Raw genomic sequence first — 57671 nt, 5'->3', positions numbered from 1 at the left:
AAGAAGTTTAATCGTAGGTTTTGTATTGGTGGTTGCAAAATCTATACTACTCCAATAAAGGAATAGTGTCTTGCGTCCTTCCAACAGTGGATAAAAAGATGGTTAACGGGTCAAAGAGGACAGCTAAAACGGTAATGGAAAGCTAGAGCGTAAGGAACAGCGGAACCACAGAAGATGATGATAAGAGGAGTTAATCTCAATGCATCTAAATTGGAGGAAATGACAATTGAATCTGTGGGACAGCAGCCCGTAGTAGTGTTGAAATTTCTGTAATAGGAATGGAGCGAAGGGGCATAGTCAGTTCAATTATTAAGTTAAATCAACTTGTTAGGGAAGCCGTATGTGCATACCTGATTAAAACCTTGCACTCTCCCAATAAGGAGGGATCGCAATGGAACAAAAATCTAACTATCTAAAATCAGAACAAGAATTAAAAGATAAACAGGACGAATTATACAATAAAACCATCGAAGGTATAAAGCAAAAGGGACAATCGCCTGGACATAAAGATTTATTGGAACTGATGGCAAGTGAGGCAACGATACTAACGGCTATCCATCGTATTAAAGCGAATAAAGGAAGCCGTACTGCTGGAAGTGACCATAAATTGATGAAGCCGGATATACTTCAAAAAGATTATCCTAAGGTCATACAACTCGTACAAGAAAGCTTTCGAAACTATCGTCCAAAACCTATTAAAAGAAAGTACATTCCAAAAGCTAATTCCGAAGCATTGCGCCCATTGGGAATACCAAGCATTATCGACCGAGTGATACAAGAATGTGTGCGTTTAATTATTGAACCAATTCTTGAAGCACAGTTCTTCCAACATTCTTACGGTTTTAGACCAATGAGAGATTCCAGTATGGCGTTAACTCGAACAACTGATATTGTGCACATTACCGGGCATTATTGGATAATCGAAGGTGATATTCGTAAATTCTTCGATTGTGTGAATCACACAATTCTCATTAAAAAGCTATGGAACATGGGAATTAGAGATAGACGAGTGCTTATGATCATCAAAGCAATGCTTAAAGCTGGAATCATGGATGAACTAAAAGAGAACCCAATTGGGACACCTCAAGGAGGAGTCATTTCTCCACTACTAGCAAATGCTTACCTACACGCATTTGACCAATGGGTGACCAGAGAGTGGGAAAATAAGAGAACACGTTATCCGTATGCCCAAAAGTACAAACAGTATGATAGATTACGGAAAACCACACATTTAAAAGAAACGTATCTAGTGAGGTATGCGGACGACTGGGTACTCATAACGAACTCCAAACGGAATGCGGAGAAATGGAAGTACAGAATAACAAGGTATCTGAAAGAGCGATTGAAATTGTCTTTGTCAGAAGAAAAAACGCTCATAACAGATATACGAAGACGACCAATCAAATTTCTGGGCTTTGAAATCAAGGCAATCAAGGGTAAAGCAAAACACGGGCATATTCTCATCAGTAAACCTAATCAACAACGGTTAAAAGAAAAAGTAAGTGAAATTCATAAAACAATTAAGAAAATTAAAGGTGCAACAAAGAAAGAAGACCTAATTCATTGGATCAACCTTATCAACTCTAAAATAAGAGGGCTAATTCAATATTATGAATGTACGACGAAAGTAAATGTTTATCTGAGGAAGTATACCGATAAGCTACACTACTTGGCATACTTAAAACTTCGAAAACATGGTGGCTATAAGCTGCCAGCAAAGCAAGTAGATAACCTACTATCAGTTCATGATAAATACACAACGAAAATCCCCGTGATTGAATACAATGGATTGAAAATAGGTATCACAAGATTAGACTTTTGTACATGGCAAAAATCTAAAAATAAAAGCCCTAAAGAAACACCATACACCGAAGCAGGGCGACAAGTTTACATGAATCGTACTGGCAAAAAGCCCATTAAAGTAAGAGCTGATGAGCTTCTCAGCCTGAATTGGTCTAAGATTATCAAAATTGGACATAAGGGAAAACTGTACAATTTTGAATACTTTATGAATCGAGCCTACGCTTTTAACCGCGATAAAGGAAGATGCCGAGTATGTAAAGAGGAACTTCAGGGGGACGATATACGGATACATCATATTAACCCCAAGCTTTCAATAGAAGAAGTAAATCGAGTTCCTAACCTTGCATCCATGCATGAGCATTGCCATCAAATGATTCACAGTTCAAAAGATTACTCAATGGTCGGAAAAAGAACATGGGAAAAGGTTCTAGGTTTTAGAGAAAAGTTGAGCTTAACTTAAATAACTGAATTGATGGAACGCCGTATGAAGGGAAACTTTCACGTACGGTGTGAAGGAGGGGAAAAGACAACCCTAACGAATCGGAAATGACGAGGGTCAGTCTTACCTATTCCTATTCATCATCGGCGATCGAAAATATGTAAGCCTCAAGGAAAAAGGGTATATGTAAATGCTATGCTTTTTTTGATGAGTGGGTTATAATAGGAGTCATGAATTTTGAATTGACAAGCTGGTGAAGGTTGCGAGAAAAAATTATTTCATTTAGACAATATTTGGCGTTGACATATACGACATAACTCGACACAATAATGAATGTCAGTTTTTTAAATGAGCACGTTCATGCCTTTGCATTTCGGTAATAGAAAGGGAGATACACATAATGTTTGGAATCGGTACAAGAGACCTTGGAATAGATTTAGGAACTGCTAACACTCTTGTTTATGTAAAAGGAAAAGGAATTGTCGTTCGCGAGCCGTCCGTTGTGGCGCTTCAGACAGATACAAAGCAAATTGTCGCGGTTGGGAACGATGCAAAAAATATGATTGGCCGTACGCCTGGAAACGTCGTGGCGCTTCGTCCGATGAAAGACGGAGTTATTGCCGATTATGAAACAACGGCTACGATGATGAAGTACTATATCAAGCAAGCGCAAAAGTCAAAAAGCGTATTTGCAGGAAAGCCTTATGTAATGGTATGTGTGCCGTCTGGCATTACAGCGGTTGAGAAGCGCGCGGTCATCGATGCGACGCGACAAGCAGGTGCAAGAGATGCTTATACGATTGAAGAACCGTTCGCAGCGGCTATCGGAGCGAATTTACCGGTTTGGGAACCGACAGGAAGTATGGTCGTCGATATCGGCGGCGGTACAACAGAAGTTGCGATCATCTCTCTTGGGGGTATCGTAACAAGCCAATCCATTCGCATTGCCGGTGATGAAATGGATGATGCGATGATTCAATATATCCGTAAAAATTACAATTTGATGATCGGTGAGCGGACGGCAGAAGCGTTAAAGGTTGAAGTCGGTTCTGCAGGCAACCCTGAAGGCATCGATAATATGGAAATTCGCGGGCGTGATTTATTAACGGGTCTGCCGAAAACCATTGAAATTTCAGCGGCTGAAGTAGCAGATGCGTTAAAAGATACGGTTACAGCGATTGTTGATTCCGTAAAGAGTACACTGGAGCAAACCCCTCCTGAGTTGGCAGCGGACATTATGGACCGTGGAATCGTGCTGACAGGCGGAGGCGCTTTGCTGCGCAATTTAGATAAAGTTATTAGTGAAGAAACGAATATGCCGGTTGTCATTGCAGAAGATCCGCTTGATTGTGTAGCAATCGGAACTGGAAAAGCATTGGATCATATCGATTTATTCAAAACGAAAGCCGGAGATTCCTACCGCTAAAAGATAAGAGGTGTAAATCATGCCACAGTTTTTTCTAAACAAACGATTAATTATTTTGTTAGTCAGCATTATTATTTTGGTGGCATTGATTGGTTTTTCATTAAATGGTCGCAAAACGGTAACATGGCCGGAGCAATTCGTCAAAGATACGGTCGGTTTAGGTCAAACAGTATTTCATCAACCCGCACAATATGTCGCGGGTTTCTTTCAGAGCGTAAGTGACCTGAAGCGTACATATGAGGAGAACGAACTTCTAAAGTCCAAACTAGATAGATACATGCAGCTGGAAGCGAAAGTGAAAGCGTTGGAAGATGAAAATAAAAAGCTGAACGACATCTTAGGCAAGCAAGACAGCCTGCGTAAGTATGAACCTATTCAGGCGACTGTCATCGCCCGTAACCCTGACCGCTGGCATGAAGTCATTGCCCTTGATCGCGGGAAAGTGCACGGAGTGGAGGAAGACATGGCAGTGATTACTGCTCAAGGGTTAATCGGTAAAATCAAGCATGCTTCTCAGTTTACTTCCACTGTTCAACTTGTAAGCTCCCTTGATCGCACGAATCGTATCTCGGCAGTTATTCAAGCAGATACGCCTGTATTCGGCTTGATTGAAGGCTATGATGAGAAAAAAGGAGCGCTTATGCTAAAACGCATTCCGAATGAAGCGAAAATTAAAGAAAAGCAACTCGTTTTATCATCCGGCCTAGGCGGTGTTTTCCCAAGTGAACTTATTATCGGGGAGATTATTGAAGTGGAACCGGATGAGTATGGCCTCACTCAAATCGCCTATGTTAAACCGTCTGCCAACCTTTATGATTTAGACCATGTAATGATTGTAAAAAGATCCATGATTGCTGATAAGAACTTTGATAAGGAAGAGGAGGAAGAGAAATGAACCGTTTCTTCCTTCCTTTTCTTATTTCCGTCGTTTTTGTAAGTGAAAGTTTATTTGTGAATTTTATTGCGGTTCAACCTTTTTTTCGCCAATGGATTTTGTCTCCAAGGTTTGTGCTTATTGTTTTGATTTTTATGGCTGTATATTTAAATAAAAAACAAGCAATGATGTACGGCGCGATTTTCGGGATGCTTTATGATGTGGCCTTTACAGATATCCTTGGCGTGTATATGTTTGGTCTGCCGGCCATGTGCTATTTAATGTCCAAAATGATGAAGGTCCTCCAAAACAATGTGATTGTCGTTTCCCTGTCAGCGGTTTTGGGTGTGGCTATTTTGGAATTCTATATATACGGAATCAATTTATTGGTGCATGTCACTGAAATGACATTGAATGAATTTTTAGCGATGCGGTTCTATCCTACCCTTGCGTTGAGTGCCGTTTTTTGCGTCCTTTTTTCCTATTTTCTTAAAAAGCGTTTTCAAAAACTTTCGTTACAATATACGGATGAACGTCTATAATGGAAAAAGAGGAAATTCGTAAGTCTATGTCGAAATTATTCATTCGTTGAGGTGAACGTCGTGAATAGACAAAAACAGCATAATGTAGTGATTAAAGGAACGAAAGACGGCCTCACGCTGCATCTCGATGATACATGTTCGTTTCAAGAGCTTATAAGCGAACTTGAAACGAAGCTGTCAACGAATCAGCATGGAGATAATCAACAGCTTGTAGCGGTACAGTTAAAGATCGGCAATCGCTATTTAACACCGGAACAAGAAGAACAGCTAAAGGCTGTCGTCAATCAAAAAAATAATTTAGCCGTAAACATGATCGACAGTAATGTCGTTTCGAAAGAGGAAGCTGTTCGTTTAAAAGAAGAAGAAGAGATTGTGTCGATTTCTAAAATCGTTCGTTCAGGACAAGTCCTGCAAGTAAGCGGCGATTTATTATTGGTTGGAGATGTCAATCCAGGGGGTACTGTTATAGCTGGGGGGAATATTTTTATTTTAGGGGCGCTGCGAGGTATTGCCCATGCAGGATACAGCGGAAATATACAGGCTGTGATTGGTGCTTCTGTGATAGAAAATGCCCAGCTTCGCATAAATGATGCTATTTTAAATCCGACAGAGAACGGGGGGCATAAAGAAGCATCTTATATGCAGTGTGCGTACTTAGATGAAGATGGGGAAATGGTAATGGAGCGAGTTCAATCCATGCCGCAGCTAAGACCTAATTTGACACGGTTAGAAAGGAGAAATTAACAGTGGGAGAGGCTATAGTTATTACGTCAGGAAAAGGTGGCGTCGGAAAAACGACGACATCAGCCAACTTGGGTACAGCACTCGCTTTGTCCGGCAAACGGGTTTGCTTAGTGGATACGGATATCGGTTTACGAAATTTAGACGTTGTAATGGGACTTGAAAATCGTATTATTTATGATTTGGTAGATGTCATTGAAGGCCGCTGTACACCACAAAAAGCCTTAATTAAAGACAAGCGTTTTGAGTGCTTATATTTGCTTCCTGCTGCACAGACGAGCGATAAGTCGGCTGTGAATCCTGAACAAATGAAACACTTGGTCATGGAGTTAAAGCAAGAGTTCGATTATATCATCATTGACTGTCCTGCCGGCATTGAACAAGGGTATAAGAATGCAGTGGCAGGTGCTGACAAGGCTCTAGTTGTGACGACTCCAGAAGTGTCAGCTGTTCGTGATGCAGACCGTATCATCGGCCTTTTAGAAAAAGAAGATATCGAATCACCAAAGTTAATCATTAATCGTATCCGAAACCATATGGTGAAAAATGGGGATATGCTCGATGTGGATGAAATCGTTTCTTTGCTTGCCATTGATTTAATCGGTATCGTAGCTGATGATGACAGCGTCATTAAAGCATCGAACAGCGGCGAACCTATTGCGATGGATCCTTCCAGCAAGGCATCGCTCGCCTATCGTAATATTGCAAGACGAATTCTCGGAGAATCCGTTCCGCTTCAGTCTCTTGAGACAGAAGAAGCAGGGGTATTCGCCAAAATAAAAAAATTCTTCGGTGTTCGATAAGTGCGCAACAGCTTTAGTGCGGCCATTCGTCATTTCATACATAGCAGTACATTAAGCTCAATCATTTAGATTGGGCTTTTTATTTTGTCTCTTTTCTAAAAGGTGATGGCTTTTTGTTTTTGGATTGGAGGCAAGCGGATAATTGCCTTGTCACGCTTTGGCGTCACGATTTTCAGAATATAAAGGACCAAAGAATATCGATTTCTCGTTATTGGAGGGATTCAAAGATGTTCTGTCATAACGCTCGAGGACAAGTCATACATTGATAGAAACAAGCTTAAAAGGAATGGTGAAAAGATGAATCGACGCGCTGAAGAAATCAAAAAACGCATTGCTGAGCGCAAAAAAAGGCAGGGAGCTAAGTCGAATAGCGATCCGTTTTCTGCCTATTCTGTTTTAAGTGACGAAGAGCGTTACGGGGCCGGCCATTTGCCGGTGGTGGAATATTCCCATTCTCCACATGAGCGTCAGTCTTCCCCTTCCTCGCTTTTCCAAAAAGAATGGCTTGCTTTTAAATTTTTAACATCGGTTTGTTTAGTGCTTGTGGTTGGAATTTTATTCAAAAATTCTTCGCCCGGCTTGGAAGATGCCAGGCAATATGTTAAACAAACGATGGAGACTGAATTTCAATTCGCTTCGGTTTCGAAGTGGTATGAAGACACCTTCGGGCAGCCGCTTGCTCTGTTGCCTATTGATACAAAAAAAGAAGCGCCTCCCTCTTCGCAACCATCTCAATACGCGATCCCCGCCTCAGGCAAGGTGTTAGAAACATTTGAAAAAAATGGTCAGGGTGTCATGATCGAAACGGGAAGTCAATCCTCTGTTGAAGCAATGAGCGAAGGGATTGTCACGTTTGCCGGAAATAAAGAAGATAGCGGCAAAACGGTGATTATTCAACATGCAGATGGGAGTGAGACATGGTATGGGCAACTTGAGAAAATTGATGTCAACTTATATGATTTTGTGGACAAAGGAAAAACGGTAGGAAAAGTACAGGAAAATCAAGACGGCAAAACCGGGACGTTTTATTTTGCGATTAAAAAAGGAGAAAAATTTATCGATCCGAACCAGGTGATTTCCTTTGACTAAAATGATATCGGTATTGACCAGTATCCATATTCATCCTCTTCTTTGGGCTGTGTTGGGTATCGGGATTATTACCGCCCATTTTCAGCAATTAATTATGCTTTTTTTTATTGTACTGGTTCATGAATTGGGACACGCCGCTGCGGCTTCCTTCTTTTCGTGGCGAATAAAAAGAATTATGCTGCTTCCATTTGGGGGGGTGGCCGAAGTTGAAGAACATGGAAATCGTCCCATACACGAAGAAGTGATCGTCACGATAAGCGGCCCGCTCACACATCTCGCATTAATGATCATTTCGTATAGCTTATTATCTCTATCTGTCATCTCTTTTGAACAGCATCAACAGTTTATGATGCAAAATTTTATGATTCTGGGATTCAATTTGCTTCCGATCTGGCCGTTGGACGGAGGGAAGCTCTTATTTTTGTACTTTAGCCGTCATCTTCCTTTTTTGCAGGCGTTTGAAAAAATGTTGTATGCTTCAGGTATGTTATTGGGGATTCTTTTTGTCGGAGCTGCTGTCTTGTATTTAAAGCATCTTCACCTCTGGGTTGTTCTCGGTTTTTTGGCCTTTTCTATTTATATGGAGTGGCGGCATAAACAATATGTTTACCTCCGCTTTTTACTTGATCGATACTATAGCAAAGAGAGAAACATTAGTAAACTAAAGCCCTTAATGGCGGCGGCAGGCGATCCAATCCAAGATGTTTTGGCACAATTTCAACGAGGATGCAAACATGTCATTGTTGTCAAAAACAAAGAAAATGAATCCATACAGCTCGATGAAAACGAGCTCCTCCATGCTTATTTTTCAGAAAGGCGACTTGAAGCACCAATCGAAGAAGTCATTCCCTTTTATTGATTTTCTCTTAAAATATCGGTACAGTTATCATAAAGGAATTGAAGCAAGAAAGTCGAGATGCAATGATGTCTCGGCTTTTTCTATGCAATAGAAGAGGTGTGATTAACTGTGAAAAAATGTTACATAAATGCCGCGTCTTTAGCAAAACGTATTGCGTTCGTGGGAGAAAATGGCCTGGAACGTCTCTATTTAGAAGAGCAAAGCAAAGGACAGCAAATAGCCGGAAGCATTTATCTTGGACGTGTCATGAAAGTGTTGCCAGGCATGCAGGCTGCTTTTGTAGATATCGGTATGGGAAAGAACGGCTATCTCCATCGCAATGACCTCGTTTCCTTTCATCTCTCTTCATCTCCTTCTAAAGAACAGGACAGCATCTCGAAGTTCGTGAGAGAAGGGGAGGAAATCATCGTTCAAGTTGAAAAAGAAGGGATAGGAACGAAAGGGCCGAAACTGACTGCGATTATTGAATTTAGCGGAGAATATGTCGTTTATCTTCCACATGGAAATTATGTTGCGGTTTCAAAAAAAATGATGGATGAAGAAAGAGAGAAATGGCGGGCATTTGCGTTTGAACATCGCGGCGAAGGAGCGGGAATTGTGGTGAGGACATCGGCCGCAGAGGCATCCGAGGAAGATGTCTTGCAAGAATGGCAGATGTTGAAAAAGCTTTACGGGAAAGTGGTTCAGAAGAAAGGACGAGTCAAGGTACCTGCTCTTGTATATGAGCCGTATGACTTTATATTTAACACAATGGAAAAGGTTCTTCCAAAGGTGGGTGCATGCGAAGTATACATAGATGACCATCAAACGTATGAACAGTTCAAACAGAAAAAAATGAATCAGGACGGTACAGTCACCTATTATCGACAACGTGAAAACATTTTTCGTTTTTATGATATTGAACCGGAAATTGAGAAACTATTAAAGAAAATCGTATGGTTGAAAAATGGAGCGTACATCATTATTGAGCAAACAGAGGCAATGGTTGTCATTGATGTGAATACCGGGAAATTCTCAGGGAAAGCTTCTCAGCGCAACACCATTTTACAAACAAATCTAGAAGCGGCAAAGGAAATAGCCAATCAATTGAAGCTTCGAAATTTAGGCGGGATGATTTTAATTGACTTTATTAATATGAAGGAAAAAGAAGACCGGAAAATGGTCCAAGAAGCATTACAGGATCAAGTGAAAAATGATGAGACAAGAACGACTATAGTCGGTTTTACGGAATTGGGTATTTTACAGGTAACGCGCAAAAAAGTAAAGGAAAGCGTTGAAGCAGCTCTCACTGCATCATGTTCTGCCTGCGGAGGCACCGGAAGAGTATACAGTCCGGAAACGATTGCTTACAAAATTGAACGTGAGCTGTGGGAGCACCGCAGGATGGATGAAGAAGCGATATGGATAGAAACAACAGCTCCTGTCATCGCTGTATTAAAAAAGGATGGATTTTTACCGGCATTGGAAGAAATGCTGGGATTCAAAGTGTTCCTGACCCAGTGTCCTGATTGCCATAATTCGTATTCAATCCGTCATATTGGAAGCATCGAAATCATCCAAGAAAGAATTCGAAACAAATAATGGCTTATGAATTAAAGTTCAGTTCTTGGCTATGGCTATTAAGATTGACTCATTCTCTTTTGGAATAAACTCAAAAATTTCATATAAGAGGTTGACAAAATAAGTGACGGCGGGTGAAAAAACACCCGCCGTCACTTATTTTGGTGGTTGACATTTTATTCGGGTGTATAGTATGATTTTATTTGTTAGTTTGTAGCACCCGTGCTACAACCGCGCAGATCAGGTTTAAAGTTCTTGAAGAACACCTGTGATGGCGAGTCTGAGTTTATTGAGGAGGTGCAAATATGTACGCAATTATCGAAACTGGTGGTAAACAAATCCGTGTTGAAGAAGGTCAAGCTATCTACATCGAAAAGCTTGCTGCTGATCAAGGTGAAACAGTTACTTTCGACAAAGTTTTATTCGTAGGCGGCGACAACGTAAAAGTTGGTGCTCCTGTAGTTGAAGGTGCAACTGTAACTGCGAAAGTAGAAAAACAAGGCAAGGCGAAAAAAATCATCGTTTTCAAATATAAAGCGAAGAAAAACTATCGCCGTAAGCAAGGTCACCGTCAACCTTACACTAAAGTTGTAATTGAAAAAATCAACGCGTAAGGCGAAACTTTATGATTAAAGTGACCATTAACCGGAACGAACATAACGAGATAACGGCTTTTGAAATGAGCGGACATGCTGATTTTGCAAAGCGTGGTCAAGATATCGTTTGTGCCGGAGCATCTGCAGTTTCCTTCGGAACGGTAAATGCAATCATTGCACTATGTAAAATAACGCCGGAGATTGAGCAAGGCGGCGACGGAGGTTATCTTCGCTGCACGATTCCGACAAATATTGATTCGTCTGTATTTGAAAAGATTCAGCTGCTCCTTGAAGGCATGATTGTATCACTTCAAACGATTGAACGTGATTACGGAAAATATATTAAAATCCATATTAAATAGCAGGAGGTGGATCTCATGTTAAGATTAGACCTTCAGTTCTTCGCTTCTAAAAAAGGAGTAGGTTCTACAAAGAACGGTCGTGATTCTATCGCGAAACGTCTTGGCGCTAAACGTGCTGACGGCCAATTCGTATCTGGTGGTTCAATTTTATACCGTCAACGCGGTACTAAAATTTACCCTGGTACAAACGTAGGTCGTGGTGGTGACGATACTTTATACGCAAAAGTTGACGGTATCGTGAAATTCGAGCGCTTCGGTCGTGACCGCAAAAAAGTATCTGTATATCCTGTTGCACAAGAAGCATAAGGGATAAAAAGAAAACTCTAACCAGCTACGGTTAGAGTTTTCTTTTTGCATTGACTCTGTGAAAGAATGATGTTGATTTTTAGTGTTTTTGACTCATTTGTGCAAAATGGTTATTTATCCAGCTGCAAAAGCCAAACCGTACGGATGTTTCACTTCTTGCTGCGGAGTCAAAAAGCGACTCCTTCTCAGAAGCTCCAATATCCTATCGGTTTAAACGGGCTTTTTCCGCTTTTCTATTTTGCACGCTTTCAGCGAACGCTGAAAGTGAATGAAAATGAACACTAGGCTTTAACATAGTCTTTGCACCAGAATGTCAGAGATATTCCTTCCATTCGTTGTTTTGCAGAAAGTTCACTATTCGCAGGTAGAATCTGCTATAATTTTACTAACTATGACTGAAATGATTTTTCCTCAAAAAGTAAGGAGAAATCATGCGGTAACGCGTGATGCGGAATAAATGACGTCAAGAAAGTACTGCAATAGAGCGGCTTTTCAATGAAAAAAGAAGCAATCATTGTAGGCTCATGCTTGAGATAGAGAGTAGGAGTGCAAACATGGAGAAAGATTGGAATATTGTTCATATATTAAGCTGTGCCAGGCACGATTGGTTAAATCAAATTCAACTGATTAAAGGAAATATGGCATTGGATCGCTTTGACCGGGTGAAAGAAATCATCGAAGAAATCATTGCAGAAGCGGGACATGCATCCAGATTGACTAACACAAAGTTGAATTCGTTTGCCGAATATGTAATGACGTATAATTGGCGAAATACGCCTATTCAATTAGAGATTGAAGTACTCGGTGATGTAAAAGATTTATCATCCTATGATTTGGCACTTTTAACATGGACCCAAGCGTTTATCCACATGCTTGAAACGAATATTGACGGTACGTCCACCCATCATGTTAGTGTTTCCCTATTCATGGAAAGCGATTCGATTCGTTTCTTTTTTGACTTTAGTGGAATACTAACTACTAGTCAATCTATTGAAAATTGGTTGGAAGAAAACGAAGAACAATGGCCATTTAAACTAATTGAGAAGCATATTGCAAAAGAGGAATTTCATGTTGTATTGGAGCTTGTATAATCAACATACAACATAGATGAACGGAGTGAATCAAAAAATGTTTGTAGATCAGGTCAGAATTTATGTTAAAGGCGGCGACGGCGGAAATGGAATGGTTGCGTTCCGTCGTGAAAAGTATGTACCAAAAGGAGGACCAGCCGGAGGAGACGGTGGAAATGGCGCCGATGTCATTTTCGAAGTGGAAGAAGGCTTGCGTACTCTTATGGATTTCCGTTATAAGCGCCATTTTAAAGCACAGCGCGGGGAACATGGTATGTCCAAAGGTCAGCACGGGAAAAACGCAGAGCCGTTAATTGTAAAAGTTCCCCCAGGCACGGTTGTTAAAGACGAGGATACCGAAGAAGTCATTGCTGATTTAGTTGAACATGGGCAGCGAGCTGTCATCGCACGAGGCGGAAGAGGCGGAAGAGGAAATACTCGTTTTGCGACCCCGGCAAATCCAGCCCCTGAGATCGCAGAAAACGGTGAACCGGGAGAAGAACGTTATATTACAATGGAGCTGAAATTGCTTGCTGACGTTGGACTTGTCGGATTCCCGAGTGTAGGGAAATCTACATTGTTATCTGTTGTTTCGGCAGCTAAACCAAAAATTGCCGAATATCACTTTACGACCATCAACCCGAATTTGGGGGTAGTCGAAACAGAAGACGGGCGCAGCTTCGTCATGGCCGATTTACCCGGGTTAATTGAAGGCGCTCATCAAGGAGTAGGGCTTGGGCATCAATTTTTGCGTCATATCGAACGAACGAGAGTCATTGTTCATGTCATTGACATGTCTGGTATGGAAGGACGCGATCCTTACGAAGATTACGTCGCAATTAACGAAGAGCTTCGTCAATATAACTTGCGTTTAACAGAAAGACCGCAAATTGTCGTAGCCAACAAAATGGATATGCCGGAAGCGGAAGAAAATTTAGCTGTTTTCAAAGAGAAAATGAAAGATGATGTGCAGATTTTCCCGATTTCAGCATTGACACGCCAAGGTTTACGGGATTTATTATTTACAATTGTAGACTTAGTTGAAGCAACACCGGAGTTCCCTCTGCATGAAGAAGAAGATTTATCGACTCATCGCGTTGTATATAAACATCAAAAAGAAGCACCTAGTTTCTTTATTACAAGAGAAAGTGACGGTTCATTTGTTCTTTCTGGTGATAAAATTGAGAAATTGTTCAAGATGACGAACTTCTCCCGCGATGAATCCATTCGCCGCTTCTCTCGCCAGCTGCGAAGCATGGGAGTGGATGAAGCGCTGCGTGAGCGAGGTGCGCAAGATGGAGATATCATTAGATTAATGGAGTACGAATTCGAATTTATCGAGTAATCGTCAGACAGGGCCAGGGGAGGAGCTTGGATTGGATAAAAAGGATCAACAGTTTTACTTGGTACGTGAGGATGTATTGCCTGAAGCCATGCAAAAAACGCTTCAGGCAAAGCGATTGATTGAACGCGGGAAGGTTGATTCCATTGCTGATGCCGTACAAATGGTTGATTTGAGCCGTAGTGCCTTTTATAAATATCGAGATACGGTGTTTCCGTTTCATACGATGGTGAAGGAACGGATCATTACGCTTTTTTTTCACTTGGAAGACCGCTCTGGGACATTGTCGCACCTTTTGGGTATTGTCGCTTCAGCAGGATGCAATGTACTGACGATCCATCAAACGATCCCGCTTCAAGGAAGAGCGAATGTCACGTTATCACTTGATGTTTCAGGAATTCAACTGGAACTGAACGGACTCTTATCAAGGTTGAAAAGTATGGATTTTGTCGAAAAAGTCGAAGTATTAGGTTCAGGTGCTTAAGAAAGAGAAAAGGCAGGAGAGAGCAAAGTGGGGAAAGCAGGCTATTTAGGACCAAAAGCAACATTTACACATTTAGCCGTTCAAGCGATTTTGCCTCAACTGGAGCATATTCCGTATTACACCATCCCGGCTTGCATTGATGCAGTAGCGAACGGAGAGATTGAGTACGGGGTTGTCCCGGTAGAAAACGCGCTTGAAGGCTCTGTAAACTTAACATGGGATTATGTGATTCATGAAAAAAGATTGCCGATTGTAGGAGAAATCGTTACACCCATTCGCCAGCATCTAATGGTTCATCCTAATCATGCAAAGCGATGGAAAGAGGTTGAAATGATTTATTCTCATTCTCATGCAATTGCGCAATGTCATAAATTTTTGCATGGGCAATTTTCGAATGTACCGCTAGAAGATACGACATCGACTGCATTTGCAGCAAAATATGTGAAGGAGCATCCTGAGCGTATGATTGCGGCTATTGCAAATGAACTGGCGGCGAAAGAGTATGGTTTAACGATTGTGCAAGAAGATATACACGATTATGATCATAATACAACGAAATTTGTTGTGCTGCACCGCCAAGGAACATCTCTTCCTGTGGATTTTGGGAACATCACAAACTACAAAACGACATTGATGGTGACGCTCCCTTCTGATCAAGCAGGGGCTCTTCACCAAGTGTTATCCGCATTTTCATGGAGGCAGCTGAATTTGTCCAAAATCGAATCCTGCCCAATGAAAACGGGATTAGGGAATTATTTCTTTATTTTAGACATCAATCAGTCATTGGACGAGGTGTTGATTCCGGGTGCCATTGCTGAATTAGAGGCTCTGGGGTGCGCCGTCTACATACTGGGCAGCTATCCTTGCTTTAGCACGGATTAATGAAAAAGGGCTGAAAAACGAAATTTTCGTTTTTCAGCCCTTTTTAGAAGGCAAGAAATATAATTTTCGACTAGTACTGGTGTCTAGCTCCAGCGCCTAGCTCAGCACGGGAAAAGATGATTGCCCAAGTGTATACGGGGTCAATCCCTATTTCCTTAGGCTCACAGGATGTGAGTCATGCCGACGTTGGCGATTGACGTGGCAATCGTAGTCGGCCTTCTTTGACCAAGGCGCTTACGCTTGTCTTAGCTTTCTACTAAAAAACCGGCATCGTCTAGTGCCTGGCAGGCATCGTCCAGCTTAGCGGGAGAATCCGCTTCAATCGTATGTAAATGAATTCCTTCCGTTAGCTGTGACAAAAAGGAGGCATTTGTTTCTTTTACTTTATTTAAAAACTCTGTAACCTCCTTTCTTGTACGTACCATAATGGAAGCGGTCAGCTCCCCATATACAGGATGTTCGACAATGACATCCTTCACGACGACTCCATGATCGACAAGCAGATTAAGTTCGTCGACTGTTTGCTCTGGCTTATGATGGCAGACGATGAGCCGCTGAAACAATGGCTGTTCATGTTTCTTTTGCATATATACATATCCCTGGCTTGTAGCAATGATTGGTTCATTACGCGCCTTTAAAAGTGAGATATCCTGCACGATAATTTGCCGGCTGACATTCGTTCTTTTTGACAGCTCACTTCCTGTAAGGGGAGACCCTTCGGATTGAAGCCATGATAATATTAATTCCCTTCTTTTTTCCCCTAACACTTTTTTTTGATTTTCTTTCATAATTCACGCTCCCTACTCAGTCACACAATGAAATTCTCCAATCACTTCCTGCAGCACACGAAAAAGATGTTTTAAGTCATTATAAGAGGTGTTGGCTCCAAAAGAAATGCGGATGAACTGTTTTGCTTCTTCCTCTGATTTCCCGATTGCTGTCATCGTAGCGGAAGGGTGCTGGAGTCCGACTTGGCAAGCACTTCCTGTTGAAATGGCGATTTCATGACGATTACATTGTAGCATAACATACTGTCCTTGAATGTGATGAATGGTCATTCCGATAAGAGAAGGCACACTTTGCTCCGGGTCTCCCTCTATTGTAACAAAATTTTTTAGAGGATCGAGCAACGTCAGCCACTGAGCTTTTAATTGTTCATGAAGCTGTCTATGTTCGTCCATTTTTGCATAGGCTTCTTGGGCGGCAGTAATAAACGACACAACACCGGGTACATCGATTGTTCCTGGACGAAATCCATTTTGATGAGAAGCGTTTTTGTAGAACGGTTTCCATGGAATAGAAGGATTGATATAAACAGCGCCCACTCCTTTTGGGCCATAAATCTTATGGCTTGAAACGGAGAGACTGTCTACTCTATATGCTTGCACATCGATCGGCAGCTTTCCGAAAGATTGAACACAATCACAATGAAAACGAATGTTTTGTTCTTTCAGGAAGTGCCCGATTTCTTGAATGGGCTGAATCGTTCCTATTTCGTGATTGACATGCTGGATAGAAACAAGGGCTGTTTCTGGTGTGACTGCTTTTTTTACCTCTCCAAGGGAGACGCTTCCCTGATTGTTCACCGGTAAATAAGTTACTGTAAACCCCTCTTCCTCCAGTTGCTTGCATAGATTGAGAATGGAAGAATGTTCAATCGATGTTGTAATAATATGGCGTTTAGATGAATCACATCCTCCCAATAAAGAGCGGATTGCAAGATAATTGGCTTCCGTTCCCCCGCTTGTAAAGTAAACGCCATTTTCATCCCCATTGATAAAATGAGCAAATTGTTGTTGGCAAGCAGCTAAGAGATCATTAGCACTTGTACCGATATCATGCAAACTGCTTGTGTTTCCAAAAAAACGAGATGCGGTTTTCATATAGGCTTCCATTGCCTGTTCACTCATAGGAGTCGTGGCGGCGTAGTCCAAGTAAATCATATTCTTCACTCCTTTAAGAGGATGTTCAAAAAGTCCGGGAAAAATGACCGTCGAATTTCGGCGTCAGCTTGTCTCTCCGCTACTCACGTATTAACAGCATACGCTCCGTTGCTCGAGACGGCGCTTCCTTGAACTTCTCGGTCCTTTTTGTCCTCCTTTTGAACTCTTATTTTAGGTCGAAAGATGAAAAAAATCTTGTAATTAATTTAATAATATGTAAATATAGGTGTCAAGACAAGTGTAAACTTTTAGGGGGGTGAAGTCATGTATGTATATGATGTATTAATTGTTGGAAGCGGACTTGCTGCTCGGATGGTCGCTCATTCTCTTCCTAAAGGGAAACATATCGCGATGTTGACAAAGCACTCTAAATGGTCGAGTAATTCCATGCTTGCGCAAGGAGGAGTGGCTGCTGTTTTCAGCAAGGAAGATCATTGGTCATCCCACTATTCTGATACGATAACGGCAGGCTGTGAACATAACGATGAACAGGCGGTTGAATATTTAGTAAGGAGAGGGCCCCAGCTCATCAATGAACTGATCCGGTCGGGAATGCGGTTTGACTGCAATGAACAAAATGAAGTGCTGCTGGGTCAAGAAGGGGCTCATACTTATAGACGCATTTTGCATGCGGGCGGAGACGCGACAGGAAAAGCCCTTGTTTCTTTCCTCTACCAAAAAACGGAACATCGTGTAGATATGATGGAATATGAAACGGTACAAGAATTGATTATAGAAAACGGGCGATGTATTGGTGTTCGGACACAAGATGAGAAAGGACATATTTCTGCTCGTTACGCTCAGCATGTTGTATTGGCAACTGGAGGATGCGGCAGTCTTTATCCGTATACATCAAACACGGATGGAGCAATAGGAGAGGGATTGTCACTTGCTTATCGAGCAGGTGCGGAGCTTGCTGATTTGGAATTTATACAATTTCATCCGACACTGCTTGTAAAAAACGGGTGTGCAGTGGGACTCGTTTCAGAAGCGGTAAGGGGAGAAGGAGCCGTTCTTGTTACGGGGCAAGGGGAACGGATAATGAAAGGAGTTCATGAATTAGAGGATTTGGCGCCAAGAGACGTTGTTTCAAGAGAGATTTACAGGCGAATGTTCCAAGGAGAACAAATCTTTTTAATGATCAAGAACGTGAATGATTTCACAAATCGTTTTCCGACTATCACTGATTTATGCGAAAAAAATGGGGTGGATTTAGATCGGTATTTAATCCCGGTTATGCCCGGTGCTCATTTTCATATGGGAGGGATCAAAGTCAATATGTATGGCGAAACGAGTATCCCCCGCTTATATGCAGTCGGTGAAGCTGCTTGTACAGGTGTGCATGGAGCGAACCGGCTAGCAAGTAATTCTTTATTAGAAGGGTTGGTATTTGGAGAGCTTGCGGCTAAAAAAATGGCTGAAAAGCCGGATGATCCCATTTTTCCCGGAGCCTTCTCTGCTTCTTTACAGCAAGTTTCACTGTCAATGCCTTCTAAGCGGGACATTCAGGAATTAATGATGAGCTGTGTAGGAATTGTGAGAAATGCGTCATCCTTAAAGAGAATGGTCCGTTTATTAGAAGAAAGATTGGATCAGGTAGAAGAAAATATATGGAGATACGACCGGGAGACGATAAAGCGGATTCATATGACAACGGCGGCTTATTTAATTTCAAAATCGGCATTTGAACGAGAAGAAAGCCGAGGATCCCATTTTCGCAGTGATTTTCCGGTGTCCTTACCGCGATGGGAGAAGAAGCAGCTTATTCAAGAACGTATGAATCGTAAAGTGAACGTCATAGGGGGATGAAGATAAATGAATCGATTAAAAGTCAAGCAGTTGCTGGAACAGTTTTTTCTGGAAGATATAGGTGACCGCGATGTGACAAGTACATGTTTGTTTTCAGAGCTTGACATGGGCCGAGCTGAATTTCGTGTTAAAGAAGATGGTGTGGCAGCAGGGCTTTGTGTAATTGAAGAAGGATATCGGCTTTTGGATCCTGCCATCAAAATTGAGTGGTATAAACGTGACGGAGAAACCGTCAAAGCGGGTGAAATAATTGCGGCTGTTCATGGAAAGCTAGCGTCGATTCTTTCGGGGGAACGGGTCATTTTAAATTTGCTGCAACGAATGAGCGGGATTGCAACGTTAACGAATAAAGCGGTCCAAGCATTAGATGGATCACATACACAAATATGTGATACGCGCAAAACGACACCGGGCCTTCGAATGTTTGAAAAGTATGCCGTGCGATGCGGTGGAGGAGCGAACCACCGTTACGGTTTATATGATGGCGTCATGTTGAAAGACAATCATATTGCTTATGCGGGTTCTATCAAGAGCGCTGTCTGGTCGATTCGTGAAAAAACCGGCCATATGATGAAAGTGGAAGTAGAAATTGAAACAAAAGAGCAGCTAGTGGAAGCCATCGAGGCGAAAGCAGATGTTATTATGTTTGATAATTGTTCACCTGACCGTATTAAAGATTGGATTGAACTTGTTCCGCCGTTCATCGTGACAGAGGCGTCAGGAGGAATTGGATTGGAGCAGCTTGCTGAGTATGGAAAAACAGGAGTGGATTATATTTCATTAGGAATGCTCACACATTCAGTCAAAAGCTTGGATATCAGTTTAGACATACAGATGTAAAACGAAGGGAGAAGGGGTTTTATGTTATCAATTTTAAATCAAGCGGCTGCTAATACGATGCCGCAGAAATATAAAGAAATGAGCGAAGAAGAATTAAAAGGGAGAGCGGCTGCAATTAAAGAGAAGCTGGGCCGGAAGCTCTTTATTTTAGGTCATCATTATCAAAAAGACGAGGTCATTCAGTTCGCTGATGCTACAGGGGACTCCCTGCAGTTGGCTCAAGTGGCTGCCAAACAGAAAGATGCTGAATTCATCGTGTTTTGCGGGGTTCACTTTATGGCGGAAACAGCAGATATTTTAGCGGAGACCCATCAAAAGGTAATCTTACCCGATATGCGTGCAGGCTGTTCGATGGCCGATATGGCCAATATCAATCAAACAGAAAGGGCTTGGGAAAAATTACAGCAAATTTTCGGTGATACAATGCTGCCTTTGACATATGTTAATTCCACAGCGGAAATCAAAGCATTCGTCGGAAGAAACGGAGGAGCAACAGTGACTTCCTCCAATGCTAAAAAAATGGTTGAATGGGCATTTGCACAAAAAGAGCTTCTCTTTTTCTTGCCCGACCAGCATCTTGGCCGTAATACGGCGTATGATATCGGCATTCCTTTAGAACAAATGGCAGTTTGGGATCCGATTGCAGAGAAATTGGAATTTGAAGGAAATGTAAAAGATGTAAAAGTCATTCTGTGGAAAGGTCACTGTTCCGTTCATGAAAATTTTACGGTAGCGAATGTACAGGATGTTCGCAAACAGCATCCAGATATGAACATCATTGTTCACCCGGAGTGTCGCCGCGAAGTAGTGGGGCTGTCTGATTACGCAGGATCGACTAAGTACATCATTGATAAGATTACGGAAGCTCCTGCCGGTTCGAAATGGGCAATTGGGACAGAAATGAACTTAGTCAAACGATTAATAAATCAGCATTCTGATAAAGAAATCATTTCGCTCAATCCTCATATGTGTCCATGTTTAACGATGAACAGAATCGATTTACCTCATCTTGTGTGGGCACTTGAATCAGTCGATCAAGGAAAGGTAATTAATCAAATCACGGTCCCTCAGCAAATAGCGGCGGAAGCGGTCCAAGCTTTGCAGCGAATGTTTTAAGTCGAACCTTCAATCGGTGAGTACCCTCCCGCCGATTGAAGGTTCTTTTTATGAAGAATAAATCAACCATTACAAGCATAAGTTGTGATGAAGAATATTAGCAATTTGCCTATAACGACCTACACTATAAAGATTTTTTCTCGGGAGGGGAAGCGTTTTGAAAATCCATATCGTCCAAAAAGGAGATACACTTTGGAAAATCGCCAAAAAATATGGGGTCGATTTCGAAGAGCTGAAAAAAATGAACTCACAATTGAGCAACCCTGACATGATCATGCCAGGAATGAAAATTAAAGTACCGAGTGCAAGTGTGTCAATAAAGAAAGAGGGGGTTAAGGGATCAGCTGCCGGCGGCGTGAAAGAAATGCCGATGGCAGAGCATCCATTTGCCGATCAGACAAAAACATATCCAGTGACAGAAATTGATGAAGAGCCGGCTCCACAACAAGAAATGCCAGCGAAGGAAATGCCGGTGAAACCAGTGAAAGAAATGCCAGCGAAACCAGTCAAAGAAATGCCAGTGAAGGAAATGCCGGTAAAAGAGATGCCGATCAAGGAAATGCCGGCTCCGACGGCTCCAAAAAAGGAAATGCCGGTCGTTCCAAAAATGCCAGTACTGCCTAAATTGCCGCCGATTCAACCTATTAAACAAGATGTTGATATTATGAATACAGATATTAATAAAAATTTTTATACATTAAATATGTCGCTTCCTCCAAAGCCGCCGGAAGTACCGAAACCAGCAGCGCCGGCGAAAGAGATGCCTATTATGGACGAATCTTCAGAAGAGTTAGTGATGCCGGCTATGCCGCAAATGCCAATGATGCCGCAAATGCCGCATTGTGTTCCGGTACATCCTACATGTGTCCCTGTTCCGATTACTCCGATCATGCCGGGATATGGATATAATTTCATTCCGTGCGTTCCTTGTCCTCCTGGAGCAATGCCGGCCCATCCTTATCCGGTTATGGCTCATCAGCCGATGTATCATCAGCCGATGTATCATCAGCCGATGTATCAGCCGACGCCGATGATGTATGGGCAAGAGATGGAAGGAGCTCCAATGATGGAAGAGTCACCTGAGGTTATGGGAATGCAGGAAATGGGAGACAATGAAAACTTGTTATATGGACAAATGCCGGAATATGGAATGGAAGCTAATCCATCGTACGGTATGCCAATGAATTATATGCCTGGGCAACAACAACCGATGTATCAGCAAGCTCCTATGATGCCTGAGCAAGCGGTACAGGGGGCTCAAATGATGGAGGAGTCACCGGAGGAAATGGCAATGCCGCAAGGGTATGAGGCAGCCCCGTATATGGCAGCCCCGCATATGGCAGCACCATATATGGCAGCACCGCAAATGCCGGATTGCGGATGCGGACCGCAGCCATACTATCCACAGCCAATGCCATATGGTATGCCGCAGCCTTTCCATCCTTATGGCTATGCGCCGCAGGCGGCAGCTCCTTTTGGTTATGCAGCTCAACCCCCTTATGGGATGATGGGAGGATATATGCCGCAGCAAATGGGAATGGCCCAGCCGTATATGCAGCCTCGCATGGATGAGAATGATTTCTTTGGTTATCCGGATTTTGATGAGGATGATGATGACATTATTTAATAATCTAGCGAGACGAGACGATATATCTTTAAATCGTCTCGTCTTCTTTATGAGAAGAAAAGCCGGCTTGTATGTTTACGATGCTGTGCCCATAAAGCAAAACATGTATTCTCTTTATACGGAAAATGGAGTGAAGATTATAAAAGGCTATGTCCATTTGTCTCATCTTGAAGCAATTCATCATGCCTTGAACGCTGTAGTAAAAGAAGGATTCACACAAGCAGTGCAGTATGAACATTACCCAAACGGAAAGTTAGCTGTTTTCTTCAATGGTATGTACTGGGCATTGATTCCATATCTGCCTACTGTTTCCCGTTTTTGTTATGAAACATTCAATCAAAGAGAACAAACCATATCATTATTGAGAGCCTTTCATCAATGCGGAGAAGCGGCTCTTCCCAATGTGGAACGATTTTTGCCGCGGATGAATCTAACGGAAAGATGGGAAACAAGACTGAGACAGTTTAAAAAAAACCATGAAGAATTGTCCTTGTATATATCAGAGAGTATCCAATCGGCTATTGCGGAGTGGGCTGAAACAAGTCTGGATTTGTTTGAACGGTTATGGCAGCCTTCTTATTCCCGTTTATGTATTTTACATGGAGATGTTGCTTCACATAATGTGATTCATTCCCGCGGCGGGGCATTATGGTTAATCGACTTTGATTTGCTTTCCGTCGGTTTAAAAGAATATGAATACATGCAGCTCATGCATCGCTTTTTAAGGTATACAAAGTGGTCTCTTTCTGCTTTAGAACAACACACTTTTATTCGAGAGTTAATGCACACAAAATGGTTGATGTGCTTGCTTTTATTTCCATCAGACATCTTACGGGAATGGAACAAAATATGTTCCTGGCCTTCTCATCAGAGAATGACCGGGCGATTAAGTGTGCTTATTGATGCTACAATGCAAGAAGTACATTATCGCCAATCCCTTGTTGAAGAAATTATGAATCGCTTAGATTCAAGCGATTAAAGGTTGGTTTTATTCTCATTTATGCAAAAGGTTACATTTTGCACTAATAATTCAAAAACTGTAAAAATCAATATTATGGTTTGAAAAGAGTCTTTGTAAAATGATATTAGATGTTTTTGAATCGCAGCTGATACATTCGAAGTTTGTCCAATATTTAAGGAAGTTACCGCTAACTAACAGCATAATCTTCTCCCGAAAGCTGAACCCTATGAATGGGTGCTAAGCTTTTCGTGCCCAAATGTTGCGCAGGGGGGATTTATGTTGAATAAAGTGAATGCAGCCATTTTAAGTTTTGCTTGTGCCGCATCCTTGACAGCGTGCAATACTAATGAAGAAGCGGGTATGCAGCGATACAATGACTCAACACGACCAGTCGGATATTATTCGAATGAAAGAGATATGCGCATGGTCGATAGAGCTGAAAGAAATGGCAATGCCATTTTAATGAATGATAATGACGGCCCTGTAACAGAAATTATGGATCGTACAACAAGGGATGATGGTATAAGAAACGGGGAAACCTTAAACGTGCGTAATGGAATCACCCGCATAAATAACATGTCCCGTCCGACTCAGCCCTACAGTGAGCAAACAGAAGGATTTTTTTACAGCAATGCGCGTGTCGGGGGGGAGAATGACAGAAATTATCATGGTCATTTGAACTCAACCAATGCACCTGCCAAAACATCATATTATGAAGGAAAAGATGGTGACTTCCTTCAAGACATTGTTAATCGGGTGGAAAAAGTAAAAGGTGTAAAAGATGCACGTGTTCTTAAAGACGGAAATCGGATGCTTGTAGCCGTTGATGCTAATGCAGCGGATCCCGCTCTTTTAGAGAATGAGATACGTCAACAGCTGTCGGATGTTGATAGAACCTATAAGCTGCAAGTGAAAGTAGACGATGGTATTTATAATAGTGCCCGTAACATCGACAATGATTTGCGCGACGGAGGAGCTGACGGGCTTATTCGTACAAATATCAACAGTTTATTTGAAACCATTGATGAAAAAGTAAATCGCAGCACGCGTTAACAAAAAAAGCGGTGTCCTGTAAGTCATAAAACAGATTATGAAAAAAACTTCCACTGAAAGGCCCCGTCATCGAGTCCTTGATTTTGTCGGATTCTTATGCCGGGGCTTTTTAGGAGGATGACTCAAAAGATGTGTTTTTATAGCTTTTGGGTCATCCTCTTTTTTTGTTTATGTGTATTAATCATTTTACATCTTAGTAAAGGTTTATTCATTTTTAAATAAATTATTCAAAAGTAAATATCAATGCTTTTGGTTTAAGGAAGATATTTTTTAGATTTTTTTGAAAACACTCTACATCTATCTCTAATTTTATTATATAATAGCTTTAATCATTGAAATAATATTCATTTAACCAACTATATATTCATATTTGAATATTTTTTATTCTATTATGAATAATACTTCTGGAGATAATTAGGAGGGAAAAAATGGTTCATGATGCAAGTCTCTTTGTTAATTGGGATGAAAAAGAAGAAATCCTTTCGTCATTTAATGAAGATATCATGGTTACAGATGTAAATGGCAGAATTATAAAAGTCACTATGGGGAGCGGTGAACATTATGGAGTGAAGCCGGAAAGCCTTCTTGGAAAAAACGTGTATGACTTAGAGAAAGAAGGTATCTTTAGTCCTGCTATTACCCCGGATGTGTTGCGCCAAAAGAAAAAAGTTATTCTCATTCAAACCACGTCTACAGGAAAAAAAATCTTGGTTACAGGAATTCCGCTTTTTAATGAGGACGGAGATATTCAGAGGATCATTAGCTATACATACGACCTCTCTGAGATGCTTGTTATAAAGGAATATCTAAAAGAGCTAGAAGAAGAATTGTCAAGGATGAAGGGTGAACTTGCTGTGCTTCGGCAGCAGAACGTTCAAATCTCAGGACTGATAGCGGAGAGTCAAGACATGAAACATGTATTGGAAAAGGTGAAAAAAGTAGCTGGTTTTGATGTAACGGTTTTATTAACCGGAGAATCAGGCGTTGGAAAATCAACAATCGCTAAATGGATTCACCAAAAAAGTTCCAGAAGAAACGGACCTTTTATCGAAGTAAACTGTGGTACTACACCGGAGATTTTATTTGAAGCAGAATTTTTCGGATATGAGGGAAGAACATTTGATGGTGCGGAAAGACAGAAAAAAGTTGGTATCCTTGAAATGGTGAAAGGCGGCACACTGCTTTTAAAAGAAATTAATGAACTCTCTAAGCCGCTGCAAGTCAAGCTAATGAAAGTCATACAGGAGAAACAATTTTATCGGGTAGGCGGAAATACTCCTATCAGCACAGATTTTCGTTTGATTACGGCATCCAATGATCAATTGGAGAAAGCAGTGGAGGAAAATTTATTTAGGGAAGACTTATTTTTCATGTTGAATGTCATTCCAATTCACATTTTGCCATTAAGAGAGAGGAAAGAAGATTTAATTGCATTAATTCACTTCTTTTTAGAGAAATTCACAAAAGTTCATGGCAGACAAGTGGAAATTGAAGAGCAGGCACTTCGAATATTGCAAAATCTTCCTTGGAAAGGGAATGGAAGAGAATTGGAAAGTACGATGGAACGATTAATCATTACGGCTAACTCTAATCGTATTTCAAAGGAAAATCTTCCACTTCAATATCAACAAATAGAACAAGCTGAAACGCCGCTGATCGATGAACGCAAAACGTTACCGGAAGTTTTGGAGAACGTAGAAAAGAAAATGATCTTGAATGTAATGAAAAAATATACGACAACGGTTGAAATGGCAAAAGCGCTAGGCATTAGTCAGCCAAGTGTGGTCAGAAAACTAAAAAAATATACAAGCTGAAGGCAGTAAAAAACTTTTACTTATGAAAAGGCGGGAATTTTAATGATAACGAAAGATTGGGTATCTTTAGTGGACAATATTTCAAATTTATTGGCACCAAGTATGGCGAAAGATCATCCGAATTTACCGGTTGTGAAAGCCGAAGGGTGTTATTACTACGGAGCGGATGGGAAAAAGTATTTAGATTTTACTTCAGGGATTGCGGTTGAAAATGTAGGACATCGCCATCCAAAAGTTGTTCAAGCGATGAAGGACAGTATTGATCACCTTGTCCATGGACCATCGGGAGTAATCATTTATGAGTCCATTTTACGATTGGCGGAAGAACTTGGCGCACTGCTTCCAGGCAAATTAGATTGTTTTTTCTTTGCTAATAGCGGGACGGAAGCGATTGAAGGTGCCATTAAATTGGCCAAATATGCAACGAAAAGGCCGTATGTCATTTCATTTACCGGTTGTTTTCATGGAAGATCGATGGGGGCGTTAAGTGTCACAACTTCCAAAAGCAAATACCGGAAGTTTTTACAGCCATCATGGTTGACGTACCAAATACCTTATGCCAATCCACAACTTTGTCCCAAAGGCGTTGATGTTGAAAGATATTTAACGGAAAAACTGGAAAAAGATTTTGAAAGCCTTTTCAATCACCAAGTGACTCCTGAAGAAGTAGCTTGCGTCATCCTTGAACCAGTTTTAGGAGAAGGGGGGTACATTATCCCGCCAAAAAGCTGGCTTCAAAAAGTGCGTGAAATTTGTGATCAGCATGGGATTCTATTAATTTTTGATGAGGTTCAAACGGGATTTGGCCGGACGGGTGAATGGTTTGCTGCTCAAACTTTTGAAGTGACACCGGATATTATGGCCATTGCAAAAGGGATTGCAGCCGGCTTGCCTCTTAGCGCGACTGTTGCTTCAAAAGAATTGATGGCGAAATGGCCTCTAGGTTCTCACGGAACGACATTTGGAGGAAATCCGATTGCGTGTTCAGCGGCTTTGGCATCTTTGCAGGTAATAAAAGAGGAGCGATTATTAGAGCATACAAAAGAAACTGGACGTTACGCTATGGAAAAGCTTCAGCAGCTAAAGGAAAAATACTCTTTTATTTCGAGTGTTCGCGGTGTCGGGCTGATGATCGGGATTGAAATCCGTGACCCGTTCACAAATCAGCCGGATGGTGAAGGGGTACTTGAAATTTTAGATTTAGCTTTGAAAAAAGGAGTTCTATTTTATTTATGCGGCAATTCCGGAGAAGTCATTCGGATGATTCCGCCATTGGTTGTAACAAAAGAAGAAATAGACTTTGGTTTGAACGTGTTGGATGAAGCGCTGGGAGAATATGCAGAGTTGAAGATGGAGAAATAATAAAAGGGGGATTTACATGAAAGCAGAAATTAAAATACAGGAACAATCCAGAAGCAAAAATTATATGAAGTTTTTCCTTCCTTCTCTGATAGGTGTTTTACTGTTCCTAATTCCTGTTACATATAAGGGAGAAGTGACAATCGGTGTAGGGGTTATGGCAACCTATCTTCAGAATCTGTTTGCTGATTATCTTCCTGCCCTTATCGTGATTATTATGGGGCTCTCCGCCATTTTTTCTATTTTCGCTAAAGTATTTAAGATGAAAGTCATAAACGAGAATCCGTTTTTAAATGGATTATTCAATGTCGGCATCGGTTTGGTATTGATTCGAATGATGGGATTTCTGTTCGGGGCCTTTACTTTATGGGAAATCGGTCCGGAATTCGTTTGGTCAAAAGGAACAGGTGGAGTAGTTTTATTTGATTTGGCGCCTGTATTGATCGCTTGGTTTCTGTTTGCCGGCATGCTGCTTCCACTTCTCGTTGAATTTGGGCTGATGGAGTTTATAGGCGCTCTGGTTCAAAGAATCATGCGACCGCTATTTACACTGCCTGGTCGCTCTTCCATTGATTGTTTAGCTTCATGGATGGGCGCTGGAACCGTAGGCGTGCTCGTCACGACAAAGCAATATGATGAGGGGTATTACACCAAAAGGGAAGCAGCTGTCATTGCCACCAATTTTTCGATTGCTTCTATTGCCTTTAGTTTAATTGTTATTAGCTTTCTTGACCTTAGTCATATGTTTGTCCCATTTTATTTAACGGTTGTGGTATCTGGGATCGTTGCGGCTATAATCGTCCCAAGAATTCCTCCCCTTTCTCTCAAAAAGGACACATATTATGAGCCGGTGGGGCAGCAAATTGACGAAACCATTCCGAAAGGGGCTTCGAAATGGAAGTGGGGATTAGATCAAGCAGTACAAAAAGCCAATAGTGCTGCTGATGCTAAAACACTTGTAAAAAGCGGAGTAGAGACGGTATTGGATATTTGGTTTGGGTTATTGCCCCTTGTCATGAGTTTAGGAACCATTGTCTTGATTGTTGCGGAATATACAACGTTTTTTCAAATTATTTCCTATCCTCTTATTCCTATTTTAAACTTACTGCAAATTCCAGAAGCCCAGCAAGCTGCACAAGCTTTAATGATCGGATTTGCCGACATGTTTTTACCGGCAGTGATTGGCAGCGGAATTGAAAGTGAACTTACACGTTTCGTTATAGCGACTGTTTCTTTAACGCAGTTAATATATATGTCTGAAATCGGAATTTTGATTTTACGCTCAAACATTCCACTCACTTTTTTAGAGTTATTCATCATTTTTCTGCAAAGAACACTTGTTACTTTACCGATTGTTGCCTTAATTGCTCACATGCTTTTTTAAGCATTCTATGTACAGGGGTGAAAAATAGCCTTTTAAACGTAAAGTATACTGGATTCGAGCGCTTGCAAGAAAGGATAAAACAATAAAAAGGATAAAACTTCTAAATGAGGAAAAGCTATTAATGACCGTTTCCTTGCTTAGAAGTTTTTATTTTGCATTCAGGAAGGTGAAGATGGATGGATATCCTCATTCATCAACGAAAAGGAATATTTTGTTTGATGATGGTATTGTTCGTATATATGAATATATCTGCTGAAAAGGTCGAAGCTCATACAGGTAAAGATAGAGTGACCATTTTCTTGGAGAGAGTTTATGTCGACGGAGTGGTTAGTCAAGAAGTGATCCATCACGCCAACAGTTCGAAGGAAGACATCTTAAATGCTTACGAGGCATGGCGGCTAATTCAAGAAAGTGACAATGAACTAGTGCTGCGCACCTATGTTGACGATATTTCTCCACTATTGAAGACGAATGGATACTTTGGGATTTCGGTTGATAACATGCTGTCCATTTACGAGGGCGATCCTAATCAATCAACAAAAGTGATTCAATCTTTTTTTCAAATTGATGTAGAAAAGCTGGAAAGTTATCACCGTCAAAAATTGAAAAAAGGTATACGCGTTCATTCCAAGGATGAGTATGTGGCGCTCATGCAGTTTTTTGAAGGTTACTCACTTCGTTCCCCATAGCAAGTAAAGGTCATCACCGTTTTCTTGATTCGCTCAAAAGAGTTTGATTCACGGAAACGGTGATTTCTTATGTAACAAACGAATAGTTGCGCTACAATAAAAGGAACGTACGTTTGTTTTTTGTGGTACAATGTAAGTAGTCAAATTCATTTCAAATATGATAGCATAAAGGAAACTTCCATTCGTGAAGGTCTGACTTCCCGTTACTAAGGGATAAGGTGAAATTAGCAAGGGAGAGAATAAATTGTTCGATTATATAAAAGGGGTCATTACCTATTTGAATCCTGAATATGTAGTAATAGAAAACAACGGAATCGGCTATCAATTATTCACACCGAATCCTTATGTGTTCACCATCGATTCGCAAAGTGAACAGACGATTTACACATACCACTATGTACGTGAAGACATCATCGCATTATATGGCTTTTCTTCTCGTGAAGAAAAGGGTCTGTTCACAAAGTTATTAAGTGTGTCAGGAATTGGTCCAAAAGGTGCTTTAGCGATTTTGGCTTCAGGAAATCCAGTGCAGCTTGTTCAAGCCATTGAAGAGGAAAATGAGAAATTTCTCGTGAAGTTTCCGGGTGTCGGGAAGAAGACGGCAAGACAAATGATTTTGGATTTAAAAGGCAAGCTTCAAGGCGTATTGCCGGGTACTATGCCGGATTTATTCACGGATGTGGAAGAACTGGATACAATGACAAGCGGTTCGGAAGCTTTAGATGAAGCTGTGGAAGCTCTGAAAGTACTGGGATATGCGGAGAGAGAAATTAATAAAGTGATCCCGGCGCTCATGAAAGAAAAACTCACGACCGATCAGTATATTAAAAAGGCTCTGCAAAAGCTGCTGAAATAAAGGATTGGCCATTAATAGTGTGTGTTCAAAAGGAGGACAAAAAGGACCGAGAAGTTCAAGGAAGCGTAGCTTTGAGCAACGGAGCGTATGCTGTTAATACGTGAGTAGCGGAAAAGCAAGCTGACGCCGAAATTCGACGGTCATTTTTCCCGGACTTTTTGAACAACCTCTAATGGAAAGGGAGGAGGATTATATGGACGACCGAATCGTAACCGGTGATGTGATGCAAGAAGAAGAATGGCTGGAACAAAGCTTGCGCCCGCAAACCCTCCAGCAATATATTGGGCAGCGGAAAGTGAAGTCACATCTTGAGATTTTTATACAAGCGGCCAAACTGCGCAATGAAACGCTGGATCATGTATTATTATATGGTCCGCCGGGATTGGGGAAAACGACACTGGCTGCCATTATTGCAAATGAAATGGGGGTGCAGCTTCGGACGACGTCGGGGCCGGCAATTGAGCGGCCAGGGGATTTGGCTGCCATTTTAACAAGCCTGGAACCCGGAGATGTATTATTCATTGATGAAATTCACCGTCTCCACCGTTCTGTAGAAGAGGTCCTCTATCCTGCAATGGAAGACTTTTGCCTTGATATTGTCATTGGTAAAGGTCCTAGTGCCCGTTCCGTGCGATTGGATTTGCCGCCTTTTACATTGGTAGGGGCAACCACGAGGGCTGGTCTGCTTTCTTCACCTTTGCGCGACCGTTTTGGTGTTTTGAGTCGATTGGAATATTACCAAACAGAAGATTTAGCTGACATTGTAGAACGGACCGCTTCCATTCTGAACGTGGGAATAGAGCCTGTTGCAGCTGTTGAAATTGCGAGAAGGTCTCGAGGTACGCCGCGTATTGCCAATCGTTTATTGCGTCGGGTTCGTGATTTCGCCCAAGTGCGGGGGGATGGAGAGATTACAGAGCATTTGGCTGATGAAGCATTGGAGCTGCTTCAGGTGGACCGCTTAGGACTGGATCATATCGACCATAAATTATTAACGGGCATCATTGAGAAGTTTCGGGGAGGACCTGTCGGATTGGATACGATTGCGGCCACTATTGGGGAAGAATCTCATACAATTGAAGATGTATATGAACCGTACTTATTGCAAATCGGCTTTTTACAGCGTACACCCCGCGGACGAATTGTTACGAACTTAGTGTACGAGCATTTTCAAATGGAGGTACCCGAGAGATGACAGAACTTCCAAAGATGCTGATGGCGATGGGAGCGCTTTTGCTTGTCATCGGTTTTGTGCTGCAGTTTATTGGAAAACTGCCCGGTGACATTCTTATAAAGAAAGGGAATACGACCTTTTATTTTCCTATTGTTACTTCTATTGTTATTAGTGTTGTGTTATCATTGATTTTCTTTATTATTGGCAAAATAAAATAATCCACGTAAATCATCTAATAAGGGCAAAGAACGCCCGTATTAGATGATTTACGCATAAGCTGATTCAAGATGTGAGAACAGAAAGGCGAAAAGAGAGTAAAAATCAATGGTAGATGTTAAAGTATTAACGTAGATTCGTCTTAACTTTTTAAGCTTACTCAAGGTAAAAGATGAAAAAATCGTAAGAATAAAAACAATGAATGATGTTAACAAAGTTAAATAAGATTTATACAGGAACAGGTGACAATGATGAAAGTGGATTTGTTTGATTTTTATTTACCGGAGGAATTAATTGCCCAAACACCGCTTGAACAGCGGGATGCTTCAAGGCTGATGGTATTGAACAAAGAAACAGGTGACATAAAACATGAAACGTTTCATGATGTAATCTCGTACTTAAAAGAGGGAGATTGCCTTGTTTTAAATGATACGCGTGTGATGCCTGCACGTTTATTTGGTACAAAAGAAGATACAGGTGCCGGCATCGAAGTTCTTCTGCTGAAACAAACGGAAGGAGATACGTGGGAAACGCTTGTCAAACCGGCTAAACGGGTAAAAGAGGGTACCGTCATTACGTTTGGAGACGGCCGTTTACAGGCTAAGTGTATCGGTACAGGGGAACAGGGAGGGCGTGTTCTTCAATTTGAATATGAGGGAATCTTTTATGAAGTGCTCGACCAGTTAGGGGAAATGCCCTTGCCGCCATATATAAAAGAACGGCTGGATGACCGCGAGCGTTATCAAACAGTTTTCGCCCGTGAACAAGGATCAGCCGCTGCACCGACAGCAGGTCTTCATTTTACAGAAGAATTACTGGAGGAAATCCAGAAAAAAGGAATACATATTGCCTTCATTACGCTCCACGTGGGCCTCGGCACGTTTAGGCCTGTAAGTGTTGACAATCTTGAAGAGCATGACATGCATGCAGAATTTTATCAAATTAGCGAAGGCACCGCAGCTCTGTTAAACGAAGTACGCCAGCAGGGGGGACGGATCATTTCGGTTGGGACAACGACGACCCGTACGTTGGAAACGATTGCTTCCGAGCATGATGGAAAATTTGTCGCGTCGTCGGGATGGACAAACATTTTTATCTTCCCTGGTTATGAATTTAAAGCCATTGATGGGATGATTACGAATTTCCACTTGCCTAAATCGACGCTGATTATGCTTGTAAGCGCCTTGGCTGGCCGCGAGCATGTGCTGCATGCCTATAATACGGCAGTGGAACAGAAGTACCGCTTTTTCAGCTTTGGCGATGCGATGCTGATCATTTAAGAGGAACATACAATTTAAGAATATAGAGGGCGTTCAAAAAGTCCGGGAAAAATGACTGTCGAATTTCGGCGTCAGCTTGTCTCTCCGCTACTCACGTATTAACGGCATATCCTCGAAAAAGAAGAACACTTTTTCTTCGTGCGAGGATTATGCTTTCGTAGTGACTAGCTTGCGCTCCGTTCCTTGGAAAAGAAAATCACTTTTCCTACGTGCGATGAAGAATCGTGAGAAGCTTTCCTTAATGCTCGAGACGGCGCTTCCTTGAACTTCTCGGTCCTTTTTGTCCTCCTTTTTGAACCCACACATATAGGAAGGAAAGATTATAAAATATGACGGCTATACGCTACGAATTAATCAAAACTTGTAAACAAACAGGAGCTCGTCTTGGAATTGTTCATACTCCGCATGGTTCGTTTGAAACGCCGATTTTTATGCCTGTAGGAACATTGGCGACGGTTAAAACGATGTCACCAGAAGAATTGATCCAAATGGGAGCTGGGATTATTTTAAGCAACACTTATCATCTATGGCTTCGTCCTGGTCATGAAATTGTAAAAAAAGCGGGTGGCCTGCATAAATTCATGAACTGGGACCGACCGATTTTAACCGATTCAGGCGGCTTCCAAGTATTCAGTCTGAGTGAATTTCGACGAATTGAAGAGGAAGGTGTCCATTTCCGTAACCATTTAAATGGAGACAAGCTATTTTTATCTCCTGAAAAGGCGATGGAAATTCAAAATGCTCTCGGATCAGATATTATGATGGCGTTTGATGAATGTCCGCCATACCCTGCAGAATATGACTATATGAAATCATCTGTTGAGCGCACAAGCCGTTGGGCTGAAAGATGTTTACAAGCTCATGCGCGGCCTCAGGACCAAGGATTGTTTGGGATTGTACAGGGAGGAGAGTACGAGGAATTGCGTAGACAAAGTGCACAAGACCTAGTATCATTGGATTTCCCTGGTTATGCTGTAGGCGGCTTATCCGTAGGGGAACCAAAGGATGTCATGAACCGTGTGCTTGAATTTACGACTCCGCTACTGCCGACGAACAAGCCGCGCTATTTAATGGGAGTGGGCACGCCGGACTCCTTGATTGATGGTGCCATTCGCGGTATCGATATGTTTGACTGCGTATTGCCGACACGTATTGCCCGTAACGGTACATTAATGACAAGTGAAGGAAGACTCGTAGTGAAGAATGCGAAGTTTGCAGAGGATTTCCGTCCGCTTGACGAGAATTGTGATTGTTATACGTGTAAAAATTATTCGAGAGCATACATTCGCCATCTTATTCGTTGTGATGAAACGTTCGGAATTCGTTTAACGTCTTACCATAATCTCTATTTTCTGTTAAAATTGATGGAGCAAGTACGTGAAGCGATCCGTGAAGATCGTCTTGGTGATTTCCGTGAAGAATTCTTTGAAAAATACGGATTCAATAAACCGAACGCGAAAAACTTCTAAATATAATGATAAGGCAGAATAGTATTGCTTTCTGCTGTCTTGATGGGCAGTGAGACCCCGATAAGTTCAACTTCCACTCTACGGAAGGAATACCCTCCTCTGCAGAGCGGAAGTTTGCTTTATATTTTAGCTTTTCCTGCAAGCTGTTCTTTTTCATGTGAGTGGACAATGGAACAGAGTAATCGCTTATAATTCGATTGTTATTATGTTCTGATCATTTATAAGAAGAACAGCGGAAGAGAGGGAGAGCTTATCATTCCGAAGAAAAGGAGGAATATACATAATGGAACTTTTTGCAAGTATTTGGCCGCTTTTATTAATGTTTGCGATCTTCTACTTTTTGTTGATTCGTCCGCAGCAAAAGCGTCAAAAAGCTGTACAGCAAATGCAGTCGGATTTGAAAAAAGGGGACAAGGTTGTTACAATTGGCGGTATGCATGGAATCGTCGATGCAATTGATGAAGGCCAAGTAGTCATTAAAAGCGGTGACGGCTCTCGTCTAACTTTTGACCGGGCTGCCATTCGAGAAGTGAAAAACGATTAATCTTAAGAAAAGCGCAAGCGCCTTGGTCAAAGAAGACCGACTAAGATCGCCACGTCCTGTGGCAACGTCGGCATGACCCACGTCCTGCGGGCCCAAGGAAATAGGGATTGACCCATAAGGCGCTTTTTGCCTTATGAGGGCAAGCATCATTTCCACAGCGAGCTAGGCGCCTGAGCTGGACAATAAGAAAGAAGCACTCCTTTCTTGTACGGAGAAACCGTCATAAAAAAGGAGTGCTTCTTTAGCTTTTATGACCAACCCATTCACGATTGTCTGTTGGATGCTATATTGACTCCGAAGACTCCTCCTAATACCGCCACGGCGATAAAAGCACCATGAAACATAAATTGTTGGGCTGTGAAAAGTTGGTCATATCCCAAGAACTGGATTAAAAATACAATAAAAGAGTAACAGAGACCGGTAGAAGCTCCTAATAGCCATCCTTTTGACTGACCTTTTCCTCCTGAAACAAATCCCCCGATAAACAACGTAAGAAACGATAACACTAAAACAAACCACTGAATGGATTGTTCATTAAGATTGGTAAATCTAAGCAAAAGAGAAAAGATGACACTGGTAATAAGCGCGATGACAAAGATTGTCATGACTCCGAATAAAATGGCACTTCCCATTCGTTTACCTTCCATGATGTGTTCCCCCTTTTTCGAGATAGGATAATGTGTATATCTTTAGTACGAGCATATTCGGCTCGTTCCAAAAATAGAATTACATCTTTCGTGTCATGTTTTTGATGCACTTGTACACACTATTTGGTAATGAATGCTGAGGCGGAGGTTAGTGCATATGGAATTGCTCATTATTACCGGTCGAACGGTTTTTCTTTATTTTGTGATTTTATTCATTTTCCGTTTAATGGGAAAAAGGGAGATTGGTGAACTGAGTATTTTAGACTTGGTCGTGTTTGTCATGATTGCAGAAATGGCTGTATTGGCAATTGAAGATCCGAAAGATCCATTCATCCATACAATTCTGCCTATGGGAATTTTGATGGTCATTCAAATGGGATTGGCTTATTGGTCCTTAAAAAATCAAAAAGTGAGGGAACTGCTTGATGGCAAACCAAGCATCATTATTGATCATGGAAAAATCAATGAAGAGGAAATGAAAAAACAGCGCTATAATTTCAATGATTTAATCTTACAGCTTCGGGAAAAAGATATTAAGAATGTTGCTGATGTGGAATTCGCTATTTTAGAGCCTTCAGGAAAACTCTCTGTATTTGAAAAAGAACAACAAAACAAAAAAAAGCAGAAACAAGGGAGTTTAAATCTTCCTTTTATCCTTGATGGCATCATCCAGGAAGAACATTTGGCAAGAGAGAATAAAACGAATTTATGGCTGAGACAAGAGCTGAGAAGATTGGGCTATAAAGACATAAAGGAGATTTCTTATTGCAGCTATGATGACGGAGTATTTTACATTGATCTAAAAGATCCGTAATCATTTAAACTGCCTCTCATCCCTCATCCTATTGAGTAGTAATCCTGCTGGTGAATGAGGGAAATGAGGAGGATAAGAACGAAACTATGCTTTGCGGAATGGATTCAAAGCGGAGAAACGCTGAATTTCTTCCTTGGTAATAAGTTTGAAAGCGTATAGCAAAACGAAATAAACGACAGAAGTGAAGGAAATGGCCATAAGTGTGTTAAAGATCAGGCTGCCTTCTTGAAGAAAACGAATATGGGCGAAGTGCCCGATGATACCGGCGAAAAACATGACAATAAAGCCTTTTATATAATCATATACATGGATTTTATAAGAGATGGCTTTCATAACCGTTGAAAGATGCAGCAGGGTGACAAGCATAATCCCGATTACGATAGCAAGGGCTGCTCCCATGATGCCAAAGGAAGGTCGTGTTGCAAGCATAAAAATGAGAGCCGTCTTGACGGCTGCACCTATGAAACTATTAATCATGGCCGCTTGGGCAAGGTTAAGGGCTTGTAAGACGGCCTGCAAGGGCCCCTGGAAGTAATGGAAGATGAAAAATGGAGCCATGACTTGGACAAAAACGGCGGCTTTTACAGAGCCGTACATTAACTGCATAACCGGTTCGGCAAATACATACAGCACGACAACAGCCAGTCCACCTGTAACAAACGATAATCTTAATGCTTGATGAAGGCGATGTTCAATTTGAAGAAACTGCTTTTGAGCCATCGCTTCACTAATGGCGGGCACAAGAGATGTTGATAGGGAAACGGTAATGAAGGAAGGGAGCATGAGAAGCGGCAGAGCAAAACCTGTTAACTCCCCGTATTGTTTCGTAGCTGTAATGGTTGCAACACCTGCTATCGCTAAACTTTGCGCGACGACAATCGGCTCCAAAAACCATGACAGGGAGCCGATCATTCTGCTTCCCGTTGTCGGTAGAGCGATACTCATTAGTTCATAAAAGGTGATCTTTCCGCCTTTTAATGATTGGAAAAAATGGCGGCGGATTTTTATATGCTTTTTTAATTTAAACATGAACAACATATATAGCAGGGAGGCGAGTTCGCCAAAAACGGCAGACAGCATGGCACCGGCCGCTGCATATTCTACTCCGTAAGGCAAAAATGCTTTTGTACATACCGCAACAAGCAAAATTCTCACTATTTGTTCAATTACTTGCGAATAGGCAGCTGGTTTCATTTGCTGTCTTCCATGAAAATAACCACGAATGATGGAAGAGATGGCGATAATGGGAATGACCGGTGTGATGGCGATTAATGGATAATATGTGCGTTCATCTGTAAAAAAAGTTTGAGAAACGATTGGAGCGAATACCATCAACAAAATGGTAAATACAATGCTTAATATAGAAGTGATTGAAAGAGAGACAATCAAGATTTTTTTTGTTTTTCTGTTATCTCCCAGAGCCTGGGCTTCTGCAACCAACTTGGAAATGGCTACTGGAAGACCGAGTTGTGTAGCGGTAATAATAAGAAATAAAGTTGGAACTGCCATCATATACAGCCCCACGCCCTCATCCCCGATCAATCGGGCAATAACGATGCGATTGACAAATCCAAGCACTCTTGTAATTAATCCAGCAAGGATTAAAATGAGCGTACCTCGCAAAAATTTAGACATGCAATGTTCCCTGCCTTCTCAAACGATTTATTATTTTATACAATGAAATATATGCAAGTCCTATGGCCAAGCATGACATTTAAATCGACGTAAATGATGGAGCATGGATAAAGAACATTCCATGCTTTGTTCGTCAGATATTTCATTAAAAGGGTGGTTGGGATGTTGAACGAAGGAACAAGACAGTTGAGAAAAAAGGTAAAGCCTGCGATTGAAAGCAAATTAGAAGAATTTGAATTAATGGGGTACGGTCATATAAAAGAACAAGAAATCTGGGAGTATTTTGAAAAGAAAAAGTGGAAAAAGGATCAGGAAGAAAAGCTTCTTCATCAAGTCGTGAATGATATTTTGACGTTGAAAGCGGGAGATATCATCAATTTCATGGCGATGGAATCATACAAAAATACCTCTTTTGAAAAAGAGAATTTTATTGAAGAATGGAAGGATGTCTTAAAGTAATTTTAACAAAAGCTTGTTTGACAGGTTTGTTTTTATGAATGATAATAGGAATATTGGCGAAATGCTTTCCTTATTTTTTCAGCATGCTCTTGCTTACATAAGAAGGAGGATTTTTTACAAATGGTAAAGAGAGGACGTATCGTTGCGTTCTTCCTCTTGGTGCTGCTTATTTTTGGCACAATGGGGGCGACAGTCAGCGACATTACAAATCGAATCAAGCTTGGACTGGACCTTCAAGGCGGATTTGAAGTTTTATATGAAGTGAAGCCGGCTAAAGAAGGAGATGTCATAAATCAAGAAGTACTCAATAGCACTGTGCAAGCGTTGGACAAGCGTATTAACGTGCTGGGAGTCAGCGAGCCAAGCATACAGATTGAAGGCAACAACCGCATTCGCGTTCAGCTTGCAGGTGTTAAAGATCAAAACAAGGCTCGTGAACTTTTGTCCACTCAAGCGAAACTGTCATTTCGTGATGTAAATGACCAAGTATTAATGGACGGGACAGATTTAGCCCAAAACGGGGCGAAGCAATCGTTTGATCAAAACGGTCAGCCGAATGTGGCGTTAAAGCTAAAGAGTGCAGATAAGTTTAAAAAAGTGACAGAACAAGTATTGGGCATGGGCGCTCCAAACAACCTGATGGTGATTTGGCTCGACTATGAAGAAGGAAAAGATTCCTTCAAAGCGGAAACGGTTAAACCGGACCCAAAATATTTATCCGCAGCATCTGTTAACGAAGTTTTCAATACAAATGAAGTAACGATTACAGGCAGCTTTACCGTGCAGGAAGCCCAAGAGCTTGCCAACTTATTGAATGCCGGAGCGTTACCGGTTGAATTAGATGAAATGTATTCGACTTCCGTCGGTGCTCAGTTCGGTGAGAAAGCACTTGATAAAATGATTTATGCAGGGTTTATCGGCGTAGGAATCGTCTTTTTGTTCATGCTATTTTATTATCGTCTTCCTGGTTTTATCGCCGTTATAACATTAAGCATTTACATTTACTTGATTTTATTGATTTTTGATTGGATGAATGGTGTTCTTACCCTCCCTGGTATCGCTGCACTTCTTTTAGGGGTAGGGATGGCAGTGGATGCGAACATTATCACCTATGAACGTATCAGAGATGAATTGAAATCAGGCAAATCAGTCATTTCTGCTTACCGGTCAGGGAATCGTCGCTCGCTTTCTACGATTTTAGATGCCAACATTACGACGATTTTGGCCGCGGGTGTGTTATTTGTATATGGAACAAGCTCCGTTAAAGGGTTTGCGACGATGCTCATCATCAGTATCCTAGCGAGCTTTATTACAGCGGTATATGGAACACGACTATTTTTGGGCCTTTGGGTGAATAGCCGCGTGTTCAATAAAAAGCCGTCTTTCTTCGGAGTGAAGCCTTCTGAAATCCAGGATTTATCTAAAGATGATGGTAATCAGGAGATTCCGACGAAGTTTGATCGCCTTGACTTTGTTAAATATAAAAAGACCTTCTTTACATTTTCGATTGTGCTGACCATTCTTGGCATTCTTTCCCTAGCTATTTTTAAGCTAAATTTAGGCATTGATTTTGCGAGCGGAACGCGTGTTGAAATCACGGCAAACGAAACGATTTCAGCCGATAAAGTGAAAGAAGAACTACAAGAACTTGATTTAGAGCCAAAGGATGTCGTCGTTGCCGGCAACAACAATGATGTAGGGGTTGCCCGCTTCATCGGGGTGCTGTCAAAAGACGACATCGGTGAACTGAAAACACACTTTAAAGAAAAATACGGAAGTGAACCGAATGTAAGCACCGTTTCTCCGACTGTCGGAAAAGAACTGGCGCGCAATGCATTAATTGCGGTTCTTATTGCATCGATTGGAATTATTATTTATGTATCTGTTCGATTCGAGTTTTATATGGCATTAGCAGCCGTAATCGCGCTTTTACATGACGCCTTTTTCATGATTTCATTCTTCAGTTTTTCACGCTTGGAAGTAGACTTGACCTTCATTGCGGCAGTGCTGACAATCATCGGTTACTCGATTAACGATACAATTGTAACGTTTGACCGCATTCGCGAGCATATGAAAGAGCGGAAAGTAAAAACGAAAGAAGACTTGGTGTATATTGTAAACCGAAGCTTGCGTGAAACATTTACGCGATCCCTTAATACGGTTTTAACGGTTATCTTTACTGTTGTTGCCCTTATTTTCTTTGGAAGTGAAGCTATTCTTAACTTCTCAATCGCTTTATTTGTCGGCTTATTGATGGGGGTTTATTCTTCTTTGTTTATTGCCGCTCAATTATGGCTTGTATGGAAGACGAAGTCTCTGAACAAGCCGCGTAAAGTGGAAGAAGAGATTATTGAACCATAAAAAGAAACGATGGAGAATTCTCCATCGTTTCTTTTTATTTTTGCACTGTTAACTAACCACGTTGATTTTCGCTCTTTTCATTTAAAATCGATAATAGATTTGAAAACTCCACTTTTTTTATAAAAAAATCCAAAGAAGAGGAATTTTCATGTCAGGAGAAAAATAAGGGTAATCTATATATGGCTGGATGTATAGATGAAACGAGGTGTAGATGTGGAGAAAAATGAGCGATTTAAAAAAGCGCAGCAAGCCGCTCTGATTGGAATGGGTGGAAATCTGGTGCTGGCTATCGTCAAATGGATTTTCGGAACAATGGCTAACAGCCGTGCATTAATGGCAGATGCAGTAAATTCCGCTTCAGATGTTGCTGGGTCGATTGTTGTGTACATTGGAGTGAAAATTGCCAAGCAACCTCCTGACGAAGACCATCCATATGGACATGGAAAAGCAGAATCAATCGCAGCTATCATTGTTGCCGTTCTGCTGTTTATTGTCGGCATTGAAATTTTAACGTCTTCTATTGAAGCGTTCTCCCAGCCAATCGAGCCGCCCAAGTTATGGGCTATTGCTGCAATTATCTTTTCGATTTTGGTAAAGGAAGCCCTATTTCGATATACATACGGACTCGGAAAAAAGATTAAAAGCGATGCTCTTCTCGTCAATGCTTATGATCATCGCACAGATGTTTTATCGTCTATCGCGGCATTGATTGGGATTTTAAGCTCAATTATTGGAGAGAAAATAGGAGTGGGCTGGCTTGTGTATGCAGATCCCGTTGCGGGGCTATTTGTCTCTTTCCTTGTCTTAAAAACAGCATGGCAATTTGGGTCAGAAGCTTTTCATAACACATTGGATCATGTATGGCATGAAGAAGACACCGCCCACTTACGGGAAATCGCAACTTCTGTACAGGGTGTAAAGAAACTGACGTCTTTGCATGCAAGGGAACACGGGCATTACGTCATTATTGATTTAAAGGTTTCGGTTGATCCTTACATTACCGTGGAGGAAGGGCATTTAATCGGAAAAGAAGTGAAAAGGAGACTGATGGAAGAACCGAATGTTCAAGATGTATTGGTGCATATCAATCCTTATTCAGCCAATTGACAATCATTGCCCGCCGACATCCACTCTAGTATAATAATGTGGGTTAAGGGGTGAGGATATGCTGAAATCAAAAAGACGATGGAGGATTCAACAGACAAATCACGAACTGATTGAGCAGTTTGTGACAACCCTAGAGATTACACCTCTCATTGCTTCATTATTAATCAATCGCGGGATTACGACGATTGAATCTGCGGAAGAGTTTTTGAAAATAGATCAAGAGCCATTCCACGATCCGTTCTTGTTGGATGGAATGGATAAAACAGTAGAACGTATTAAGCAAGCGATTGAACAAAATGAAAAAATCATGATATATGGAGATTATGATGCGGACGGAGTAAGCAGCACATCCGTGTTGTTGTCAGCTTTAACCTTATTGGGAGCAGAAGTCGACTTTTATATTCCGAACCGTTTTACGGAAGGATACGGTCCGAATGAACAGGCTTTTCGTTCGATCAGCGAGCAAGGTTATACACTCGTTATTACAGTCGACACCGGAATCTCTGCTGTCAACGAGGCTTCTTTGGCTAAGGAATTGGGATTTGATCTCATCATTACAGATCATCATGAACCAGGACCCCAATTGCCGGAGGCTTATACCATCATTCATCCGAAAAAGCCGGGAAGCATCTATCCGTTCAAAGAACTGGCTGGAGTGGGCGTTGCCTTCAAACTTGCCCACGCTTTGCTTGGAGAAGCGCCTGAACATTTACTGGAGCTGGCCGTTATCGGAACGATTGCGGATTTAGTACCCCTGCAAGGCGAAAATCGTCTAATTGCGAGCAAAGGCCTCAGATATTTGCAGCGCACGAATCGTCCGGGCCTTCAAGCACTTTTGCGTGTATGTGGAATCAAACAGGAAGAAGTTAATGAAGATACGATTGGATTTGCTATAGGTCCCCGTATTAATGCAGTAGGCCGGCTTCAATCAGCAGATCCTGCTGTGCAGTTGTTGATGACAACAAATGAGACGGAAGCAAAGGAGCTTGCAGAAGAAATTGATGAGCTGAACAAGGAAAGGCAACAACTCGTAAATGAAATGACGGAAGAAGCCGTTTCTATAGTCGAACGTCTTTACCCGCCTGAACAGAATGGTGTCCTTGTCATTGCGCAGGAAGGCTGGAATGCAGGGGTAGTCGGGATTGTGGCATCAAGATTGGTTGACCGATTTTACCGTCCTACTATCGTGTTAAGCATCGATCAGCAAAAAGGAGTGGCAAAAGGGTCAGCACGCAGTATTGAAGGCTTTGATTTGTTTGCCAATCTATCTACGTGCCGCGACATTTTACCTCATTTTGGGGGACATCCGATGGCGGCAGGGATGACGCTCCAAATTAAGGATGTTGATGATTTAAGAAATCGGTTGAATACGTTAGCTTATGAAAAGCTTACGGAAGAAGATTTTATTCCCATTACAACGGTAGATACGGTTTGCAAGGTAGAGGATATTACGCTGTCAGCCATAGAACAGTTAAGACAGCTCGCTCCTTTCGGGATGAGCAATTCAAAACCAAAAATAATGGTAGAAAATGTTAATATATCTTCCATAAGAAAAATTGGAGCCGATCAAACACATTTGAAATTGACGTTTGAGGATGAAGGAATGACAGTCGATGGTGTCGGCTTCGGTTTAGGCCGCTTATATGACGAAATTTCTCCGATCTCTAAAATTTCACTTGTTGGAGAATTAACGATCAATGAGTGGAACAATATGAGGAAACCCCAGTTGATGATTGAAGATATAGGGATCAGCGAGTGGCAATTGTTTGATTATCGAAGTGCCAGAAGCACCGATCAATTTTTTAAATCAATGTTTACTTCAGAAATGACCGTTGTTTATTTTTCGGAAGATACGATAACAGAACCGGAAAAACAATTATATAAGGACCACCTTGAATATATAGACGGTGTTGAGTCGGCTTCTCGTTTTGAGGCAGGTGGAAAACAGATTGTCTTGTTGGACTTACCCCCATCTATGGAGTTAGTGAACAAGTTATTTATGAATGGGATTCCGTCGAGAATTTATACAGCTTTTTTATCAAAAGAAGATCATTATTTTCATACAGTTCCGACACGTGATCATTTTAAGTGGTATTATGGATTTTTAGTGAAAAACAGCCCGTTTGATTTAAATCGTTATAAAGAGGATTTGGCCATTCATAAAGGATGGTCAAAAGATACAATTGATTTTATGTCACAGGTGTTTTTTGAATTAGAATTTGTTACAATAAAAAATGGTCTCATTTCGTTGATGAAAAACGGAGCAAAACGTGATTTAATAGAATCTGCGACTTATCGTCGTAAACAGGAACAAATTCAGTTGGAGAAAAAATTCTTATACACATCATATGGACAACTGAAGCAGTTGTTTGATGACGTCATCAGCAGCTGTCGAATGAATGAGGAGGCAACAAATTAATGGATCTTAAGCAATATATAACAATCGTGCCTGATTGGCCAAAGCCGGGTATTATCTTTAAGGATATTACAACTCTTATGGATAATGGGAAAGCATATAAAGCAGCAACTGATGAAATCGTAAAATATGCAAAAGAAAAACAAATTGATATCGTTGTAGGCCCAGAGGCACGCGGTTTCATTATCGGCTGTCCAGTTGCTTATGCGTTAGAAGTCGGGTTTGCGCCGGTTCGTAAAGAAGGGAAACTTCCACGTGAAGTAATCAAAGTGGATTATGGTCTTGAATACGGCAAGGATGTATTGACAATGCACAAAGATGCGATTAAACCGGGTCAGCGTGTATTGATTACCGATGATCTTCTAGCGACAGGCGGAACAATTGAGGCGACGATTAAGCTGGTTGAACAACTTGGCGGTATTGTGGTAGGTACGGCATTTTTAATTGAGCTGACAGATTTAAATGGTCGTGAAAAATTAAACGGCTATGATGTATTAACATTAATGCAATATTAATAATTTGGAGCCCGGTCATTAAAATCCAGTAAACTCAAGGGGATTTCGTGACGGGCCCTTTCATTAAATATGATTGTTTGTAATGGATTCGAGACTTATGAGATACCCGCTTGTATCATCATAAGAATCACCTTTCATCCTTGCTTTAGGAGGGTGAAGGGTGATTTTTATTTATGCCGGTGCACATTAAACTCGATGTGTATCGGAAAAATCTTTTTAGAAAAGCTTTACATCTTTGAAAATTTTCATGATAATAGTTACAATATGAATTTATAAAATAGTGTTTTAATTTATTTTCTTTATGACAAAGCAGGAACATTTTCACTTCTTGCAATACGGGCTGATTGCCCATAACAACCGGATTGATTCAACTGTGTATCGGCAAAACATATAGATCCCTTCACTGAGTGAAGGCTTATTTTATTGATAAAAGGTGATTTCATGGCAAACGAGCAAGTGTTAACAGCTGAACAAGTAATTGAAAATGCTGGTAAATATTTGTCTGGTGATGATATAGATTTGGTGGCAAGAGCCTATCAGTTTGCGAAGGATGCTCATAGTGAGCAATATCGCAAATCAGGGGAGCCGTATATTATTCACCCGATTCAAGTAGCGGGGATTTTGGTTGATCTGGAGTTGGACCCAACGACAATCGCAGCGGGATTTTTACATGATGTGGTAGAAGATACAGATGTTACACTTGAACAACTAAAAGACACATTTAACGATGACGTTGCCATGCTAGTCGATGGTGTGACTAAACTCGGGAAAATTAAATATAAATCGAAAGAAGAGCAGCAGGCGGAGAATCATCGCAAAATGTTTGTGGCGATGGCACGAGACATTCGGGTCATTTTAATTAAATTGGCAGACCGTTTGCACAATATGCGTACGTTAAAGCACCTGCCTCAAGAGAAGCAGCGCCGCATCGCCAATGAGACATTGGAAATTTTTGCACCGCTGGCTCACCGTCTCGGTATCTCCAAAATCAAGTGGGAATTGGAAGATACGGCTTTGCGTTATTTAAATCCCCAACAGTATTATCGTATCGTCAATTTAATGAAACAAAAGCGTGCGGAGCGTGAACAATATATTGCGGAAGTAATTGATGAAGTCCGCGATCGGGTCAATGAAGTAGCCATTAAGGCGGAAATTTCCGGAAGACCGAAGCATATCTATTCCATCTATCGGAAAATGGCTTTACAAAACAAGCAATTCAATGAAATCTATGATTTGTTGGCCGTCCGCATTCTTGTGAGCAGCATTAAAGATTGTTATGCCGTCCTTGGTATCATTCATACATGTTGGAAGCCTATGCCGGGTCGATTTAAAGATTACATTGCAATGCCAAAGCCTAATATGTACCAATCTCTCCATACAACGGTTATAGGCCCTAAAGGGGACCCTTTGGAGGTGCAAATCCGCACGGTGGAAATGCATCATATTGCTGAGTATGGGGTAGCGGCACATTGGGCTTATAAAGAAGGAAAAACGGCCAATGACCGTGCGTCCTTTGAGGATAAGTTAACATGGTTCAGAGAAATATTAGAGTTCCAGAACGAATCGACGAATGCGGAAGAGTTTATGGAATCATTAAAAGTTGATCTTTTCTCCGATATGGTGTATATCTTTACTCCAAAAGGAGACGTTATTGAACTTCCAGCCGGGTCTGTACCAATTGATTTCGCTTATCGGATTCACTCTGAAATCGGAAATAAAACAATCGGCGCAAAAGTGAACGGCAAAATGGTAACGCTGGATTTTAAATTAAAGACCGGTGACATTATTGAGATTTTAACTTCGAAACATTCATATGGTCCGAGTCAAGATTGGCTCAAGCTCTCTCAAACAACTCAGGCCAAAAATAAAATTCGCCAATTCTTTAAGAAGCAGCGGCGTGAGGAAAATATCGAAAAAGGAAAAGAGCTTGTCGAAAAAGAAATCCGCAATTTGGATTTTGAAGTTAAAGAAGTTTTAACGCAAGATAACCTCAAAAGGGTTGCAGAGAAATTTAACTTTTCCAATGAAGAAGATATGTATGCCGCAGTAGGATATAATGGCATCACAGCTGCGCAAATTGCCAATCGTTTAACAGAGAAGTGGCGGAAGCAGCGCGACCAGGAACAAGAAATCAAAGAAATTATGAATGAGACAAAGCCTGCTCGAAAAGGGAAAAAACGGGATTCGGGTGTGGTAGTCCAAGGAATTGATAACTTGTTGATTCGCTTATCGAAGTGTTGTAATCCGGTGCCGGGAGATGAAATTGTCGGATTTATCACAAAAGGCCGCGGAGTGTCGGTTCACCGTGAAGATTGCTTGAATGTTCATACGGAAGAAGCCGAAAATCGCTTAATTCCTGTAGAATGGGAATCCCATATTAAAGAAGGGCGAGAATTTAACGTAGAGATTGAAATTTCCGGCTTTGATCGCCGAGGTTTGTTAAATGAGGTTTTACAAGCGGTGAATGAAACAAAGACAAACATCTCAGCAGTGTCGGGCCGTTCAGACCGCAATAAAATGGCAACCATCAACATGTCCATTTCAATTCATAACATTAATCATCTTCATAAAGTCGTCGAACGAATCAAACAGATTCGTGATATTTATTCCGTACGAAGAATTATGCATTAGAAAGGGTTTTTCGTTATGCGTGTAGTGGTTCAGCGTGCAAAAAATGCAAAGGTAGTGGTAGAAGGACAAACAGTCGGTGCCATTGAACATGGAGTAATGCTGTTGGTGGGAGTAACTCACTCCGATACTCCTGAAGACGCAGCATATGTGGCGGACAAGATTGCCAACTTGCGCATTTTTGAAGACGAGTCTCAAAAAATGAATTTATCTCTTCTTGATATTGGAGGAGAGGTGTTATCTGTCTCTCAATTTACCCTTTATGGAGATTGCCGTAAAGGAAGAAGGCCAAATTTCATGGAAGCTGCTAAGCCTGAGTATGCCAATGATATTTATGAGCAATTCAATGAAGAATTGACAAAAAAAGGTTTGAAAGTGGAGACCGGAGTATTTGGTGCCATGATGGATGTACAGTTTACAAATGATGGACCGGTGACGTTAATCATAGAGAGCAAATAAAGAAAACAAATGAACGGGCTGTTTCCAGCCCGTTCATTTGTTTTCTTCTGAAAAATATTTTGTGAGTCCTTTGACGATAGCTGTTACAGCGTTGTATTGAAACTCATCCGTCTGCAGGCGGGCTTCTTCTTGTTCGTGGCTTAAAAAACCGAGTTCCAATAAAACGGATGGCTGGGAGTTTTCGCGCAGCACGTAATAATCGCCATATCTTGCTTGTTTATCGGTAAACGTTGTAAGAGAAATCAACTCATGATGAATGCTTTCTGCAAGCGCTTTGTGATGGTCATAGTAAGTAATGATTCCCTGTAAAGCTGTATCTGGAGAACTATTATAGTGGATGCTGAGAAAAACATCGGCTTTTTTTTCTTTCGCTATGTTTACTCTTGTTTCAAGGGAGACATATTGATCGATCGTTCTGGTCATGATGACATCTGCACCGAGAGCTTTCAATCTTTTTTCGAGTAATTTAGCTGTAATGAGGTTCAAATCTTTTTCCAGTGTAGAGGCGGATGTACCGGTGGCTCCTTTATCGCGTCCGCCATGGCCGGCATCAATAACGATTGTTTTATGTTGTAATGTGGACAGTGATGTACCATATAAGCCCTGGAGACCTGAAGCAGGAGAGGAGACAAGGGATGGCGGTGCTAATAGAGAGTCTGAGATATCAGGCAATGAGTCGACATAACGTTTTGCTACCCATCCTGTCAATCCATTTGTTAATTGAACATGATACCAATCGTCTAATTTTTCAACAACAGACAAAATACTTCCCTTTGTTACTTTATCCACCACATCATGTGATGTTCCCGGTCCGCTTCGAACATTCAGTACATTTACTTGGACAGAAACAAATTCGCTTTGTGCATTCGTTTGGGGCTGAAAGGCCAAAAAAAAGAGGAGAATTCCAAGTTGAAAATAGAGTGGAAACTTTAAATATTTTACTGTCACTACGGTAACTCCTTTTCCTTTATTTGTGAAAGGATGTTCAAAAAGTCCGGGAAAAATCCCCGTCGAATTTACTTGTACAGGAAGTGCTGATCCGACGTTCGCCACAGGACGTGGCGGTCTTTAGTCGGGCTTCGTCACTCTGCCTCTCCGGTCCTCACGTATTAACCCCATACGTTCCGGTCCTCGAACTTCTCGGTTCTTTTTATCCTCCTTTTTGAACATGGATTGTAAGGTACTATTTCTCGATAAAAAGAAAAATTCCTGTAAGTAATAACGGGAAAATGGGAAAGATATGGAGGAAGATATGTCTTGCTTATTAAAAGAAAGAAGGGGATTGCATGAAGTTCAGTTCTAAAGGAGAACAGTCATTTACTCATCGTAATCAATTATTTGGAGTGAATTTCCATGATTTCATTCAGCGGGAGGCCAGCACAACTTCAGTCGAATTGGCATCGGAATTCGGCTTGAATTTACGTGATGTGAAAGCCTTAAAAAAGAATTTATCCCGTTCTTAATGGGAGCAGTTTCTTAAAAAGCTATTTGAATCTTTTTTATGTTTGCTTGCATATTTGAAATGTCCCTTTGTAAAGGCCCGTTATGCTCTCTTAGCATCGTTAATTAAGTGCTTGACAATTCGGAATTTCATTCGTAATATAGAAGACAATTGTTATAAAGTTACATACGAATAAAGACCCGTAAAAAACCGATGACGGAGAAAAGTAGTTAAGATGACACATGAAAAGAGAGGAAGTGCCTGGGGCTGAAAGCATTTCTGCATGATGACTTAACGAAAGAACACTCTCGAGGCTTCTCTCTGAAAAGACATGTCTTAGTAGGAGTTGAACGTATTCAGGCGTTAACGATTTAAGTGGAAGCAAAATTTGCTTCAATTAGGGTGGTACCACGAGAAATAATAACTCTCGTCCCTACATGTTTGTGTAGGGATGGGGGTTTTTTTGTTTTTTTTATAAAAAAGAAATAGGAGGCACACAACGTTTATGTCAATTCAAATTCCAAGAGGTACACAAGATATTCTTCCAGGTACTGTGGAACTATGGCAATATGTAGAACAGCAGGCGAGAACCATTTGCCGTATGTTTAATTATAAAGAAATCCGTACGCCGATGTTTGAACATACTGAATTGTTTCAGCGCAGTGTAGGAGATACGACTGATATTGTTCAAAAAGAAATGTACACATTTGAAGATCGGGGCGGACGCAGCATTACTCTTCGTCCGGAGGGAACAGCTGCAGTCGTGCGTTCTTTTGTGGAACAGAAAATGTTTGGAAGCCCTAATCAGCCAACGAAACTGTTTTACATCGGCCCAATGTTCCGCTACGAACGTCCCCAAGCAGGACGATTCCGCCAGTTTGTCCAATTTGGCGTAGAAGCGCTGGGAAGCAGCGATCCGGCAATTGATGCGGAAGTAATGGCTCTGGCTATGCAATTTTATCAATCATTAGGGTTAAAAAAGCTGCGCCTTGTCATTAACAGCTTAGGAGATGCGGAAAGCCGCCAGGCACACCGCCAAGCATTAATCGATCATTTTTCACCGAGAATCGGGGAGTTTTGTTCTGACTGCCAAAGCCGTCTGGAAAAAAATCCGCTTCGCATCCTTGATTGCAAAAAAGACCGTGATCATGAATTAATAAAAACGGCGCCTTCCATTTTCGATTATTTGAATGAGTATTCAAAAGCGTATTTCGAGAAGGTACAGCAATATTTGACGAGCTTACATATTGAGTTTGTGGTAGATCCAAATCTCGTACGCGGCCTTGACTACTATAATCATACAGCATTTGAAATCATGAGCGATGCAGAAGGTTTTGGTTCCATTACGACGCTTTGCGGCGGCGGACGATATAACGGGCTTGTTCAAGATGTCGGAGGGCCGGAGACGCCTGGAATCGGCTTTGCTTTAAGTATCGAGCGTTTGCTTGCGGCGCTTGCAGCAGAAAACGTTACATTGCCCATCCAGGAAAACATTGATTGCTACGTGGTAGCGATGGGTGATGCAGCAAAAGATTATTCTGTGTCCATTGTCAATGAGTTGCGCATGGGCGGCTTCGTGACAGAAAAGGATTATCAAGACAAAAAGATAAAAGCTCAATTTAAAGCTGCTGACCGATTACAAGCCCAATTCGTTATTGTTCTAGGTGATGAGGAATTGAATAAGCAGGTTGTAAATGTAAAGAACATGTCAACCGGCGAACAGCAGGAAGTAGCCATTCCAGCACTTGTTACACATTTAAAAGAAGCACGTTAAAAGGGGGATATCCATCATGAGAGGCAGATCTTATTACTGCGGGGAAGTAACAGAAAAAGCAATAGGCGAATCCGTGAAACTAAAAGGGTGGGTTCAAAAACGCCGTGATTTAGGCGGACTTATTTTCATTGATTTTCGCGATCGTACGGGTGTGGTACAAGTTGTTTTTAATCCGGAAGTATCAGCCGAAGCATTAAAGATAGCGGAAAGTGTACGCAATGAATTCGTCCTTCACATTGAAGGGAAAGTTGTGGCACGTGAAGAAGGTACTATCAATGCCAATTTAAAGACAGGCAAAATTGAAGTGCAAGCAGAAGCAGTCACTATTTTAAATAAAGCAAAAACACCTCCGTTTATGATTGAAGATAAAACGGACGTAGCGGAAGATGTCCGTTTGAAATATCGTTATTTAGATTTGCGCCGTCCGGTTATGTTCGAGACGATGAAAATGCGCAGTGATGTGACGAAAACGATCCGCAACTACTTGGATGACCATGACTTTTTAGATGTGGAAACGCCTATTTTAACAAAGAGTACGCCAGAAGGTGCCCGTGATTATTTAGTGCCGAGCCGTGTGCATCCAGGGAAGTTTTATGCACTTCCACAATCACCGCAAATCTTTAAACAATTATTAATGGTTTCTGGCTTTGAACGCTATTATCAAATTGCACGCTGTTTCCGTGACGAAGATTTACGTGCAGACCGCCAGCCGGAATTTACGCAAGTCGATATTGAAACATCTTTCTTGACACAAGATGAAATCATCGAGTTGACAGAGAACATGATGGTAAAAGTGATGAAAGATGTAAAAGGTATCGATGTTACGGCGCCATTCCCGCGCATGGCTTATGATGAGGCCATGAGCCGCTATGGTTCCGATAAACCGGATACTCGCTTTGGGATGGAATTAGTCGATCTTTCTGAGTTTGTAAAAGAGTGCGGTTTTAAAGTGTTCAGCGGAGCGGTTCAAAATGGCGGACAAGTAAAAGCCATTAATGTAAAGGGGGCTGCCGCGAACTATTCCCGCAAAGATATTGACGGTTTGCAAGAATATGCAGCGATTTACGGAGCAAAAGGGCTGGCATGGTTAAAAGTAGAAGAGGACGGCCTAAAAGGTCCTATCGCCAAGTTCTTTAATGAAGATGAGCAAAAGCAGTTCACAGATGCATTAGAAGCGTCTGTCGGCGATTTATTATTATTTGTTGCTGATAAGAAAAGTGTAGTGGCAGATGCGTTAGGCGGACTTCGTTTGAAGCTTGGAAAAGAGTTAGGTTTAATTGATGAAACGAAATTCAACTTCTTATGGGTAACAGATTGGCCGCTTTTGGAATACGCTGAGGAAGAAGGACGTTATTATGCAGCACATCATCCATTTACAATGCCGGTGCGTGAAGACCTTCAATATTTAGAGACGGACCCAGGAAAGGTGCGTGCTCAAGCTTACGACTTAGTCTTAAACGGCTATGAGCTTGGCGGCGGTTCGCTTCGTATTTACGAGCGTGACATTCAAGAAAAAATGTTCCAGGTACTCGGGTTTACGCTTGAGCAGGCTTATGAACAATTCGGCTTCTTATTGGAAGCTTTTGAGTACGGAACGCCTCCGCACGGCGGTATTGCCTTAGGACTTGACCGTCTTGTCATGCTGTTGGCAGGACGCACGAACTTGCGTGATACGATTGCATTCCCTAAAACAGCAAGTGCGAGCTGTCTACTGACAGAAGCACCTGGAGAAGTTAATTCAGCGCAATTAGCCGAGCTTCATTTAGAAACGCGTGCTAAAAAGAGTGAGTAAAATATCCTTTTTGCATAGCTTGAAAACAAATTTGTTCTATGATAGGATAATCTCAAGAAGCAAGAAGTCCTGATGTGTTCGTCTTATAACCTATTGTTTTGACCGAACAATAAGTTATAAGGGAGCTCGGAGTTTTCGGTTAGCGTAAATGCCTTTGGCTAAAGGACTTACAATAATTGAAACAGAGCACCCACCTGCTGTGAGCGGGTTCAAAACGAAGGCATCTGAAGACGGCACGATTGGGACTTTCCTTTATCCGTATATTCAACCCTATGCAGTGAAACTGCATAGGGTTTTCATATGCAGTTTCCAAAACATTGAAAACCAATAGAGTTAGTGGAGTTAAATAAAGGAGAATTCCAGCAGTGGGTATTGCCCGTTAGAGCGGGATAAAAACCATGATATCGTCAAACTCTAAATACCACGGAAGTATAAAAATGAACGGAGTGTGAAGCAAATGTTGCATCAGTTTTCGCGTAATGAGCTTGCAATTGGAAAAGAAGGACTTGAGAAGTTAAAAGGAAGTACAGTGGCTGTTCTTGGAATTGGAGGAGTAGGCTCATTTTCAGTAGAGGCATTGGCACGGTCTGGTGTAGGACGCCTTGTATTAGTTGACAAAGATGATGTCGACATTACGAATGTAAATCGCCAAATCCACGCTTTATTGTCTACAGTAGGCCGTCAAAAAGTGGAGTTAATGAAAGAACGTGTCGCAGATATTAATCCGGAATGTGAAGTCATTGCCTTAAAAATGTTTTATACAGAAGAGACATATGAACAGTTTTTCAGCTACAATCCGGATTTTGTGGTGGATGCTTCTGATACGATTTCATATAAAATCCATTTGATGAAAGAATGCTTGAAACGTGATATCCCAATCATTTCAAGTATGGGAGCGGCAAATAAAATGGATCCTACCCGTTTTCGCGTTGCCGATATTTCGAAGACTCATACAGATCCAATAGCCAAAGTTGTCCGTACGCGTTTGCGCAAAGAAGGAATTCGTAAGGGGATTCCGGTTGTGTTTTCGGACGAAAGTCCAATCATTATTCGTGAAGAGGTGCGTAAAGTAGTCGGGAACGACCAAGCAGAAATTCGCAAAGCGAAAATGCCGCCGTCCTCGAATGCTTTTGTACCGTCAGTAGCGGGATTAATCATGGGTGGATATGTCATTACAGAGTTGCTAAAGGATATTCCGATTCATCGTGTAGGGCAAGACGGACGTTAAAAAGCTTTTCAGCCTAATGGCTGAAAAGCTTTTTTGTTGTCCAACTGCATGAGCCAGCCCTACGGCAATTTCGCTTCTTCCTGCGGAGTCAAAAAGCGACTCTTTCTCAGAAGCTCAAATTTTCTGTGGGAACATCTATGGATGGCAAGGGTTCCAGCCGTGTTCACAGGACGTGAGCGTTCTTAGGCTGCCAATGTCTCTTAAGATTGAACAGTCGCCTCCGCTTTTCTCAGGTCGAAAACATTTGAGTATGTACTTCTCTTCCGGGCAGGAAGGCAGGAGAAGAAAATTCGGTTTCTTCTAACGATACTAATTGTGTGGCCCGTTGCATAATCTGCAAAAGTGTTTGATAGTCTTCTTGAATAGTAGCTTGTTGTTGTTGTAATTGTTCAAGTTTTGCTTCCAGCTGCTTGTTTTGAATAGACAGCTGTTCGTTTTCTTGTCGAAGTAATTCATTTTGTTTAGCTAAAACGTGAGACTCCGATTGATTAGAACGAATTTGACATAAAAACTGAATTACTTCATTTAGTCCTATATTTTGAAGCGGAGCCATCAATTCGGTTGCATGCTCTTCAATGAAATATTCTTTAGAGTTGTCCTCAAGCATCGAAGGGAAGACTGCTTTTTTTGCAGCTTTCTGTGAATGTTCCAGTGCTCGTTTTCTTTCTTTGCGCTGTTTTTTTGCTAGAGCGACCGCTTCATTATATTTTTTTCGGACTTCTGCATTCCATCGAAAACCGCATGCTGCGGAAGTCCTGTTTAATTTGTCGCCTACTTCATCAAAAGCCGCCAGCTGTGTACCGCCCTCACGAATATAGCGAAGCACCGTTTCAGCCAATAATAAATCGTCATCATGGGACCAGGCATCCTGTCTAATCTTCACAAGATCAACTCCCGTCATTGATAGTTTCTTGTATAATAGACTTGCCCATTCAATCCATGATTATACGTTTTCTCTTTTTTGAATTTGCTAGATTTCTTATATGTAAATATATGTTCAACTTTTACATTTGTCGTCTTTTTATTTTTTATCATAGGTATAAGTAATGGAGTATGGACGAAACGGTCCATGCTCCATTACTTATGCTGATTGATTTTTTCGTAGATTTGGGCAAGAGCCTGTTCAAATTTTCCTGTCTTTTTCGGTTCGTAATATTTATGATTTTTAATGCGGTTCGGTAAATATTGCTGCTTCACCCATCCGCTTTCATAATCGTGCGGATACAGATAATTAACGCCGCGCCCGAGCTTCTCTGCCCCTTTGTAGTGAGCATCCTTTAAATGGGCTGGTATTTCTCCTGTCTGTCCTTTGCGGATCTCGGAAAGGGCAGCATCAAGGGCTTTGTAAGCTGAATTCGACTTCGGCGATAGGCAGAGCTCAATGACGGCATTGGCAAGAGGAATGCGGGCTTCTGGAAAACCAAGCCTTTCAGCTGACTCAATGGCCGCAAGTGTCCTTGGAGCAGCCTGAGGGTTAGCAAGTCCGATGTCTTCATAGGCGATGACAATGAGTCGTCTGTTAATGCTAATTAAGTCTCCTGCTTCGATGAGTCTCCCTAAGTAGTGTAACGCAGCGTTCACATCACTCCCGCGAATGGATTTTTGGAAGGCAGATAGGACGTCATAGTGGGCATCGCCGTTTTTATCATGTGTCAGGTATTTTTTTTGTAAACATTCTTCGGCAATAGCCAAGTCAACGATGATTTTGCCTTCTTTACCGGGATCGGTTGATAATACGGCCAACTCAAGAGCACCAAGAGCCGAGCGGACATCACCATTGCAAGCTGTGGCAAAATGCTCAAGACCTTCTTCGGTCATTTCCACGTGCTCATGCCCTAGACCGTTCTGTTCATCTTCTAAAGAACGCAAAAGGGCAATCTTTATTTCTTTAGGTGTGAGAGGCTTTAGTTCGAAAATTTGACATCGGCTGCGAATCGCTGGATTAATTGCGTGGTATGGATTGCTTGTTGTAGCCCCAATCAGCGTAATCATTCCGTTTTCAAGGTAAGGAAGAAGAAAGTCTTGTTTTGCTTTATCAAGACGATGGACTTCATCAAGCAATAAAATCACTTTTCCGGACATTTTTGCTTCTTGGGCAACAATTTCCATATCTTTCTTGTTGTTCACGACAGCATTTAATTGCCGAAACGCAGTATGGGTGCTTTTCGCTATCGCTGTAGCAATCGTTGTCTTCCCTGTACCGGGCGGACCATATAAAATCATGGAGCTAACATGATTGGCTTTTACCATCCGATGAATGATTTTTCCCTCTCCCACAAGGTGCTGCTGTCCAATGACATCTTCGAGCCGATTTGGACGCATGCGGAAGGCAAGTGGTTTTTTGCTCATATTGATCTCTCCTATTGATATACATGAAATCTATATAAATCGATTTGGAAAATTCGACATGGCCAAAAAACGGCCATGTCAAATTTTCTAGACCTAAGCGGCTGTCACCCCCCTTGCGGGGTTGGCGCCATCCGCATAGGTAAAACCTTTGAGGGCAGATTCAAGTTGCCTCAATGACTGATTGTGACTGTCCTTTGATGGAATGAAGAAGTGTCGAGTGATTAAGTAGAATGTATATATTATAGGCAACTGCCGGTAGAAATGCATCTCATATGAATAGTATGCTATAATGTCATGGTCTTAACTTTTTGTATAATAACGATAGGAATACTTGATATAATAGAAGGACTTAATATAGAGAAATGAAAACGGACATGAAAGGGTGACGGGTATGAAGATTTCAACAAAAGGGCGTTACGGATTAACAATTATGATTGAATTAGCAAAAAAGTTTGGGGAAGGGCCTATCTCTTTGAAGACAATTGCTCAAACCCATGATCTATCTGAGCATTATTTGGAGCAGCTCATTTCACCTTTACGGAACGCAGGATTGGTAAAAAGTATAAGAGGGGCTTATGGCGGTTATATTTTGGCCAAGGAGCCTGCACTTATCACGGCAGGTGATATTATTTCCGTATTAGAAGGGCCTATCAGTCCAGTAGAAGGTTTAGAAGAAGAAGAGCCGGCTAAACGAGAGTTGTGGATTCGGATTCGAGATGCGGTCAGGGAAGTGT

The 57671-nt window shown here is 41.5% G+C and carries 52 protein-coding genes, 1 other RNA gene and 2 other annotated features (1 of these 55 only partly in view); of the genes, 46 read left to right on the top strand and 7 right to left on the bottom strand.

Going from position 1 to position 57671, the window contains the following annotated elements:
• Window positions 1–391 precede the first annotated feature (391 nt).
• The 16 genes from ltrA (at window position 392) to pheA (ending at window position 15178) form a co-directional block, all read left to right on the top strand.
• A complete protein-coding gene (gene ltrA, locus BK575_RS23085; protein ID WP_078413919.1) occupies window positions 392–2263 on the top strand; it encodes a group II intron reverse transcriptase/maturase in 1872 nt (623 codons plus the stop codon).
• Between the two features lie 379 nt (window positions 2264–2642).
• Entirely contained in the window at window positions 2643–3668 is a 1026-nt protein-coding gene (locus tag BK575_RS23080) for a rod shape-determining protein (protein ID WP_078413918.1), read from the top strand.
• A gap of 19 nt (window positions 3669–3687) precedes the next feature.
• Entirely contained in the window at window positions 3688–4563 is an 876-nt protein-coding gene (mreC, locus tag BK575_RS23075; protein WP_078413917.1) for a rod shape-determining protein MreC, read from the top strand.
• Window positions 4560–5084, top strand: coding sequence for a rod shape-determining protein MreD (gene mreD / locus BK575_RS23070; protein ID WP_078413916.1), 525 nt, complete (start codon window positions 4560–4562; stop codon window positions 5082–5084). The genes mreC and mreD overlap by 4 nt, the downstream gene beginning before the upstream one ends.
• 51 nt (window positions 5085–5135) lie before the next feature.
• Window positions 5136–5828, top strand: coding sequence for a septum site-determining protein MinC (gene minC / locus BK575_RS23065; protein ID WP_328589532.1), 693 nt, complete (start codon window positions 5136–5138; stop codon window positions 5826–5828).
• Window positions 5829–5830: 2 nt separating this feature from the next.
• Window positions 5831–6628 (top strand): septum site-determining protein MinD, encoded by a 798-nt coding sequence (gene minD, locus BK575_RS23060; RefSeq protein ID WP_078413914.1) that lies wholly within the window; start codon window positions 5831–5833, stop codon window positions 6626–6628.
• Window positions 6629–6925: 297 nt separating this feature from the next.
• The gene (locus tag BK575_RS23055) at window positions 6926–7717 is read left to right on the top strand and encodes a M23 family metallopeptidase (protein WP_078413913.1); all 792 of its coding nucleotides are present in this window, start codon (window positions 6926–6928) and stop codon (window positions 7715–7717) included.
• 1 nt (window position 7718) lies between these two features.
• Entirely contained in the window at window positions 7719–8576 is an 858-nt protein-coding gene (locus BK575_RS23050; RefSeq protein ID WP_078414928.1) for a M50 family metallopeptidase, read from the top strand.
• A 108-nt stretch (window positions 8577–8684) separates the two neighbouring features.
• The gene (locus tag BK575_RS23045; RefSeq protein ID WP_078413912.1) at window positions 8685–10157 is read left to right on the top strand and encodes an Rne/Rng family ribonuclease; all 1473 of its coding nucleotides are present in this window, start codon (window positions 8685–8687) and stop codon (window positions 10155–10157) included.
• A 198-nt stretch (window positions 10158–10355) separates the two neighbouring features.
• Window positions 10356–10428, top strand: a sequence feature (ribosomal protein L21 leader region).
• A 13-nt stretch (window positions 10429–10441) separates the two neighbouring features.
• Window positions 10442–10750, top strand: coding sequence for a 50S ribosomal protein L21 (rplU, locus tag BK575_RS23040; RefSeq protein ID WP_078413911.1), 309 nt, complete (start codon window positions 10442–10444; stop codon window positions 10748–10750).
• Window positions 10751–10761: 11 nt separating this feature from the next.
• Complete coding sequence (locus BK575_RS23035; RefSeq protein ID WP_078413910.1) at window positions 10762–11094, top strand: ribosomal-processing cysteine protease Prp; 333 nt, start codon at window positions 10762–10764, stop codon at window positions 11092–11094.
• Window positions 11095–11109: 15 nt separating this feature from the next.
• Window positions 11110–11400 carry a 50S ribosomal protein L27 gene (gene rpmA, locus BK575_RS23030; protein WP_028395039.1) on the top strand — a complete coding sequence of 97 codons (291 nt, stop codon included), beginning with the start codon at window positions 11110–11112 and terminating at the stop codon, window positions 11398–11400.
• Window positions 11401–11954: 554 nt separating this feature from the next.
• The gene (locus tag BK575_RS23020; RefSeq protein ID WP_169907958.1) at window positions 11955–12491 is read left to right on the top strand and encodes a Spo0B C-terminal domain-containing protein; all 537 of its coding nucleotides are present in this window, start codon (window positions 11955–11957) and stop codon (window positions 12489–12491) included.
• Window positions 12492–12528: 37 nt separating this feature from the next.
• Window positions 12529–13815 (top strand): GTPase ObgE, encoded by a 1287-nt coding sequence (gene obgE / locus BK575_RS23015; RefSeq protein WP_078413907.1) that lies wholly within the window; start codon window positions 12529–12531, stop codon window positions 13813–13815.
• A 31-nt stretch (window positions 13816–13846) separates the two neighbouring features.
• Window positions 13847–14296, top strand: a complete 450-nt coding sequence (locus tag BK575_RS23010) for an ACT domain-containing protein (RefSeq protein ID WP_078413906.1) — start codon at window positions 13847–13849, stop codon at window positions 14294–14296.
• A gap of 27 nt (window positions 14297–14323) precedes the next feature.
• A complete protein-coding gene (gene pheA / locus BK575_RS23005) occupies window positions 14324–15178 on the top strand; it encodes a prephenate dehydratase (protein WP_078413905.1) in 855 nt (284 codons plus the stop codon).
• Between the two features lie 245 nt (window positions 15179–15423).
• Here pheA and BK575_RS23000 read toward each other — a convergent pair whose 3' ends face one another.
• Together BK575_RS23000 and BK575_RS22995 are read right to left on the bottom strand one after the other, a co-directional pair.
• Window positions 15424–15966, bottom strand: a complete 543-nt coding sequence (locus BK575_RS23000) for a transcription repressor NadR (protein ID WP_078413904.1) — start codon at window positions 15964–15966, stop codon at window positions 15424–15426.
• A gap of 12 nt (window positions 15967–15978) precedes the next feature.
• Window positions 15979–17121 (bottom strand): IscS subfamily cysteine desulfurase, encoded by a 1143-nt coding sequence (locus BK575_RS22995; protein ID WP_078413903.1) that lies wholly within the window; start codon window positions 17119–17121, stop codon window positions 15979–15981.
• Between the two features lie 264 nt (window positions 17122–17385).
• On the opposite strand from BK575_RS22995, the gene nadB reads away from it, so the two are divergent.
• From nadB to yajC, 16 genes are all read left to right on the top strand, one after another.
• Window positions 17386–18930, top strand: a complete 1545-nt coding sequence (nadB, locus tag BK575_RS22990; RefSeq protein WP_078413902.1) for an L-aspartate oxidase — start codon at window positions 17386–17388, stop codon at window positions 18928–18930.
• A 6-nt stretch (window positions 18931–18936) separates the two neighbouring features.
• Window positions 18937–19770: a carboxylating nicotinate-nucleotide diphosphorylase gene (gene nadC / locus BK575_RS22985; protein ID WP_078413901.1), complete on the top strand. Its 834-nt coding sequence runs from the start codon at window positions 18937–18939 to the stop codon at window positions 19768–19770.
• Between the two features lie 21 nt (window positions 19771–19791).
• Window positions 19792–20886, top strand: coding sequence for a quinolinate synthase NadA (gene nadA / locus BK575_RS22980; RefSeq protein WP_078413900.1), 1095 nt, complete (start codon window positions 19792–19794; stop codon window positions 20884–20886).
• A 157-nt stretch (window positions 20887–21043) separates the two neighbouring features.
• The gene (safA, locus tag BK575_RS22975) at window positions 21044–22513 is read left to right on the top strand and encodes a SafA/ExsA family spore coat assembly protein (RefSeq protein WP_078413899.1); all 1470 of its coding nucleotides are present in this window, start codon (window positions 21044–21046) and stop codon (window positions 22511–22513) included.
• Window positions 22494–23492, top strand: coding sequence for an aminoglycoside phosphotransferase family protein (locus BK575_RS22970; RefSeq protein WP_169907956.1), 999 nt, complete (start codon window positions 22494–22496; stop codon window positions 23490–23492). Before safA ends, BK575_RS22970 begins: the two co-directional genes overlap by 20 nt.
• 258 nt (window positions 23493–23750) lie before the next feature.
• Window positions 23751–24527 (top strand): YhcN/YlaJ family sporulation lipoprotein, encoded by a 777-nt coding sequence (locus BK575_RS22965; protein WP_078413897.1) that lies wholly within the window; start codon window positions 23751–23753, stop codon window positions 24525–24527.
• 428 nt (window positions 24528–24955) lie between these two features.
• Window positions 24956–26341, top strand: a complete 1386-nt coding sequence (locus tag BK575_RS22960; protein ID WP_078413896.1) for a sigma-54 interaction domain-containing protein — start codon at window positions 24956–24958, stop codon at window positions 26339–26341.
• Between the two features lie 42 nt (window positions 26342–26383).
• The gene (locus BK575_RS22955) at window positions 26384–27703 is read left to right on the top strand and encodes an aspartate aminotransferase family protein (RefSeq protein ID WP_078413895.1); all 1320 of its coding nucleotides are present in this window, start codon (window positions 26384–26386) and stop codon (window positions 27701–27703) included.
• A gap of 16 nt (window positions 27704–27719) precedes the next feature.
• Window positions 27720–29084: a YjiH family protein gene (locus tag BK575_RS22950; protein WP_078413894.1), complete on the top strand. Its 1365-nt coding sequence runs from the start codon at window positions 27720–27722 to the stop codon at window positions 29082–29084.
• A gap of 176 nt (window positions 29085–29260) precedes the next feature.
• Window positions 29261–29773: a BofC C-terminal domain-containing protein gene (locus tag BK575_RS22945; RefSeq protein WP_078413893.1), complete on the top strand. Its 513-nt coding sequence runs from the start codon at window positions 29261–29263 to the stop codon at window positions 29771–29773.
• Window positions 29774–30017: 244 nt separating this feature from the next.
• Complete coding sequence (gene ruvA / locus BK575_RS22940; protein WP_078413892.1) at window positions 30018–30629, top strand: Holliday junction branch migration protein RuvA; 612 nt, start codon at window positions 30018–30020, stop codon at window positions 30627–30629.
• A gap of 193 nt (window positions 30630–30822) precedes the next feature.
• Window positions 30823–31824, top strand: coding sequence for a Holliday junction branch migration DNA helicase RuvB (ruvB, locus tag BK575_RS22935; protein ID WP_078413891.1), 1002 nt, complete (start codon window positions 30823–30825; stop codon window positions 31822–31824).
• Window positions 31821–32021, top strand: a complete 201-nt coding sequence (locus tag BK575_RS22930) for a DUF2905 domain-containing protein (RefSeq protein ID WP_028395024.1) — start codon at window positions 31821–31823, stop codon at window positions 32019–32021. Before ruvB ends, BK575_RS22930 begins: the two co-directional genes overlap by 4 nt.
• Window positions 32022–32270: 249 nt before the next feature.
• On the top strand, window positions 32271–33299 hold the full coding sequence (queA, locus tag BK575_RS22925; protein ID WP_078413890.1) for a tRNA preQ1(34) S-adenosylmethionine ribosyltransferase-isomerase QueA: 1029 nt from the start codon (window positions 32271–32273) through the stop codon (window positions 33297–33299).
• A gap of 329 nt (window positions 33300–33628) precedes the next feature.
• On the top strand, window positions 33629–34768 hold the full coding sequence (tgt, locus tag BK575_RS22920) for a tRNA guanosine(34) transglycosylase Tgt (protein ID WP_078413889.1): 1140 nt from the start codon (window positions 33629–33631) through the stop codon (window positions 34766–34768).
• Window positions 34769–35051: 283 nt separating this feature from the next.
• Entirely contained in the window at window positions 35052–35312 is a 261-nt protein-coding gene (yajC, locus tag BK575_RS22915; RefSeq protein ID WP_078413888.1) for a preprotein translocase subunit YajC, read from the top strand.
• 263 nt (window positions 35313–35575) lie between these two features.
• Here the strand turns inward: yajC and BK575_RS22910 are convergent, their stop codons facing one another.
• Entirely contained in the window at window positions 35576–35959 is a 384-nt protein-coding gene (locus BK575_RS22910; RefSeq protein ID WP_078413887.1) for a TIGR04086 family membrane protein, read from the bottom strand.
• Window positions 35960–36116: 157 nt separating this feature from the next.
• Between BK575_RS22910 and BK575_RS22905 the strand changes: the two genes are divergently transcribed.
• Window positions 36117–36773 (top strand): DUF421 domain-containing protein, encoded by a 657-nt coding sequence (locus tag BK575_RS22905; protein ID WP_078413886.1) that lies wholly within the window; start codon window positions 36117–36119, stop codon window positions 36771–36773.
• 84 nt (window positions 36774–36857) lie between these two features.
• On the opposite strand, the gene spoVB is transcribed toward BK575_RS22905, so the two are convergent.
• Window positions 36858–38408, bottom strand: coding sequence for a stage V sporulation protein B (spoVB, locus tag BK575_RS22900; protein ID WP_078413885.1), 1551 nt, complete (start codon window positions 38406–38408; stop codon window positions 36858–36860).
• A gap of 162 nt (window positions 38409–38570) precedes the next feature.
• On the opposite strand from spoVB, the gene BK575_RS22895 reads away from it, so the two are divergent.
• The 7 genes from BK575_RS22895 (at window position 38571) to dtd (ending at window position 48353) form a co-directional block, all read left to right on the top strand.
• Window positions 38571–38867: a post-transcriptional regulator gene (locus BK575_RS22895; RefSeq protein WP_078413884.1), complete on the top strand. Its 297-nt coding sequence runs from the start codon at window positions 38571–38573 to the stop codon at window positions 38865–38867.
• Window positions 38868–38987: 120 nt separating this feature from the next.
• Complete coding sequence (gene secDF, locus BK575_RS22890; protein WP_078413883.1) at window positions 38988–41228, top strand: protein translocase subunit SecDF; 2241 nt, start codon at window positions 38988–38990, stop codon at window positions 41226–41228.
• Window positions 41229–41423: 195 nt separating this feature from the next.
• Window positions 41424–42335, top strand: a complete 912-nt coding sequence (locus tag BK575_RS22885; RefSeq protein WP_204524880.1) for a cation diffusion facilitator family transporter — start codon at window positions 41424–41426, stop codon at window positions 42333–42335.
• Window positions 42336–42393: 58 nt separating this feature from the next.
• Complete coding sequence (recJ, locus tag BK575_RS22880; RefSeq protein ID WP_078413882.1) at window positions 42394–44754, top strand: single-stranded-DNA-specific exonuclease RecJ; 2361 nt, start codon at window positions 42394–42396, stop codon at window positions 44752–44754.
• Window positions 44754–45266, top strand: a complete 513-nt coding sequence (locus BK575_RS22875) for an adenine phosphoribosyltransferase (RefSeq protein WP_078413881.1) — start codon at window positions 44754–44756, stop codon at window positions 45264–45266. Before recJ ends, BK575_RS22875 begins: the two co-directional genes overlap by 1 nt.
• 441 nt (window positions 45267–45707) lie before the next feature.
• Complete coding sequence (locus BK575_RS22870) at window positions 45708–47897, top strand: RelA/SpoT family protein (RefSeq protein WP_078413880.1); 2190 nt, start codon at window positions 45708–45710, stop codon at window positions 47895–47897.
• Window positions 47898–47912: 15 nt separating this feature from the next.
• Complete coding sequence (dtd, locus tag BK575_RS22865; RefSeq protein ID WP_078413879.1) at window positions 47913–48353, top strand: D-aminoacyl-tRNA deacylase; 441 nt, start codon at window positions 47913–47915, stop codon at window positions 48351–48353.
• A 33-nt stretch (window positions 48354–48386) separates the two neighbouring features.
• Here dtd and BK575_RS22860 read toward each other — a convergent pair whose 3' ends face one another.
• A complete protein-coding gene (locus tag BK575_RS22860; RefSeq protein WP_169907953.1) occupies window positions 48387–49301 on the bottom strand; it encodes an N-acetylmuramoyl-L-alanine amidase in 915 nt (304 codons plus the stop codon).
• Window positions 49302–49639: 338 nt separating this feature from the next.
• On the opposite strand from BK575_RS22860, the gene BK575_RS22855 reads away from it, so the two are divergent.
• The 5 genes from BK575_RS22855 to BK575_RS22835 all read left to right on the top strand — a co-directional run bounded on the left by BK575_RS22855 (window position 49640) and on the right by BK575_RS22835 (window position 54588).
• Window positions 49640–49816, top strand: coding sequence for an RNA polymerase subunit sigma-70 (locus tag BK575_RS22855; RefSeq protein WP_078413877.1), 177 nt, complete (start codon window positions 49640–49642; stop codon window positions 49814–49816).
• A 182-nt stretch (window positions 49817–49998) separates the two neighbouring features.
• Window positions 49999–50232: a binding site (T-box leader), on the top strand.
• 67 nt (window positions 50233–50299) lie between these two features.
• Window positions 50300–51568, top strand: coding sequence for a histidine--tRNA ligase (gene hisS, locus BK575_RS22850; RefSeq protein ID WP_078413876.1), 1269 nt, complete (start codon window positions 50300–50302; stop codon window positions 51566–51568).
• Between the two features lie 16 nt (window positions 51569–51584).
• Window positions 51585–53360, top strand: coding sequence for an aspartate--tRNA ligase (gene aspS / locus BK575_RS22845; RefSeq protein WP_078413875.1), 1776 nt, complete (start codon window positions 51585–51587; stop codon window positions 53358–53360).
• A gap of 63 nt (window positions 53361–53423) precedes the next feature.
• A non-coding RNA gene (gene ssrS / locus BK575_RS22840) (6S RNA) lies at window positions 53424–53610 on the top strand.
• 207 nt (window positions 53611–53817) lie between these two features.
• Complete coding sequence (locus BK575_RS22835; protein ID WP_078413874.1) at window positions 53818–54588, top strand: tRNA threonylcarbamoyladenosine dehydratase; 771 nt, start codon at window positions 53818–53820, stop codon at window positions 54586–54588.
• A 229-nt stretch (window positions 54589–54817) separates the two neighbouring features.
• On the opposite strand, the gene BK575_RS22830 is transcribed toward BK575_RS22835, so the two are convergent.
• Both BK575_RS22830 and BK575_RS22825 read right to left on the bottom strand, forming a co-directional pair.
• Entirely contained in the window at window positions 54818–55471 is a 654-nt protein-coding gene (locus tag BK575_RS22830) for an RsfA family transcriptional regulator (protein ID WP_328589531.1), read from the bottom strand.
• 194 nt (window positions 55472–55665) lie between these two features.
• The gene (locus BK575_RS22825) at window positions 55666–56937 is read right to left on the bottom strand and encodes a replication-associated recombination protein A (protein ID WP_078413872.1); all 1272 of its coding nucleotides are present in this window, start codon (window positions 56935–56937) and stop codon (window positions 55666–55668) included.
• A 391-nt stretch (window positions 56938–57328) separates the two neighbouring features.
• Here BK575_RS22825 and cymR point away from each other — a divergent pair, with 391 nt between their 5' ends.
• Window positions 57329–57671: the 5' portion of a cysteine metabolism transcriptional regulator CymR gene (gene cymR / locus BK575_RS22820; RefSeq protein WP_028395006.1), read on the top strand. 74 nt of this gene lie beyond the right edge of the window; only the first 343 of its 417 coding nucleotides appear in the window; it begins with the start codon at window positions 57329–57331; its stop codon lies beyond the right edge, outside the window.

This window comes from Priestia abyssalis (assembly GCF_002019595.1).
Lineage (GTDB): Bacteria > Bacillota > Bacilli > Bacillales > Bacillaceae_H > Bacillus_BA > Bacillus_BA abyssalis.
Note: the sequence above shows the minus strand (reverse complement) of the source record. Positions and strands in the feature narration are given on the sequence as shown.

Coding starts and splice junctions, on each gene's coding strand:
- ltrA (WP_078413919.1), top strand. CDS start 392: ATGGAACAAAAATCTAACTATCTAAAATCAGAACAAGAATTAAAAGAT.
- BK575_RS23080 (WP_078413918.1), top strand. CDS start 2,643: ATGTTTGGAATCGGTACAAGAGACCTTGGAATAGATTTAGGAACTGCT.
- mreC (WP_078413917.1), top strand. CDS start 3,688: ATGCCACAGTTTTTTCTAAACAAACGATTAATTATTTTGTTAGTCAGC.
- mreD (WP_078413916.1), top strand. CDS start 4,560: ATGAACCGTTTCTTCCTTCCTTTTCTTATTTCCGTCGTTTTTGTAAGT.
- BK575_RS23055 (WP_078413913.1), top strand. CDS start 6,926: ATGAATCGACGCGCTGAAGAAATCAAAAAACGCATTGCTGAGCGCAAA.
- BK575_RS23050 (WP_078414928.1), top strand. CDS start 7,719: ATGATATCGGTATTGACCAGTATCCATATTCATCCTCTTCTTTGGGCT.
- rplU (WP_078413911.1), top strand. CDS start 10,442: ATGTACGCAATTATCGAAACTGGTGGTAAACAAATCCGTGTTGAAGAA.
- BK575_RS23035 (WP_078413910.1), top strand. CDS start 10,762: ATGATTAAAGTGACCATTAACCGGAACGAACATAACGAGATAACGGCT.
- rpmA (WP_028395039.1), top strand. CDS start 11,110: ATGTTAAGATTAGACCTTCAGTTCTTCGCTTCTAAAAAAGGAGTAGGT.
- BK575_RS23020 (WP_169907958.1), top strand. CDS start 11,955: ATGGAGAAAGATTGGAATATTGTTCATATATTAAGCTGTGCCAGGCAC.
- obgE (WP_078413907.1), top strand. CDS start 12,529: ATGTTTGTAGATCAGGTCAGAATTTATGTTAAAGGCGGCGACGGCGGA.
- BK575_RS23000 (WP_078413904.1), bottom strand. CDS start 15,966: ATGAAAGAAAATCAAAAAAAAGTGTTAGGGGAAAAAAGAAGGGAATTA.
- BK575_RS22995 (WP_078413903.1), bottom strand. CDS start 17,121: ATGATTTACTTGGACTACGCCGCCACGACTCCTATGAGTGAACAGGCA.
- nadB (WP_078413902.1), top strand. CDS start 17,386: ATGTATGTATATGATGTATTAATTGTTGGAAGCGGACTTGCTGCTCGG.
- nadC (WP_078413901.1), top strand. CDS start 18,937: ATGAATCGATTAAAAGTCAAGCAGTTGCTGGAACAGTTTTTTCTGGAA.
- nadA (WP_078413900.1), top strand. CDS start 19,792: ATGTTATCAATTTTAAATCAAGCGGCTGCTAATACGATGCCGCAGAAA.
- BK575_RS22970 (WP_169907956.1), top strand. CDS start 22,494: ATGATGATGACATTATTTAATAATCTAGCGAGACGAGACGATATATCT.
- BK575_RS22965 (WP_078413897.1), top strand. CDS start 23,751: ATGTTGAATAAAGTGAATGCAGCCATTTTAAGTTTTGCTTGTGCCGCA.
- BK575_RS22960 (WP_078413896.1), top strand. CDS start 24,956: ATGGTTCATGATGCAAGTCTCTTTGTTAATTGGGATGAAAAAGAAGAA.
- BK575_RS22955 (WP_078413895.1), top strand. CDS start 26,384: ATGATAACGAAAGATTGGGTATCTTTAGTGGACAATATTTCAAATTTA.
- BK575_RS22950 (WP_078413894.1), top strand. CDS start 27,720: ATGAAAGCAGAAATTAAAATACAGGAACAATCCAGAAGCAAAAATTAT.
- BK575_RS22945 (WP_078413893.1), top strand. CDS start 29,261: ATGGATATCCTCATTCATCAACGAAAAGGAATATTTTGTTTGATGATG.
- ruvB (WP_078413891.1), top strand. CDS start 30,823: ATGGACGACCGAATCGTAACCGGTGATGTGATGCAAGAAGAAGAATGG.
- BK575_RS22930 (WP_028395024.1), top strand. CDS start 31,821: ATGACAGAACTTCCAAAGATGCTGATGGCGATGGGAGCGCTTTTGCTT.
- queA (WP_078413890.1), top strand. CDS start 32,271: ATGAAAGTGGATTTGTTTGATTTTTATTTACCGGAGGAATTAATTGCC.
- tgt (WP_078413889.1), top strand. CDS start 33,629: ATGACGGCTATACGCTACGAATTAATCAAAACTTGTAAACAAACAGGA.
- yajC (WP_078413888.1), top strand. CDS start 35,052: ATGGAACTTTTTGCAAGTATTTGGCCGCTTTTATTAATGTTTGCGATC.
- BK575_RS22910 (WP_078413887.1), bottom strand. CDS start 35,959: ATGGAAGGTAAACGAATGGGAAGTGCCATTTTATTCGGAGTCATGACA.
- BK575_RS22905 (WP_078413886.1), top strand. CDS start 36,117: ATGGAATTGCTCATTATTACCGGTCGAACGGTTTTTCTTTATTTTGTG.
- spoVB (WP_078413885.1), bottom strand. CDS start 38,408: ATGTCTAAATTTTTGCGAGGTACGCTCATTTTAATCCTTGCTGGATTA.
- BK575_RS22895 (WP_078413884.1), top strand. CDS start 38,571: ATGTTGAACGAAGGAACAAGACAGTTGAGAAAAAAGGTAAAGCCTGCG.
- secDF (WP_078413883.1), top strand. CDS start 38,988: ATGGTAAAGAGAGGACGTATCGTTGCGTTCTTCCTCTTGGTGCTGCTT.
- BK575_RS22885 (WP_204524880.1), top strand. CDS start 41,424: ATGAAACGAGGTGTAGATGTGGAGAAAAATGAGCGATTTAAAAAAGCG.
- recJ (WP_078413882.1), top strand. CDS start 42,394: ATGCTGAAATCAAAAAGACGATGGAGGATTCAACAGACAAATCACGAA.
- BK575_RS22875 (WP_078413881.1), top strand. CDS start 44,754: ATGGATCTTAAGCAATATATAACAATCGTGCCTGATTGGCCAAAGCCG.
- BK575_RS22870 (WP_078413880.1), top strand. CDS start 45,708: ATGGCAAACGAGCAAGTGTTAACAGCTGAACAAGTAATTGAAAATGCT.
- dtd (WP_078413879.1), top strand. CDS start 47,913: ATGCGTGTAGTGGTTCAGCGTGCAAAAAATGCAAAGGTAGTGGTAGAA.
- BK575_RS22855 (WP_078413877.1), top strand. CDS start 49,640: ATGAAGTTCAGTTCTAAAGGAGAACAGTCATTTACTCATCGTAATCAA.
- hisS (WP_078413876.1), top strand. CDS start 50,300: ATGTCAATTCAAATTCCAAGAGGTACACAAGATATTCTTCCAGGTACT.
- aspS (WP_078413875.1), top strand. CDS start 51,585: ATGAGAGGCAGATCTTATTACTGCGGGGAAGTAACAGAAAAAGCAATA.
- BK575_RS22835 (WP_078413874.1), top strand. CDS start 53,818: ATGTTGCATCAGTTTTCGCGTAATGAGCTTGCAATTGGAAAAGAAGGA.
- BK575_RS22825 (WP_078413872.1), bottom strand. CDS start 56,937: ATGAGCAAAAAACCACTTGCCTTCCGCATGCGTCCAAATCGGCTCGAA.